A 55,980-nucleotide genomic window follows, 5' to 3' on the forward strand; every position below is an offset into this window, starting at 1 on the left:
CTGCGTGGTAAGTCGGGTGATTCGCTTTACCCACCGCAGCCCCACCCCCCCCCCCCCCCCCCTCACCCCCCCCCCCCCCCCCCCCCCCCCCCCCCCCCCCCCCACAGCTGTATGGGATGGACCCATGCCGTCGTTGACATGGTCACTCCGGCGGCGTCGGCGACGAACGAGCGTTAGGCAGCGCGTAGCCTTGACGCGGATCCGTGACCCCAGCAACTCCGTTTGGAAGAGGCGATCAGCAGCCGTGTCGACCCAAGCGACCAACTCGCAGGAGAACCCCTTGGCGGGTTTCGGCCCGAACGAGTGGATCGTCGAGGACATGTATCAGAGGTACCTCGCCGACCCGGCCAGCGTGGACCCCGCGTGGCACGACTTCTTCGCCGACTACAAGCCCAGCGGCGACGGCGCCGAGGCGCCCGCCGCGGCTGAGCCGGCGTCGGTGACCACCCCCGCTGCGAAGGCGGCCCCGCCGTCGCCTCCTCCCGCTCCGGCCAAGGCCGCACCGGCCGCCGCGCCGGCCGCCACCGCGGCGCCGGCCGCGCCGCCGGCTCCCCCCAAGGTCGCGGCCAAGCCGGCGGAGAAGCCCGCCCCGACGAAGCCGGCCGCGGCCCCGCAGGGCGGCGCCAAGCACACCCCCCTGCGCGGCGTCGCCGCCCGCATCGTGCAGAACATGGACGCCTCGCTGGAGGTGCCGACCGCCACGAGCGTCCGCGCCGTCCCGGCGAAGCTGCTGTCCGACAACCGCGTCGTGATCAACAACCACCTGGCCCGCGGCCGGGGCGGCAAGGTCAGCTTCACGCACCTCATCGGCTTCGCGATGGTCCGGGCGCTCGCCGCGCACCCGGAGATGAACAACGCCTTCGCCGAGATCGACGGCAAGCCCAACCTGGTGCAGCCCGAGCACGTCAACCTCGGCATCGCGATCGACCTGACCAAGGCCGACGGCACGCGCAACCTGGTCGTGCCGAGCATCAAGGCCGCCGACACGATGGACTTCCGGCAGTTCTGGTCCGCCTATGAGGACATCGTGCGCCGGGCCCGGCGCAACGAGCTGACCATGGAGGACCACACCGGCGCCACGGTCTCGCTGACCAACCCCGGCGGCATCGGCACCGTGCACTCCATGCCGCGGCTCATGGCCGGGCAGGGCACGATCATCGGCGTCGGCGCGATGGAATACCCCGCGCCCTACGCCGGCATGTCCGACGAGACCCTCGCCGACCTCGGCATCAGCAAGATCCTCACGCTGACCAGCACCTACGACCACCGGATCATCCAGGGCGCGCAGTCCGGGGAGTTCCTGAAGGTCATGCACGAGCTGCTGCTCGGCGAGCACGGCTTCTACGACCAGATCTTCACCGCCCTGCGGATCCCCTACGAGCCGGTCCGCTGGGTGCGCGACGTCGCCCGCACCAGTGAGGGCCAGATCGACAAGGCCGCCCGGGTCGTCGAGCTGATCCACGCCTACCGGGTCCGCGGCCACCTGATGGCCGACACCGACCCCCTGGAGTTCCGCATCCGCCGCCACCCGGACCTCGACGTCCTGGAGCACGGGCTGACCCTGTGGGACCTCGACCGGGTCTTCCCCGTCGGCGGCTTCGCCGGCAAGCAGAAGATGAAGCTGCGGGCCGTCCTCGGTGTCCTGCGTGACTCCTACTGCCGCCGCGTCGGCGTCGAGTACATGCACATCATGGACCCGGAGGAGCGCCGCTGGGTCGCCGAGCGGGTCGAGAAGCCCTACGAGAAGCCCGACACCGCCGAGCAGAAGCACATCCTCAACCGCCTCAACGCCGCCGAGGCGTTCGAGACGTTCCTGCAGACCAAGTACGTCGGGCAGCGCCGCTTCTCCCTGGAGGGCGGCGAGTCGCTGATCCCGCTGCTCGACGAGATCCTGCAGAACTCGGCCGAGGGCGGGCTCGACGAGGTCGTCATCGGCATGGCGCACCGCGGCCGGCTCAACGTCCTGGCCAACATCGTCGGCAAGCCCTACGAGAAGATCTTCTCGGAGTTCGAGGGCCACCTGGACCTCAAGTCGGCGCACGGGTCCGGCGACGTCAAGTACCACCTGGGCATGACCGGCAAGTTCACGCACCCCGACGGCGAGCACGCCACGACCGTCTCCGTGGTGGCGAACCCGTCGCACCTGGAGGCCGTCAACCCGGTCCTCGAGGGCATCGTGCGGGCCAAGCAGGACTCGATCGACCTCAAGCTCGAGGGCTACACGGTCCTGCCGCTGCTCATCCACGGCGACGCCGCGTTCGCCGGCCAGGGCGTGGTCGCCGAGACGCTCAACCTGTCGCAGCTGCGCGGCTACCGCACCGGCGGCACCGTGCACGTCGTGGTCAACAACCAGGTCGGCTTCACCACCGCGCCGGAGTACTCGCGCTCGTCGCTGTACTCCACCGACATCGCCCGCATGATCCAGGCGCCGATCTTCCACGTGAACGGCGACGACCCCGAGGCCGTCGTCCGCGTCGCGCGGCTCGCCTTCGAATACCGGCAGGCCTTCAACAAGGACGTCGTCATCGACCTCGTCTGCTACCGCCGGCGCGGGCACAACGAGGGCGACGACCCGTCGATGACCAACCCGCTGATGTACGCGATCATCGACCAGAAGCGCTCCGTGCGGAAGATCTACACCGAGGAGCTCATCGGCCGCGGCGACATCCCGATCACCGAGGCCGAGGCGCTGCTCAAGGACTACCACGAGCAGCTGGAGACGGTGTTCAAGGCGACCCGTGACGCCTCCTCCAACCCGGCGTCCCGGCTCACCCGCCTCCGCGAGCCCGAGGCGGAGCCGGTGGTCGAGACCGCGATCGACGTCTCGGTCATGCAGGCGATCGGCGAGGCGCACGTCAAGCTCCCCGACGGCTTCACCCCGCACAAGCGCGTCCAGCAGCTGCTGGACCGCCGGGCGAAGATGGCCGCCGCCGGCGACATCGACTGGGGCTTCGGCGAGGTCATCGCCTTCGGCTCGCTGGTCAACCAGGGCGTCACCGTCCGCCTCTCCGGCCAGGACTCGCGCCGCGGCACCTTCGTGCAGCGGCACGCCGGCATCGTCGACGCCGAGACCGGCAGCGACTACATGCCGATGTCCGCGCTGATCACGGGCAACGCGAAGCTGTTCATCTACGACTCCCTGCTGTCGGAGTTCGCGGCGATGGGCTTCGAGTACGGCTACTCGGTGGAGAACCCCGACGCGCTCGTCATGTGGGAGGCCCAGTTCGGCGACTTCGTCAACGGCGCCCAGTCGATCGTCGACGAGTTCATCTCCTCCGGCGAGGTCAAGTGGGGCCAGCGCACCGCCGTGACGCTGCTCCTGCCGCACTCGCACGAGGGCCAGGGCCCCGACCACACGTCGGGCCGCCTGGAGCGCTACCTGCAGCTGTGCGCCGAGGACAACATGCGGGTCGCGGTGCCGACCACCCCGGCGAACCACTTCCACCTGCTGCGCCGCCAGGCCCTGTCGCCGAAGAAGAAGCCGCTCGTCGTCTTCACGCCCAAGTCGCTGCTGAGGCACAGGCTGTGCGTGTCCCCGGTCGAGGACTTCACCACCGGCACCTTCGCCACCGTCCTCGGCGACCCCGGCATCAAGGGGACGGCGCTGGACAACGCCGGCGTCAAGCGCGTCCTGCTCTGCTCCGGCAAGGTCTTCTACGACCTGCTGCAGGCCCGCACCGAGCGTGCCATCACCGACACCGCCATCCTCCGGGTCGAGCAGCTCTACCCGATGCCGGTCGAGGAGCTGCGCGAGGCCCTGGCCCAGTTCCCCAACGCGGAGGACTTCGCCTGGGTCCAGGAGGAGCCGGCCAACCAGGGGGCGTGGTCGTTCATCGCCCTCAACCTCCTGGAGCACCTGCAGGGCGTCGGGCTGCGCCGCATCTCCCGTCCCGCGGCGGCCGCCCCGGCGGTCGGCTCGACGAAGCTGCACGACGCCGAGCAGCAGGCCCTCATCGAGGCCGCGCTGCCCAAGCGCTGATCCACCCGTCTTGTCGTAGCACCGTTTCCCGGGGAGGGCTCACGCCCTCCCCGGTTCCATTGGGGGCTTCATGTACTTCACCGACCGCGGCATCGAGGAGCTCGCCACCCGCAGGGGCGAGGAGGAGGTCACGCTGGAGTGGCTGGCCGAGCGCCTGCGCGACTTCGTGGACCAGAACCCCGAGTTCGAGATCCCGATCGAGCGCCTCGCCGTCTACCTGGCCCGCCTCGACGACGACGAGGACTGACGGCGCTCCCCGCCCCGATCGGCGGCGTGACCGCCGTCACCGGCCGACCGGGGCGCCGGCGACGGCGGTCAGGTCAGCCAAATGGGTCGTACAAGTACAACCTGGTGTAGTCCGGCAAGCCAATCGATTGTCCCCAGACGGGTGATAACGCCTTAGCGCATCGGCCACCTACATTCTGTACGTGCCCCCGAGTCGCAACCGTTCTGCAACCGTGTCGCTCCTGGCCGCCGCCCTGCTCGTTCTGGGCGGCGCTTTTTCGGCCTCAGGCGCCGACGCGCCCAGCGAGCCCGTCGCCGCCGCGGCCGGCGCCCAGGCCGCCGGGTCGAGCAGCCATGCGATCGGCGTCCGGCACTTCGATCTCGCCCGGGGCAAGGACCGCCCGCTGCCCACCACCGTGTGGTATCCGACGCGCGGTTCGGCCCGCCGGACCAAGGGGCAGGCGCAGCGCGACGCCGCGCCGCTGCCGGGGAAGCTGCCGCTGATCGTGTGGAGCCACGGCTTCTACAGCAACCCGCAGATGCAGGAGGGCATGACCAAGTTCCTGGCCGAGTCGGGATACGTGGTCGTCGCCGCGGCGTACCCATTCACGAAGAAGGACACGCCGAAGTTCAACAAGCTCGACGTGCCGAACCAGTCGCTGGACGCGTCGTTCGTCATCACGCAGCTGCTGCTGCCGGGCAATCCCCTGGCCGCCAGCATCGACCCGGAGCGGATGGCGGCGATCGGGCACTCCGGCGGCGGCACCACCACCGACGGCCTGTTCACCGTGCACCGCGACCCGCGCCTCAAGGCCGGCGTCATCTTCGCGGGCCGGCCCGCCGGGAAGTACCAGGGCAGCCCGGTGCCGCTGCTGTTCGTCCACGGTGACAAGGACCCCGTCGTCGCCTACGAGCAGGGCCGCACGTCCTACGCCGCGAACCCGTGGCCGAAGGCGTTCCTGACGATCATCGGCGGCGAGCACGGCGCCGGCACCAACGACGCGGAGCGCGGCCACCACCAGGCGATGGTGACGCTGCTCGACTTCCTCACCTGGGCGCTCGACGGTGACGACAGCGCCCGGCTCCGGCTGACCGGCGACGCCACGCTCGAAGGCGTGACGCGCTTCGAGTCGGTCGGGATCTACAGCACCAGCAGCAGCACCACGCCGACGACCACGACGGCGAGCACCGCGGCGCCCACGATGAGGCCGAGCTTGGAGCCGGTCGCCGCGGGCTGAGGCGGCTGGTTGTTGTTGTCCACCCATGCCTGGAATGCCTGAGTGTTCTGACTTGGGTCAATGCGCTCATCGGGCATGGCCGACAGAATACCGATGACCTGACCTGGGAACAGTGGCCGAACGTGTCGGATTGTGGCACTCTCCGTCAATGGCCAGCTGGCGTGAGCGGTCGTGGTGGGGCTGGGGCTGGGCCGACGAAGCCCTGGACGACGACGCGTGCCGGCGCCTGGCGGAGACGTCGCTGCGGCCGTGGCTGCCGATCGACGGGTCGGTGCTGCCCGTGCCGTACGACCCGGTCCTGCCCCCGCCGCGGCTGATCCCGCCGTCGATCATGCAGGAGGCGTTCGCCGGCGACGCGATGACGCGGGCGGCACACACGTACGGCAAGGCGTTCCGCGACGTGGTCCGGGCGCTGCACGGCCGGCTCGACCACCCGCCCGACCTGGTCTGCTTCCCGCGCACCGGCCATGACGTCGTCGCCACGCTGGACTGGGCGGAGGCGGTCGGGGCGGCCGTCGTGCCGTACGGTGGCGGCACCTCCGTCGTGGGCGGCGTCGAATACCGCGGTGACGCGCCGTGGATCTCCCTCGACCTGGGCCGGCTCGACCGGATCGCCGAGATCGACGAGGCCAACCACGCCGTGCGGGCGCAGGCGGGCGTGTCCGGCCCGGCCCTCGAACGGGCGCTCAAGCCGCACGGGCTGACGCTGCGGCACTATCCGCAGAGCTTCGAGTTCTCCACCGTCGGGGGATGGGTCGCGACCCGCGCGGCCGGGCACTACGCGACCGGGCCGACCCGCATCGACGACGCCGTCGAGGCGCTGCGCGTGATCACGCCGCAGGGGCCGGTGGAGTCGCTGCGGGTGCCGGGCAGCGGCGCCGGGCCGTCGACGGACCGGCTGTTCCTGGGGTCGGAGGGGACGCTCGGGGTGATCGTGGAGGCGTGGCTGCGGGTCACCGGGCGGCCCACGCGGAAGGTTTCGAGGTTGGTGGCGTTCCCGGTGTACGGCCAGGGCGTCGCCGCCGTACGCGGCATCCTGCAGGCGGGGCTGCGGCCCAGCAACTGCCGGCTGCTCGACCCGGTCGAGGCGATGCTCAACGCGGGCGCGACCGACGGTCAGGCGCGGCTGCTGCTCGGCTTCGAGGGCCCGGCGGTGGCGCTGCTGCCCGACGCCCTGACGATCTGCGCCGACCACGGCGGCACCGGCACCGGCGACGACGGCGGTTCCCCGGACGGCGGCAGCGACCCCGGTGACCAGGGCGTCTGGCGGTCGTCGTTCCTGCGGGCGCCGTACACGCGCGACGCCCTCGTCAGGCTCGGGCTCATCGTCGAGACGGTGGAGACGGCGTGCACCTGGACCCGGTTCGAGGCGCTGCACGCGGCCGTGACCGCCGCCGCGCAGGACGCCGCGCCGGCCAGGGTCGCCGTGGTCACCTGCCGCATCACCCATGCCTACCCGGACGGGCCGGCGCCGTACTTCACCATCATCACGCCGGCCCGGCGCGGCGCCGAGGTGGCGATCTGGGACGAGATCAAGGCCGCGGTCAGCTCGGCCGTCACCGCCGCCGGCGGCACGATCACCCACCATCACGCGGTCGGCCGGGACCACCTGCCGTGGCTGGCCCGGGACCCGCTCTTCACCGACGTGCTGCGGGCCGCGAAACGCACGCTAGACCCCCGCGGGATCCTCAACCCGGGTGCGCTGCTCCCGCCGCAGTAGCCTGCGCACGCCCGCGCCGAGACCGATGAGCAGCAGCCCGAGCAGGAAGAACGCCACGGTGAAGCCGAGCGCCGAGATCGTCACGCCGCCGTACCCGAGCTCGCCCGCGTCCACGAACGGATACGGGTACTCGTGCACGATCGCGCCTCGTACCAGCGCGAACGCCAGATATGCGAGGGGGTAGCAGAGCCAGACCGCCGCGAACCACCAGCGGACCGGCTCGCGGTCGACGAAGAGCCAGGTGACCGCCGCGAGGATCGGCGTCACCGTGTGCAGCAGCAGGTTGTGCGGCGCGTGCGCCCCCGAGTCGACCACGTGGAACGGGCTGGACGGGTTGGCCAGCAGCGCGTGATACACCGTGCCGGTGATGCAGCTGTACAGCGTCGCCGCCCCGCGCACCCAGGCCGGCACCGGCCGTACCGTCGCGGTCGCCGACACCGCGGCGATGATCACGCTGCTCTGCACGGTGAAGTAGACGAACACTCCCCCGTCACCGTGGGTGTAGTCGAGCAGCAGGATGATCCCGGCCAGCGCACTCACCGCGATGAGCGCCCGGAAGACGACGGACATGCGCCGCAACCTAGCCGGAAATCGCCCTCCGGGCCAGCCTTCGCCGGGGCGGCCGCCTCGTACGGTTGGTGCCATGCGCCGGCTTATGTGTGTGGCCCTGCTGTTGCTGTCCGGTTGCACGGTCCGGCCGGCGCCCGCCCGGTGGGTGACGCCCTCCCCGCCACCCCCGACCGTCGCTCCCCACCTCGCCCAGGTCACGCCGCTGTCGCCGCTGCCCGTGCCGCGCTCACCGCTCGACGTCTCGCAGCAGGAGGTGACGTACCGCCGGGAAGGCCGCGTCCTGCGCACCGTCATCTGGTTGCCGGCCACGACGGCCAAGGTCCCCGCGGTCGTGTTCAGCCACGGCCTGAACGGCACGCCCGAGTCCTTCGCGCCGCTGCTCACCGCCTGGGCCGCGGCGGGGTTCGCGGTGATCGCCCCGGCGTACCCCAACACGACCCGCAGCGCCCCGCGCCTCGACGTCTACGACGTGCTCAACCAGCCCGCCGACGCCTCCTTCGTGCTCGGCCAGGTCCTCGCCGGCCCGCTCGGCAAGCGCATCGACAGCACCCGCCTCGCCGCCGCCGGCCACTCCGCGGGCGCCATCACCACCGTCGGCCTCTTCACCGCCGACCGCGACGCCCGCCTGCACTCGGGCATCATCCTGGCCGGCAGCGGCCTGGGCGTGGGCACCGCGTTCACCGGCACGCCGGCCTCGCTGCTCTTCGTCCACGGCGACGCCGACCCGCTGGTCTCCTACGCCTCCGGCAAGGCGACGTACGACATCGTCCCCTGGTCGAAGGCCATGCTGACCGTGCCCGGCGGCAACCACAACGACCCGTACCTCCGCCCGGGCGCGCAGTCCTACGCCGAGGTCCGCACGGTGACGCTCGCCTTCCTGCGGCTCTCGCTGTACGCCGACCCCTCCGCCCGCCGCCAGCTCCCCCACTCCCCCTCCTTCGACGACCGCCTGTGAGGCTGTCCGGCCCGCGCGGACGGGGTGGCCGGACGCGGTGCCGGGGTCGGCGGCGGAAGACGCCGAGGGGCGTGCCCGGGGCGGCGGAAGGCCGGCCGGGCACGCCCCAGGCGGGACGGGAAGGCGGTGCTCAGGCGGTGTGGTCCAGGACGATCTTGCCGAAGACGTCGCCGGACTGGAGCTTCTCGAAGGCGGTGCGGGCGGCGGAGAACGGGACGACCGAGTCGATGAGGGGGCGCACGCCGGTCCTGGCGAGCAGGCTCATCAGGTCGGCGAGCTCCTCGGGGGTGCCCATGCTGGTGCCGAGGATCTCCAGCTGTGCGGCGAACACCCGGCGCAGGTTCACCGCCGGCAGGTGGCCGCTGGTGGCGCCGGAGACGACGATGCGGGCGCCGGGCTTGGCGCACTTCATGGAGTGGTCGAAGGTGGCCTCGCCGACCGTTTCGATCACCACGTCGACGCGTTCCGGGAGGCGGGCGCCGGAGTCGAGCGCGGTGGCGCCCAGGGCGGCCACCCGGTCCCGTTTCGCGGCGTCGCGGGAAGTGGCGTACACCCGGGCGCCGAGGGCCCTGGCGAGCAGGACCGCGGCCGTGGCCACCCCGCCGCCGGCACCCTGGACCAGGACGGCGCCGTCGGCTTCGAGACGGCCCTTCGTGGTGAGCATGCGGTAGGCGGTCAGCCACGCCGTGGGCAGGCAGGCCGCCTCGGCGAAGGTGAGCTCCGGCGGCTTCGGCACCAGGTTGTACGCGGGGACGGTGACCTGCTCCGCGACGGTGCCCTGGTAGTGCTCCGACAGGATGGAGAAGTCCCCGCCGGGGGTGAAGACGACCGGGTAGACGACGACCTCGGCGCCGTCCGGGCCGATCCCGGCGGCGTCGCAGCCCAGGATCATCGGGAGCTGGTCGGGGCGCAGGCCGACGCCGCGCAGCGACCACAGGTCGTGGTGGTTGAGCGCGCTGGCGCGCACGTCCACCACGACCCAGCCGTCGTGCGGGACCGGCGCGGGCGCGTCGCCGACGGTGAGGCCGGCGAGAGGGTCGGCGTCGTTGAAGCTGGACGCGAAAGCGGCACGCATGACGGCTATCTCAACACACCGTCGTGGCGGGCCGCAGCGCTGACCGCGGCGGCGACGGCCGGGGCGACGCGCGGGTCCAGTGCGCTGGGGACGATCGTGTCCGTGCTCAGCTCCTCGGGGGCCAGCACCGACGCGATGGCCGAGGCCGCGGCGACCTTCATGCCGTCGGTGATGCGGGTGGCGCCGGCGTCCAGGGCGCCGCGGAAGATGCCGGGGAACGCGAGCACGTTGTTGATCTGGTTGGGGAAGTCGCTGCGGCCGGTGGCGACGACCGCCGCGTAGCGCGCCGCCACCGACGGGTGCACCTCGGGCGTCGGGTTGGCGAGGGCGAAGATCGCTCCACCGGGTGACATGCCCGCGAGGGCGGACTCGCCGATGGTGCCGCCGGAGACACCGATCAGGACGTCGGCGCCGCGCAGGGCGTTGGCGATGTCGCCGGTGATCCCGCCCGCGTTGGTGAGGGCGGCGAGGGCGGCCTTCTCCGGGTTGAGGTCGGTGCGGCCCTGGTGCAGGCAGCCCCGCGAGTCGAGCACGACGATCTCGCCGGCGTCGGCGCCGCCGCTGATCAGCATCCTGGTGACCGCGACCCCGGCGGCGCCCGCGCCGCTGACGACGATGCGCAGGTCGCGCAGCTCGCGGCCGAGGACGCGGGCGGCGTTGCGCAGCGCGGCGAGCACGACGATCGCGGTGCCGTGCTGGTCGTCGTGGAAGACGGGGATCGGCAGGGTCGCCTCCAGCCGGCGCTCGATCTCGAAGCAGCGCGGCGCGGAGATGTCCTCCAGGTTGATCCCGCCGAACGACGGCGCGAGTGCGGTGACGATCGAGATGATCTCTTCGACGTCCTGCGTGTCGAGGCAGATCGGCACCGCGTCCACCCCGCCGAACTGCTTGAAGAGGACTGCCTTGCCCTCCATGACCGGCATCGCGGCGCGCGGGCCGATGTTGCCCAGGCCGAGCACGGCGGATCCGTCGGTGACCACGGCGACGGCGCGGCCGACCCAGGTCAGCTCGTGCACGAGCGCCTCGTCGGCGGCGATGGCCTCGCAGACCTGGGCGACGCCCGGCGTGTACGCCAGGGCGAGATCTTCACGGGTCGCGAGCGGGACGCTGGCCTGGACGGACATCTTGCCGCCCTGGTGCAGGTCGAAAACAGGCCCTTCGAGGGCCGAACTGGTCACGGGTGCAGACACGGGGGCTCCTTTGCCACGTCTGACATTTGCTGGTGATTCCGCGTAGGCGCTCGGGTGGTGAAAGCGCGCAAGATGCGATTCAGCGGGGGTGACCCGGTATCCGCATCACCTTACGCCGAGCGGCGCCGTAACCGCACCGGTTGTGGCCACCAGCGAAATGTCACACGTCCGATGACGTCCGCCGCGCCGTACGACTCGGAATCATCGGATCCGAACGGGTTGTCGCCGGTCAGCCACCATCCACCCGCCTCCGCGCGGTCGACCCGCTTCACCACCAGAAGTCCCGGCCGGCTGCGGAAAGACCCGACGACGACGTCGCCGGGGCGGACGCGGCGCGTGCGGCGCACGAGGATCCGGTCGCCGTGGCGAAGCGTCGGCACCATCGACGGGCCGTGCACCAGCGCCGTGAACCACGGTAGCCGCATGAAATCCCCGGACTTGGATAGGAGTAGGGTCACCAACTGAGGATCATCGCAAATCACCCTGGAGGGTTCGATGCGACTGTCGCGGCTATTCACCCCGCGCACCGTGGTGAGCGCCCACTGCGACCTGCCGTGTGGTGTCTACGACCCGGCGCAGGCCCGTATTGAGGCCGAGTCCGTGAAGGCAATCAGCGAGAAGTACCAGGGCAACACCGACCCTGACTTCCGCACCCGGGCGCTGCTGATCAAGGAGCAGCGCGCCGAGCTGGTCAAGCACCACCTGTGGGTGCTGTGGACCGACTACTTCAAGCCGCCGCACTTCGAGAAGTACCCGCAGCTGCACGGCCTGTTCAACGAGGCCACGAAGCTCGCGGGCGCGTCGGGCGCCAAGGGCTCGGCCGACCCGGCCGTGGCCGAGCAGCTGCTCGGGAAGATCGACGAGATCGCGAAGATCTTCTGGGAGACCAAGCAGGCCTGACCTGCGAGGTGACCGGAGCCCCCCACCCCGCCACGGCGGGATGGGGGGCTTTCCTTACCGGAGGTGCACAGATGAGCGTGGAAGTCCGCGAGGCACGCGACGAGGACGTCGAGGCGATCGTCGCGATGGTCTACGAGCTCGCCGAGTTCGAGAAGGCCGTCGAGGAGTGCCACCTGACCGCGGCACAGCTGCGGACCGCGCTGTCCGGGCCGGCGCCGGCGGTGTTCTGCCACGTCGCCCACGCCGGCGGCGAGACGGTCGGGATGGCGCTGTGGTTCAGGACGTTCTCCACGTGGGAGGGCGTGCACGGCATCTACCTGGAGGACCTCTACGTGCGTCCGGGCGCCCGCGGCACCGGGGCCGGAAGGGCCCTGATCGCCACGCTGGCGCGGATCTGCGTGGAGTCCGGGTACCCGCGCCTGGAGTGGTCGGTGCTGGACTGGAACCCGGCCCGCGGCTTCTACGAGGCGCTCGGCGCGCGGCACAAGTCGGACTGGCTGCCCTACCGGCTCTCCGGGGACGCACTCGCCGCAACGGCGCGTGCGGCCACGTCGTAGAGTCGCGGGCAAGGGGGTTCACGCGTGACTCAGGTCGTTTCGAAGAGGTCGGGCTCCGACGGCGACGACGTCGTCCTGCTGGCCGTGCCCGCGTCACCCGCCTATCTGGGGGTGCTGCGCACCGCCACGGCGGGTCTGGCCGCGCGCCTGCAGTTCACGCTCGACGAGATCGAAGACCTGCGCATCGCCGTCGACGAGGCGTGCGCGATGCTGCTCGCGGTGGCGAGCGAGACGCCGCAGCTCGGCGACACGGTCGAGCTGGCCTGCCGCTTCACGGTGACGACCGACGCGCTGACGGTCGAGACGACCGTGCCGCTGGGGTCGCCGACGGAGCGGCTGCCCGGTGGCGAGTCCTTCGCGTGGCAGGTGCTCAGCGCCCTGGCCGACGAGGTGTCGGCGTCCGTCGACGGGCACCAGGCGAGCATCCGGCTGACGAAGCGCCGCCCGAAGTAGGACCTTCAGCAGCCTTCGGGGTCGACCCGCTGCTTGAGTGCCGCCACACCGGGCACCGGCCGGCGGATGTGCTCGGGCGGGATCTCCGACGGCCGGACGTTGTCGATGTGCCCGCGGGCCAGCTCCATCGCCAGCTCCACGTCCTGGGCGCGGATGGCCGCCAGCAGCGCCCGGTGATCCTGGTCGATCACCCGCCACATCGGCAACGGCGCGTTGTGGTCGGCCGCCTTGCGGTCGCTCACGGTGTACAGCGGGCGCACCACCAGGCAGAGCAGCGTGTTGCCCGACGCGTTGGCGACGGCGAGGTGGAAGGCGGCGTGCGCGGCGATGCGCTCGTCGAGGCCGGCGGTGTCCGGGTCGAACATCGCCGCCTCGAGCTCACGCAGGTGGGACGGCTCGCGGCGGGCGGCGGCCAGACCGGCCGCCGGGACCTCGAGCATCCGCCGGACCTCGAGGAAGTCGTCGCCCTTGACCGCGCCGCTGGCCAGCAGCAGCCCGACGCCGTCGGTGAGGGACTGGCCGAGCGTGCGCGCGTCGGGCTCGGCGACGAAGCTGCCGCCGTTGACCCCGCGGGTGGTGACGATCAGGTGCTGGCTGCTGAGCAGGCGGAGCGCCTCACGGACGGTGGACCGGCTCAGGCCCGACTGCTCGCACAGCTGCGGCTCGGTCGGCAGCCGCGCGCCGGGCAGGAGCTGACCGGACATGATCTCGACGCGGAGCCGGTCGGCGAGCAGCTGATACGCGGGTGCGACCGTCACGAGATCCGAGGGTAGGTCACACCGGCCGTGATGGGGACCTGCCGGGCCGCGCCTCCTACGTTCGGCCGGAACAAGTGCCGAATTCAGCGGATGCCGAGCGCGATCCGGGTCGACGGCGCGAAGAGCAGGATCGCGCCGACCAGGCCGAGCGCGAACAGCGGCGCGCCGATGTAGGGCTGGCCGTTGGAGAGCATCGTCCAGCCGATCGGCATCTGCAGCATCTGCGTGACGATCCCGGGCCCGCGGGCCCACCGGTTGCGGCGGTGCAGCGCGACGGCGATGCCCAGGAAGAGCACCGTCATGAGCGCCAGGTAGCCGGTGAAGGACAGCGCCGCCGACAGGAACGTCGCCTTGCTGGTGACGTCGAGATACACGATCACCAGCGTGAGCAGGGCGAGCCCCACCCCCTCGGCGAACAGCAGCCGCACCGCCCACCGCAGGGTCGCCGGCGTCCGCTGTGCCGCTGCCGTGCCGCTCACCTGGCATTCCCCTCGCTCGACCCCGTCCGTGCACCTCACCTTATCGCGCAGGAGAGCGGGTACAGTGCCGCCCATGCGAGCCCTCCTGGTCGTCAACCCGAACGCGACGACCACCACCGAGCGTGGCCGGGACATCCTGGTGCGCGCGCTGCGCAGCCAGGTCGACCTGGAGGTGGCCTATACGCAGCGCAAAGGCCACGGTGTGGAGCTGGCGCGCGACGCCGCCCGGGAGCGCTTCGACCTCGTCGTGACGCTCGGCGGCGACGGCACCGTCAACGAGGCCGTCAACGGGCTGATGACGTTCGACGCCGGCCCGGCCGCGGGGCGCGCGCAGGAGCGCCCGGCGCTCGCGGTGGTGCCAGGTGGCTCCACGAACGTGTTCGCACGGGCACTGGGCCTGCCGAGCGACTGGGCCGAGGGCACCGGCGCGATTCTCGAGGCGCTGCGGGACCGGCGGGAGCGGATCATCGGGCTCGGCCGCGCCGACGACCGGTATTTCACGTTCTGCGCCGGCATGGGCCTGGACGCCGAGGTCGTGCGGCGCGTGGACCAGGCCCGGCACAAGGGCTCGACGTCCACGCCGTGGCTGTATTTCCGGTCGATCGCGCAGCAGTACGCGTCGACGAACCGGCGCGTGCCGCTGCTCACGCTCGAGCTGCCGGGCGAAACGGCCCGATCGGGGCTAACGTGGATGTTGGTGCAGAACACCGCACCGTGGACATACATCGGCGAGCGGCCGGTGGATCCGAATCCGCGAGCCTCGTTCGACACGGGGCTCGACGTGCTCGGCCTGCTGCAGATGCAGGTGGGGAGCACGGCCCGGACGATGGCCCAGCTGGTGCGGGGCGTGGATCCGAAGGGCAAGCAGGTGCTGCGGATGCACGATCTGGCCGGGTTCACGCTCACTGCCGCCAAACCGATCGCTTTCCAGGTCGACGGTGAGTACCTCGGAGAGTGCGACAAACTGGATTTCGCGTCCGTGCCGGGGGCGTTACGCGTAGTGTGTTGAGTCACCCCGGGCGATCATCCACCGAAGGGGGAGAAAGTTGCAGAGAGTCGCGAGAGAGACACCGCGACCGCATCTCCGAAAGCCCTCCGGTCGTTGACCGAACCGTACTACATTGGTAACTGGCTGTTGCGATTCAGGGTCCCCAACCACAATAAAATCGGACAAACAGTGCGTGAGCTTGCTCACCGACTTGGATTTTCTTGGTTTGGACCCCTTGACATCGCGGTAGTTCGTGAAAGCATTCACAAGCGAAACGAACACTGAGCGTTGCCCGCAGGCGCGTTACGGATCTTCAGGCTCCGCCTAGCCGAGACGTTACGCGAGATGCACATAGGGAATCATCAACAACGATCCGCGAAAACAACAAGGAGTGTTGCCGCCATGTCGGACTGGCGCCACCATGCCCTCTGCCGCGACGAGGACCCGGAGCTGTTCTTCCCCATCGGGACTTCCGGCCCGGCATTGCTGCAGGTCGAGCAGGCGAAGGCAGTCTGCCAGCGCTGCTCTGTGACCAGCGACTGCCTGCAATGGGCACTCGATTCGGGTCAGGACGCAGGTGTCTGGGGCGGAATGAGCGAAGACGAGCGTCGCTTGATGAAGCGTCGCGGTGGCCTCCGGGTCCGCGCTCACTCCGCATAGCCTTGCCGTAAGCAAACCGAATACATCGCAGCTCCGACCCGAGGCGCACCGAAGCCGAAAGCGCGCCGAAGACAGGATCAGCGACGAAGACGAAAACGCCCCGGCCATTTGCGCCGGGGCGTTTCACGTGCTGGCCGCAACAAATGGGACTACCCACGATAGTGCGGGTCGTTGGGGCCGGGCGGCGGGAAGTTCGGCCCGTCGTAGTAACCGGGCCCGCCGTATCCGGGTCCGTAACCGGGCTGGCCGTAACCGGGCGGCGGATAGCCGGGCTGGCCGTAACCGCCGTAGCCGGGCTGACCGTAGCCGGGCGGCGGGTAGCCGGGCGGATACTGCTGCCCGCGCATGTTCGCGGACTCGACGTCGATCAGCCGCTCCAGCTCACCCCGGTCCAGGAAGGTCCCCCGGCACTCCAGGCACTGTTCGATGGTGACGCCGCTGCGCTCGTACTGCTGCATCGTGCCGCGGCACTTCGGGCATGTCATCTGCATACCCCCAAGGTAGCCCTCGGCCACCAAGCGCGAGATCAGCCGTTCTCCCGGGCCGCCCGGCGGTGCGGCTAGTCGAACAGCTCCTCGAAGAAGCTCTCCCGGTGGTGCTTCTTGCGCTTCTTGTGATGCCCGTAGTGCCCGTGGTGGCCGTGCGCCCGCGGATACTGCGGCTGACCGTACGCCGGCTGGCCGTATCCGGGCTGGCCGTGCACCGGCTGGCCGTAGCCCGGCTGGCCGTGCACCGGTTGACCGTAGCCCGGCTGGCCGTACGGCTGCTGGCCGTAGGCGGGCTGCTGCGGATATGCCTGCGGGGCGCCCGGCGGCGGGAACCCGGGGGGCGCCGGCGGGACGCCTGGGGCACCCGGCTGCTGCTGACGACCACGCCAGGCGTTCTCCGCGTCGGTGATCTTCTCCAGCTCACCGCGGTCGAGGAAGATCCCCCGGCACTCCAGGCACTGGTCGATGGTGACGCCGCTGCGCTCGTACTGCCGCATCTCGCCGCGGCACTTCGGGCATGTCATCTGCATACGTCCAAGGTAGCCGCCCGCCACCACGGGAGCGCTCAGGCGGCCGGCCGCACGGTCTCCGGCGACACCCGGCCGACCCTGGCGACGACGAGCCGGGCCAGGTCGAGCGCCCGGCCGAGCGGCGGCGCGGCCGGCTCCAGCGCGCCTGCGGACACCGCCGAGGCGATCGCGCTCTCGTGCAGCTTGCCGGTGGCCAGGAAGTACGAGGAGATCGCGATCCGCGCGCAGCCCTGCGCCCGCAGCGCGGACACCGCGACCGCGCCGGTGACCGGCGACCCGGAGGCGAAGGCGGCCCGGCACGGCAGCCCGAGCGACCGCCCGAGCTCGGCGGCGGCCAGGTCGACGGTGTGCCTGGCCAGGTCGTCCCGGGTACCGGCGGCGATCATGACCACCCCGTCCGCGTCGACGGCGGGAAGCTGGCGGCGCAGCGCGGCGACGAGCGACGGTGGCACGGCACCGCCCACCGGCCCGAGCACGTCCGTGACCCGCACCCGCGCGGTCAGCCCGTTGGCGACCGCCCGCTCGATGACCGCCGGCAGGTCGACCCGGCCGTGGAACGCGGAGGTGAGCAGCAGCGGTACCACCACCGCCGACCGGTGCCCGAGCCGCTGCATGTCGAGCAGCACGGCGTCAGGACGCGGACCGGCGTGGTCCAGGAACGACGTCCGGACGTCCAGCCCGGGACGCTGGGCCGCGACCGCGCGGGCGAGGGCTCTCGTCGAGGCCGCCGCCCGCGGGTCGGAGGACCCGTGCGCCACCAGGAGAACAGCGGTCATCCGGCGTGCAGACCGCATTCGGTCTTGTCGAACATCGGCCAGCGCCCGCCGCGCGGGTCGCCGCCCGGAGGGGTCCGCCGGGTGCACGGCCAGCAGCCGACGGAGGCGTAGCCCTGCCGCATGAGCGCGTTGACCGGCACGTTGTAGCGGGAGATGTACGCGTCGACGTCCGCCTGCGACCACTGCGCGAGCGGGGACACCTTGAACTTGCCGCGGGCCTGCTCGAAGCTGACGATCGGCGTGTTGGCGCGGCTCGGCGACTCGTCGCGGCGCAGGCCGGCGGCCCACGCGTCGTAGTCCTCCAGGGCCCGCTCCAGCGGCTCGATCTTGCGCAGGAAGCAGCACTCGTCGGGGTCGCGGGCGTACAGGCGGGGCCCGAACTCGGCGTCCTGCTCCGCGACGGTCTGCCGCGGGCGGATCGAGCGGACCGTCACCGGCAGGGTGCGCTGCACGACCTCACGGACCCGCAGCGTCTCGGCGAAGTGCAGGCCGGTGTCCAGGAAGATGACGGGGACGCCGGGCACCACCTTCGACACGACGTGGGCGAGCACGGCGTCGGCGAACGAGCTGGTCACACAGAACCGGTCGCCGAACTGGCCGGCGGCCCACTCCACGATCTTGTCGGCGGTCTTGCCCTCCAGCTGGGCCGACGCCTCCTTGGCCAGGGCGATGGACTCTTCTCGGGTACGTGCAACGGCTGTGCTCATCGCTTCGCCTCCAACAGGTGTGCCGCGAGCCCCAGGAATTTCAGTGAGAAGACCCGTGCGCAGCTGCGGCACTCCCAAGCGCCATGGGTCTCTTCGTGCGGTCGTAGGTCCTCGTCGCCGCAGTACGGGCAGTGCAGCGGAGCCATGCGTTCGCTCATCGCAGCTCGTCCTCAGGCGCGCGCATCACCCAGTGCGCGAAGGACTCGCCTTCCGAGCGGCCGGCGAGGTAGTGGTTGGCGACCCGCTCGACGTATGCGGGCAGGTCGGCGGCGGTGGTCTTGAGGCCGCGCAGCTTCCGGCCGAAGCCGGCGTTCTGCCCGGCCGCCATGCCGAGGCCGCCACCGAGGTGGACCTGGAAGCCCTCGACCATGTCGCCGGTGGTGTCGTCCTTCACGAGCATGCCCTTGAGGCCGATGTCGGCGACCTGGGTGCGGGCGCAGGCGTTCGGGCAGCCGTTGAGGTGGATGGAGATGTCGGCGTCGAGCTCGGCGACCTTCGCCTCGAGGTGCTCGATGAGCTCGGCCGCGCGGGCCTTGGTCTCGACGATCGCGAGCTTGCAGAACTCGATGCCGGTGCAGGCCATCGTGCTGCGCCGCCAGGTCGACGGGCGCGCCTCCAGGCCGGCCTCGCGCAGGCCCAGGACGACCGCCTCGGTGTCGGCCTCGGCGATGTCCAGGACGATGAGCTTCTGGTAGGGGGTGAGCCGCACCCGGTCGCTGCCGAAGCGCTCGGCCAGGTCGGCGACCTTCGCCAGCTGGCTGCCGGAGCTGCGGCCCGCGATGGGCGCCGCGCCGACGAAGAACTTGCCGTCCCACTGCTTGTGCACGCCGATGTGGTCGATCGGCTTCTCCGGCAGGTCCGGGGACGGGCCGTCGATCAGCGGGCGCTTGAGGTACTCGGTCTCCAGGACCTCGCGGAACTTCGCCACGCCCCAGTCCGCGACCAGGAACTTCAGCCGGGCGCGGCTGCGCAGCCGGCGGTAGCCGTAGTCACGGAAGATCTGGATGACGCCGTGCCACGCCTCGACGACCTCGTGCAGCGGCACCCACACGCCGAGGCGCTGGGCGAGCATCGGGTTGGTCGACAGGCCGCCGCCGACCCACAGGTCGAAGCCGGGGCCGTGCTCGGGGTGGATGACCCCGACGAAGGAGACGTCGTTCGCCTCGTACGGGGTGTCCGGCAGCCACGAGATCGAGGTCTTGAACTTGCGCGGCAGGTTGGACAGGGTCGGGTCGCCGACGTACTTCGCGGTGATCTCGGTGATCGCCTCGGTCGGGTCGAGCACCTCGCTCTCCGCGACGCCGGCGATCGGGCTGCCGAGCACGACGCGCGGGGTGTCGCCGCAGGCCTCGGTGGTCGACAGGCCGACCGCCTCGAGCTCCCGCCAGATCTGCGGGACGTCCTCGACGCGGATCCAGTGCAGCTGGATGTTCTGCCGGTCGGTGATGTCGGCGGTGTCGCGGGCGAAGCGGGTGGCGATCGAGCTGATGGTGCGCAGCTGGGCGAGGCTCAGCTGGCCGCCGTCGCTGCGGATGCGCAGCATGAAGTACTTGTCGTCGAGCTCCTCGGGCTCGAGGATCGCCGTGCGGCCACCGTCGATGCCGGGCTTGCGCTGCGTGTACAGGCCGAACCAGCGGAACCGTCCGCGCAGGTCGGCGGGGTCGATCGAGTCGAAGCCGCCGTGCGCGTAGATGTTCTCGATACGGGCCCGCACGTTGAGCGGGTTGTCGTCCTTCTTGCTGCGCTCGTTGGGGTTGAGCGGCTCGCGGTGACCGAGCGCCCACTGCCCCTCGCCGCGAGGGCGCCCACCGGCCCCGGCCCGTCCGCGAGCGGCGGGGCGGGGAGCTGGTGCGGCGTTGTCTGCCGGGACGGTGTTCACCGTCATGTCGGCGTCCTCTCAGGGTTGAGAGCACGCGAGCTTGCGCCGGCCTATCGCGGAAGATGCGCGATGGATGACGTCGATGTCATGAAGAATCCGGCGCGAAGTCGCGCGCCCGAGAAAAGAATTACGGGCGGCGTTCAGCAAGCCGGACACATGGCGCTGCGCATGCGACCGTAGTCGACGTGTCGGCGGCTGACGAGCCGCAGAGAAGCAGCGTGCATAGGGTGCAGTCTTCCACGTCGACCGGTCCTTACGCCATGTCGGCGTGAGGGTTGTCTCAAACCCGCGTAACCAGGAAGCAACAAAAAGACGACTCAGCCGATAGGAAAAGCAGCCCGGAAACACCTGAACCGCGACGGGTCCGCACAACGAGTCCCACAGTGCGGTAGGTTTCAGCGTTTTGCCAGCGGGACGACCATCACGGCCTCGGTGCCGCCGCCGGCGCGGGTGCGCAGCTCGATGGTGCCGCGCAGCTCCCCCGTGGCGAGGGTCCGCACGATCTGCAGCCCGAGCCGCTCGCTGCTGTCCAGGTCGAACCCGTCGGGCAGACCCCGGCCGTTGTCGGCGACGGTGACGTGCAGCTGTTTGCGGAACCGGTGCACGGAGACGACGACCTCCGGGGCGACGTCCTCGGGGCGGGGCTCTGCGTTTCTCTGTGAGACGTTGTCCGATGGCGCTGCTTCCCGGCCCGGCACGAAGGCGTGTTCGACGGCGTTCTGCAGCAGCTCGTTGAGCACCATGACCAGCGGCGTGGCGATCTCGGCGGGCAGCACGCCGAAGTCGCCTTCGCGGCGCAGCGCGACCACGAAGCCGGCGGCGGCGACCTCGACGGCCGCGGCGGCGACCCGGTCCACGATGCCGTCGAACTCGACGGCCTCGTCCGCGCTGTCCGACGCCGACATCGACAGGGTCTCGTGCACCAGGGCGATGGAGGCGACGCGGCGGACGGACTCCTCCAGCGCGTGCCGGGCGGCCGGCACGCCCACCCGGCGCGCCTGCAGCCGCAGCAGCGCGGCGACGGTCTGCAGGTTGTTCTTGACCCGGTGGTGGATCTCCCGGATCGTCGCGTCCTTGGTCATCAGCTGCCGGTCGCGGCGGCGGACCTCGGTGATGTCGCGGACCAGGACCAGCGCGCCGATCGGCACCCCGGCGGGCATCAGCGGCAGGGCCCGCATGAGCACGGTCGCGCCGCGCGCCTCCAGCTCCTTGCGGGCGGGCGCGTCGCCGCGCAGCGCGGAGTGCACCCGGTCGGTGGCGTCCTTGCCCTCCAGGGGGTCGTCGCAGAGCCGGCCGGTGATCTCCGCGAGGCTCTCCCCGACCAGGTGCGCGGCGAGCCCGAGCCGCCGGTACGCCGACTGCGCGTTCGGGCTGGCGTAGGTGACCTTGCCGGACGCGTCGAGCCGGACCAGGCCGTCGCCGATGCGCGGGGCGCTGGTGGTCTCCCCCGGGTGCCGCGGCGGCGGGAACGTGCCGTCGGCGATCATCTGCGCCAGGTCGTCGGCGGTGGTCAGGTAGTTGAGCTCCAGCTGCGCCGGGGTCCTCGCGGTGCTGAGGTTGGTGTCGCGGCCGACCACGGCGATGACCTTGGCCTCGTCGCGCCGGCGGACGGGGATGGCCTCGTGGCGGGCGGGCATGTCGCCGTACCAGACGGGGTCGCCCTCGCGCCAGATCCGCCCCTGCGACCGGACGATCGCCAGGTGCGCGACCTCGGGACCGCCGGCCACCCGCCCCACCTGGTCGTCCTGATAGGCGGTCGGGGCGGTGGTGGGCCGCACCTGCGCGACGCACAGGAACTCGCCGCGGTCCGCGATCGGCACCCACATCAGCAGGTCGGCGAAGGACAGGTCGGACACGATCTGCCAGTCGCCGGCGAGGCGGTGCAGGTGCTCGATGTCCTCGGGCGCGAGGGAGGTGTGCTCCTCGACGAGGTCACGCAGGGTCGACACGGTTACAGACTATGGTGGGCCGGTGCGCCGCCTGCTGCCTGCCCTAGCTCTCGTGCTCACGCTCGGCGGATGCGGGTGGGTGGGCCGCGCGGACGAGACCAGCAAACCCGACGGGTTCCTGCTGCACGGCTATGTGAGCGTGGCGGGCGCGGCGACCGGTGTCCCGGGCACGCCCTGCCTGGCACCCGCGCCGGACATCGCCTCGGGTGCCACGGTCAAGGTGGCCGACCAGGAGGGCAAGGTGGTCGCCGTGACGACGCTGGCGGCCGGTGTACTGGCGGCGACGGGCGGGGCGTACCGCTGCAACTTCGGCTTCGAGCTGCTGAACCTGTCCGGGAGCCGGGCGACCTACCAGGTCATGGTCGGCGACCGGCCCCCGGTGTCGTTCGAGACGCGGGCCTTGCGCGAGGGCCGGCCCGCGGTGATCGACGTGCCCACAACGTCGACGTCACCTTCTTGAGCCCTACAGCGTGGACGTCACCTTCTTGAGGCCGCGCGGGGCGTCCGGGTTCTCGCCGCGGTGCAGGGCGAGGGACAGGGCGAGGCGCTGCAGCGGCAGGATGTCCAGCAGCGGCGCGTAACGCTCGTCGACGGCCGGGGTCGGCACCCAGCCCGCGGCGCCGTCGACCGCTGACGGCCCGAAGACGACCACGTCGGCGCGGCGCTCACCGAGCCGGCCGACCACGTCGCGCATCGACGTGCCGGCGGGTCCGCCGCCGACGACCGCCAGGACGGGGACGTCGGGGTCGGCCATCGCGAGGGGGCCGTGCAGCAGGTCGGCGCCGGAGAAGGCGAGACCCGCCACGTAGGAGGTCTCCATGAGCTTGAGCGCCGTCTCGCGGGCGGTCGGATAGGCGTAGCCCCGGCCGGTGGTGACGATCCGGTCCGCGAAGCGGTAGCGGGCGGCGAGGTCGGCGGCGGTGCCGTCGGCGAGGACGCGCTCCGCGTGGCCGGGCAGCTCGCGCAGCGTGGCGAGCTCCTCGGCGGGCAGCGTGCCGCCGCCCTTGATGCTCTCCACCAGCATGAGCAGCGCGAGCAGCTCGGCGGTGTAGGTCTTGGTGGCGGCGACCGCGACCTCGTGCCCGGCGACGACGTCGACGTGCAGCTCGGCGACCTCGGCCAGGGGCGAGTCGGCGTTGTTGGTGACGGCGAGGGTGTGCGCGCCCTGCTCGCCGGCGACCCGCAGCACCTCCCGCAGGTCGGGCGAGCCGCCGCTCTGGCTGACCCCGACGACGAGCGTGTCGCGCAGGTCGGGGCGGGCGCCGTAGAGCGTCATCGCCGACGGCGACGCCAGCCCCACGGGGATGCCGAGGCGGATCTCGGTCAGGTACGCCGCGTACAGCGCGGCGTGGTCGGACGTTCCCCGCGCCGTGAAGATCACGTTGCGCGGTTGCCACTGCGCGATCCGCTCGGCGACGGCGGCGATGGCGCCCGCCTGCTCGTCGACGAGTCTCGCGAACACCGCCGGCTGCTCGGCGATGTCCGCCTGCATTCCGGCACCGGGCTGCTCGGTCACGGCTGCTCCCTCTATGTCACTGGCGTCTGATGCGCGTTACTGCTCAAAGTTTGGCAGCTTCGCGCATCAGACGCCAGTTTATGGGGCAAGTTCGCGCATCGCGTGCGCGAAACTACCCTTCCTGCGCAACCAGCGTGCTTTCCTGCTGCTCACTCGGGCTCTGCGGGCCGCCACGGAGCGCCACCTCCCGGATGAACAGTGCGAGCACCGGGACGAGGACCGTCGCCGCGACCGCCCACAGGAACACGCTCGAGGTGGCGCCGGCGATCGAGTCGATGACCGCGGTGCGCACCTGGGCGGGCAGCTGGCCGAGCGTCGCAGGGCCGATCGTGGCGCCGCCGCCACCGCCGCCGGACAGCTGCGCCGCCGCCTGCGGGCCGACCCTCTCCGAGAGCAGGTCGTGCAGCCGGTGGTTGAAGATCGCGCCGAACGCCGCGACACCGAACGCGCCACCGATCGAGCGGGCGAACGTCGCGGTGCTGCTCGCCACGCCGAGGTCCTTGAGCTCGACGCTGTTCTGCGCGATGAGCATCGAGGTCTGCATCAGGAAGCCCATACCCAGACCGAGGACGGCCATGTAGATCCCCGACTCGAGCTTCGAGGTGTCCGAGTCCAGCCGGGACAGCAGCACCATCGCGACGACCATGATGAGCCCGCCGATGATCGGGAACGCCCGGTACCTGCCGGTCGTGGTGATCAGCCGGCCGGAGACCAGCGAGGTGACCAGCAGGCCGCCCATCATCGGCAGCAGGAGCAGGCCGGAGTTGGTGGCCGAGGCGCCCTGGACGATCTGCTGGTAGAGCGGCAGGAACGTGATGGCGCCGAACATCGCGAAGCCGACCAGGAAGCCGACGCCGGAGACCAGGCTGAAGTTGCGGTTGCGGAAGATGCCCAGCGGCAGGATCGGCTCCGGGTGCCGGCGCTCGACGAGCGCGAACACCGCGAGCGCGGCCACCGCCAGGACGGCCAGGCCGAGGATCTGCGCGGAGCCCCAGGCGTACTGGTTGCCGCCCCACGTGGTGATCAGGACCAGCGCGGTCACGCCGACGGACAGCAGCGCGGCACCGACCCAGTCGATGCGGTGCTCGGTGCGCCGCTTGGGCAGGTCGAGCTTCAGCGCGAGCAGCGCGAGGGCCGCACCGCCGAGCGGCAGGTTGACGAAGAACGCCCAGCGCCAGTCGGCGTGGTCGGTGATGAACCCGCCGACGAGCGGCCCGCCGACCATCGCGACCGCCATCACGGCGGCGAACTGACCCTGGTACTTGCCGCGCTCGCGGGGCGGCACGAGGTCGCCGAGGACGGCCATCGCGCCGACCATGAGCCCGCCGGCGCCGAGGCCCTGGAACGCCCGGAAGCCGATGAGCTGCGGCATGTCCTGCGCGAAGCCGCACAGCACCGAGCCGAGCAGGAACAGCACGATCGAGGTCATGAAGACGGTCTTGCGCCCGTACAGGTCGCCGAGCTTGCCCCAGATGGGCGTCGAGATGGTCGTGCCCAGCACGTAGGCGGTGACGACCCAGGACAGATGGTCGACGCCGCCGAGGTCGCCGACGATGCGGGGCATCGCCGTGCCGACGATGACGTTGTCGAGCATCGCCAGGAGCATCGCCATGAGCAGCCCCGGGAGAACCACGCGAATGCGTTTGTCGGACATCGCGGCACACCTTACTTGTCGGCCGGCTAGTTAACTGACTAGCCGCACGGTAAGCTGGCTACCAGCCGCTCGTCAAGTTGGTTCAGTAGGATGGTCCCGATGGAGCAGAACCAGACCGCCGCACGCGTGGTGCGGGGCCGGAACCGGATCCGCACCGCGGACGAGGGCTCCGACGACGTGCGCTCACACATCCAGCGCGTCGCCCTGGAGCTGTTCATCGAAGAGGGCTACGACAAGACCTCGCTGCGGGAGATCGCGGAGAAGCTCGGCGTCACCAAGGCCGCGCTCTACTACCACTTCCCGACCAAGGACGACATCGTCAACAGCCTCATCGAGCACCGCATCGCCGCCGTCGACGCGCTGATGGAGTGGGCGGAGGCACAGCCGCGCGACGAGGCGACCCGCCTCGAGTTCGTGCGCCGCTATTTCGTGCTGCACGACGTCGCCAAGCACGAGCACGTGATCCGCTTCTTCGAGCGCAACCAGACGCTCATCAACACCCTGCCCGCCGGCAAGCTCATGAAGGGGCAGATGGAGCGGGTCTTCGCCTTCATCATGGACCCCTCGGAGTCCACCGTTCAGCAGATGCGCCGCGCGATGGCCATCTTCACGATCCACGCGGGCCATTTCGTGCTCCGCGGCCGCGACGACCTCACCCCGCAGGACCGCCGCGACGCGACCCTGGTGGTCGCCGAGGACCTGATGCGCCAGGCAGCAGCAGCCGCCACCACCGAATGACACCCCCCACCTGCCAACGCCCGCCCCCTCCACCCGCCGCCCGCCGCCGACTGACGACGGCACACGGGTCGCGCGAAGCGCGGCCGCAACACAGGCAGGGCAACACAGGCAGGGCAACACAGGCAGGGCAACGGCGTGGCACGGGCGGAGCGGCAGCGCCGACAACAGCAAACGCGGCCCAGGCGGGCCCGCAGCGCCGACAACAGCACCACGCCGACGGTCAGATCGCAACGGCACCGCGGCACGGGACGAGGCGAGCGCGGACAGGACGAGCGCGGACCACAGCGCCGACAACAGCACCACGCGGACGGTCAGATCGCAACGGCACCGCGGCACGGGACGAGGCAAGCGCGGACAGGACGAGCGCGGACCACAGCGCCGACAACGACGCCGACGACAGCGCGACGCGGACGGCGGCACGGGGCGGCGCGGAGCGGCAAGCCGACGACGCGACGCGGACGGTCAGGCCGAGTCCGGCGGCACGGCGGCATGGGGCGCGGCGAACGCAGGCGGAGCGGCAGAGCCGACGACGGCACGGCGCGAGCGTGGGCGGGCACGGCAGCAGAGCCGACGACGGCACGGACGACGGCACGGCGCGGACGGTCAGGTCGCGACGGCACAGCGCGGCGGCCCGGGGCGGGGTGGGGCAGCAACGCGGACGACGGCACGGGCGGTCAGGCCGAGGCACGGGCGGCACGGGCGGCACGGGCGGCACGGGCGGCACGGGCGGCACGGGCGGCACGGGCGGCACGGGCGGCAGAGCCAACGACGCAGCGCGGGCAACGACGCAGCGCGGCGCGAGCGTGGGCGGGCGCGGCGGCAGAGCCGACGACGGCACAGCGTGGACGGCCAGGTCGCGACGGCACAGCGCGGCGGCACGGCACGGCGGCACGGCGGCACGGCGGCACGGCGACACGGCGACACGGCGACACGGCGACACGGCGACACGGCGACACGGCGACACGGCGACGCAGCGCGGGCGACGGCGCGGTGGTCAGGTTGCGGCGGTCGGCAGCTTCAGGCGCAGGCCGAGCAGCAGGACGCCCTCGACCGGTGACCAGTCGAGGGCGGGCTCGCGGACGAAGCCGAAGCTGCCGTACAGCCCGAGGGCGCCGGCGTTGCGGTCCCGGGTGCTGATGACCATGGACTCGCAGCCGAGGTCGGTCGCCCGGTCGATGCAGGCGCGCACCAGTGCCCGCGCGACCCCGCGGCGCTGGGCGGCGGGGTCGACGGCGAGCATCCGGAACTCGGCCTCGCCCGGCTTCGACAGCTCCGCATACCTGGTGCCCGGCAGGACGAACGCGACGGCGCCGAGCAGTACGCCGGCGGACTCGGCGACCAGGATCTCGCTGTGCTCGGCGCGGGTCCGGACGTCGGCGAGCACCGCGCCGTAGCCGTGCCCGTCGTCCAGCTGGCCGTCCGCCCGGAACGCGTCAACCGTCAGCCGCGCGACCTCCGCGTGGTCCTCCGATGTCGCCCGCCGGACCACCGGCGCCGCGTCCGTCACCCGATCACGGCGATGAGGTCGCCTTCCTGCACCACGTCGCCCTCGTTGACGGCGATCTGGCTGACGGTGCCCTCGGACTCGGCGATGACGGGGATCTCCATCTTCATCGACTCCAGGATCACGAGGGTGTCACCCTCGTTGACCTCGGCCCCGACCTCGGTGGTGATCTTCCATACGTTGGCCACCATCTCGGCGCGGATCTCGTCGGACATCCCCGGTCTCCTTTGACGTCGGAATCGCGAACGCAGCATATCCGCGCCCACCCGGCCGGCGCTCGGCCCTGCGCCGAACGCGTCGCGAGCGGAAGCCGAAGCCGAAGCGGAAGCCGAAGCGGCCGCTATTCCGTCTGGAGCTCCCGGGCCTCGGCGTTGACGACGAGCTCGGACAGCTTGGACCGCAGGCGGCTCTTGAGGTCGTCGGGGGCCAGCTCGGAGCCGCAGCAGCGGGCGACGAGGGCCTTCACCTCCTGCTCGATGCCGAACTCGCGCAGGCAGGGCGAGCACTCGTCGAGGTGGTCGCGGATCAGGGACCGGCGGTCGTCGGTGCACTCCAGGTCGAGGTAGATATACACCTCGGCGAGGACCTCGCCGCAGTCAGTCTCGTGCGGGTCTCCACAGCTCATCGATCTCAGACCTCGCTCGGCTCAGCGGACGGGGTGCGGGTGAATCCCCGGTCGGCAGCATAAGTCTCGAGCGAACGCCGCAGGTTGCGGCGCCCTCGGTGCAGACGGGACATCACAGTGCCGATGGGCGTGTTCATGATGTCGGCGATCTCCTTGTAGGAGAAGCCTTCGACGTCGGCGAGGTAGACCGCGAGCCGGAACTCCTCCGGCAGCGACTGCAGCGCCTCCTTGACGTCGGAGTCGGGCAGGCGGTCCAGGGCCTCGGTCTCGGCGGAGCGCAGACCGCTGGACGTGTGCGACTCGGCCTCGGCGAGCTGCCAGTCGGTGATCTCCTCGGTCGGCGCCTGGACGGGCTGGCGCTGCCGGCGGCGATAGGAGTTGATGTAGGTGTTGGTCAGGATGCGGTAGAGCCAGGCCTTGAGATTGGTGCCCGTCTCGAACTGGTGGAACGCCGCATATGCCTTGAGGAACGTCTCCTGGACGAGGTCCTCCGCGTCGGCGGGGTTGCGCGTCATGCGCAGGGCCGCCGCATACAGCTGATCGATGAAGGGCAACGCGTCGTGCTCGAACCGGATGCGCTGCTGCACCGCGCTCTCGCTGCTGACCACTCGTGCGACTCCAACCCTCGACCGTCCTGACGAGGATACGCCGAGTTGCTGAGGGTCTTCTGAATTTGTGGCGCCGGTCAACCGCTCGCGGGCGATGGGCTGCCAGGACGGATCGGGCTCCGCGTCGGTCGCCGCCGGCCACGACGGGCTGAACAGCAACTCGCGGATGCGCTGATCCTCGCGCTCAAGGATGGCCACGAGATTTCCCTCCACAGGCGACGCCTCGGCAGCGTCGCACGGACTGTGTAACGTCCGCGCCCGCCCGGCAATTCCTACCCGCCTGCCCCGGCGGCCGGCCTTTGCATTTGGGACCGGCCGGCCACCGGGAACAGGAAGGGCCTGGGAGTTTGCGGAACGACGTCGGTCCGCGGTGTGGAGAGCGTGTCCGATTTGCACCGGTCACATGCTGTTCAACGAGTGACGGCGGGAGCGGTGACGAACGCCACGGCGAGTCGCGCGAGCACGGCCGGCGCCTTCGACAGGGCGTGGGTCTCGCCGGGCAGCACCTCGACGTGGACGGCCGGTCCCGGCGACGGGACGCCGAAGGCGTCGCGGTCGCCGTTGAGCACCAGGGTCGGCACGCCGGTGAGCAGTTCATCCGCCCGGGTGACCTCGGGGCGGCCCGGCGGGTGGAGCGGGAAGGCCAGCGCCACGATCCGGTCCGCGCCGGCCTCGGCGGCGGTGCGGCAGGCGACCCTGGCGCCGCTGGACCGGCCGCCGACGACGAGCGTGTCGATCGCCACCCGGCGGCGCAGCTCGGTGAGGACGGCGAGCCAGGCGGCGTCGAGCTGCCTGGCGGGTGCGGGCGGGCGGCGGGCGCCGGCGACCCGGTAGGGCTGGGTGACCATCGCGACCCCGGCGCCGGCTTCGAGCACGGCGGCGCGGACCGCGACCAGGTCCACGGCGTCGACGTCGCCGCCGGCACCATGGCCCAGCACGAGCAGTGTCCCCGTGTACCCCGCGGGCACGTCGAGCGAGAAGCGCGCGACCCCGTGCGGGGTCTCGACCTCCTGGCCGGCGAGCGAGCGACGGGCCCGCGAGCGGCTCCGTGGACGGGGCCGCGGATCGGCGGAAGGGTGAGCCGGCCGGCCGGATCGGGATCCGGCCGGCGAGCTCGAAAGGTCGTCGGCTGACGAGCCCGGCGGAGCGCCGCCGGTCAGCCGCTGGCGGCTCCCACCGGGTCCCGCCGCTGGATCGGCACCAGTGGCAGGCACGCCACCGGACCCATCCGATGCTCGGATCCCTGTGCCGCGCCCGTCAGGGCGGGTTGTGGAGCGTCGCTGCGCCATGCGACGAGCATCGCACGCCGCTCACGCGGTGTGGTCGCTCCCCACACCCCGTGGCAGTCGCCGACCTCCAGCGCCCAGGCGAGGCATGCGCCCTGGACGTCGCAGGTGCGGCACAACGCGACGGCAGCGTCGGCGGGCTCGCTCGGGGCCGGAAAGAACGTCTCCGGATCAACGGTCTGGCATGCGCCGCGTGTCCGCCAGGCATCATCGCCCTGTTGTTCGCGAACCGCGCGTAGAAGACGCGGATCACGTTTGGCGGCAGCGACCTCATGCGGGCGTGGCATCCTCGCCCGGGTCATACACCCACCTCCCCCGTGGGTCAAACGAACACAAGGCAGGAAAACGTCGGGATGCCCCCATCCGACATTGACCTACCGGCGCTGTGTTCTATCGCACAAACACCTGCAAATACAAGAGTTTTCACGCGGATCGGCAAAACTTGCCGGGGAGAAAATGGACGTACGGCCTAAAAGAGGGTCAGATCGATCGACTCCACATCGCCAGGTCGCAGCGCCGGCGCCGGCACGCGGTCGAGCAAATCACGGCCGTCGTTACGTACGTCACCCACCCGCGCGCCGACCGGGCGGAGCTCCAGCCGCCCGACGTGCTCGGACGGCGTCGGCGCGAGCAGCCGCTCATCGACCGGGGCCGCCAGCCACTCGTCCCACCGCGACTCGGGCAGCAGCAGCGGCATGCGGTCGTGAATGAGCGTCAGATCGTCGACGGCGGGGGCGGTGATGATGCTGCAGGTGAGCACCCGGGCGTCGCCCTGACCCCAGACCGTCCAGATTCCGGCGAATACGCACGGCTCGTCGTCACCGAGTGTCATGAAATACGCCTGCTTATCGGCTCTGCCCGAACCGGCGCCGTCGCCGCGTTTCCATTCGAACCAGCCGTCCGCCGGGACAAGACAGCGGCGCTTCGCGAACGACTGTGCGAACGCCTTGGATTCCGCCACCGTCTCGGACCGCGCGTTGATCATCCTGGCACCGACCTTCAGGTCGGCCGCCCACGACGGGACGAGGCCCCAGCGGGCCGCGGTCAGGACCCGGCCGCCGGCGGACTGCGAGACGCGCACGACGGGCACCTGGTCCGTGGGCGCGACGTTGTAGTCCGGCTCGAGCCCGCCGGTCTCGTCGGCGGCCTCGAACAGCGCGCTCAGGTCAACGTTGCTGCGGGATGTCGCATACCGACCACACATACTCATTACGGTACCGATCACGGCCAGGAATGCATCGCCAGCGGTCGCTACGCACGGAGACGGGCCGCACACTGAACGCGTGCCGAACCTGACCGCCCCCGCGTATCTGCCGTGGACAGCACCGACCGCCCCCGGGCCGGTCACCGCCACCGTCCGGCTCCCAGGCTCGAAGTCGATGACGGCCAGGGCCCTGGTCCTCGGCGCGATCTCCTTCGGCGCCAGCACCCTGCGCGGCCCGCTGCGCGCCCGGGACACCGAGCTGATGGCCGCGGGACTGCGCGCCATGGGCAGCCACGTGTCCACCGCGGACGACAACCTGTGGCTGGTGCGCCCGAGACCGCTCGGCGGGCCCGCCCGCATCGACGTCGGCGCGGCCGGCACGGTGCTGCGCTTCCTGCCCCCGGTCGCCGGCCTCGCCGACGGGCCGGTCACGTTCGACGGCGACCAGCGCGCGCGGGCCCGCCCGATCGCGCCGCTGATCGGCGCGCTGCGCGGCCTCGGCGCCCGGGTCGACTTCACCGCCGGGCTGCCGCTGACGGTGCACGGCGTCGGGCGGGTCACCGGCGGCGCGGTCACCATCGACGCGTCCGCCTCCAGCCAGCTGCTGTCGGGGCTGCTGCTCGCCTCGCCCGAGTTCGACCGCGGCCTCTCGGTGCGGCACGCCGGGCCACCGCTCCCCCTCGCGCCCCACCTGCGGATGACGGTCCAGATGCTGCGCGCCGCCGGCGCCGGGATCGACGACAGCCGGCCCGACGTCTGGGTCGTCGAGCCCGGCCCGCTGCACGGCCGCGCCTGGGACATCGAACCGGACCTGCCGGGCGCCGCGCCGTTCCTCGCCGCGGCGATCGTCACCGGCGGCACGGTGACCCTCGCCGGCTGGCCGCGCCCGGGCATCCAGGCCGGCGCGCGCCTGCTGGAGCTGCTGCGCGAGATGGGCGGCTCACCCTCGGTCACCCGGCACGGGCTCGTCGTGCGCGGCACCGGCCGGGTCCACGGCGTCACCGCGGACCTGGCCGACGTCTCGGAGCTGGCCCCGGTGCTCGCCGCCCTCGCCGCCGTCGCGGACTCCCCCTCCCACCTGTACGGCCTGGCGCACCTCGGCGGGCACGAGACCGACCGGCTCGCCGCGCTGGTCGAAGGGCTGACGAGCCTCGGCGCCGACGTGACCCAGGACCACGACGGCCTGCGGATCCGGCCCCGCCCGCTGCACGGCGGCACGTTCGCCACCCGCGACGACCACCGCCTCGCGCACGCCGCCGCCGTCGTCGGGCTCGCCGTCGGCGGGGTCCGGCTCGACGACGTGACATGCACCGCGAAGACACTGCCGGAGTTCCCCCGGCTATGGTCAACGATGGTGCATGGTCCGGGCTCGGTGGGAGGGCAAGACTGACGCGCAAGCGCGAGTACGACGAGGATGACGTCCGGGTCCGCCCGAGCCGGTCCTCGCGACCCCGCACGCGCACCCGCCCCAAGCACAGCGACGCCGTCGAGGGCTTCGTCGTGGCGGTCGACCGCGGCCGGTACACCTGCCACGTCGCGGAGACGGATGCCGTGGTGACGGCCATGCGGGCCCGGGAGCTCGGCCGCCGCGGGGTCGTCGTCGGCGACAACGTGCAGATCGTGGGCGACGTCACCGGGCGCCCCGACACCCTCGCCCGCATCGTCCGCATCGACGACCGCAGCTCCGTGCTGATGCGCACGGCCGACGACGAGGAGGGCTCCACCGAGGGCCGCTTCGAGCGGGTCGTGGTCGCCAACGCCGAGCAGCTGGTGATCGTCAACTCGCTGCACGACCCGCCGCCGCGGACCGGCTTCATCGACCGGTGCCTGGTCGCGGCCTACGACGCCGAGATCGAGCCGCTGCTGTGCCTCACCAAGGGCGACCTGGCGGGGCCGGAGGCGGTGCTCGACTACTACTCCGAGCTCGACCTGCCGTATGTGCTGTGCCGGCCGGACGCGCCGCTCGACGAGCTCGTCGAGGCGCTCAGCGGCAAGGTGTCGGTGATGATCGGCCATTCCGGGGTCGGCAAGTCGTCGCTGGTCAACCGGCTCGTCCCCGGCACCGACCGGGCGGTCGGCGTGGTCAGCGCCGTCGGCAAGGGCCGGCACACGTCGACCAGCGCGGTGGCGCTGCGCCTGCCGGAGGACCTGGGCTGGATCATCGACACCCCGGGCATCCGGTCGTTCGGCCTGGCGCACGTGTCGGCGGACAGCGTCCTGCACGGGTTCCCGGACCTCGTCGAGGCGTCGACCAGGTGCGCGCCCAACTGCGACCACACCGGCGCCGGCGGCGAGTGCGGCCTGGACATGCTGGTCGCCGAGGGCGGCGCGGACCCCAGGCGCCTCGCGTCGTTCCGCCGCCTCCTGGCCTCCAAGGAGGGCACCCTCGACCCCCAGGACGCCGGCAACGACGAGCTCCCGCAGCTCTGAGCCGGGCCGCTACAGCGCGACCGGGCCGCCGCTGCGCCAGTAGGTGCCGTCGGCGCGCGACAGCAGGTCGCTGTCCACCAGGTAGCGGCGCAGTGCGGCGTAGTCGTCGAACCAGGCCCGCAGCACGGCGTTGACCTCGCGCTCCGGATAGCGGATGCCCGGCTCGAACGACGAGGCGATGTGCTCCAGCACCACCATGCGCTTGCCGTGCGCGGCCGGCATCTGGGTCAGCCTGCCGTCGACGACGAACGTGCGCAGGATCTGGTCGCGCTGCCGGTCGGGATCCATCGGCTCGACTGCCGCCGGGGTCGCGGCGTGCGCGCGGACGGAGTCCTTGAAGACCTCGACGTCGGCGTGCAGGGCACCGTCGGCGACGCTGAGCAGGCCGCCCTGCTGGAGGCGGCCGACGGCGGCGGCGACGGCACGGGCGGGCAGCCCGGTCGCGGCCTCGACCGCGGTGAGACCCGGCGCACCGAGCACCACGGCGGCATAGACGCGGAGCCGGTCCTCTTCGGCGAGCAGGCCGCAGAGCGCGGCGGGCGAGCCGGCGGAACCCGGCGCGGAGCGTTGGGGCGGCTGGTGACTGCTCACAAACGGCGACAGTACTGCCAGAAGATGGCGATCGTCGGCTAAGTTTCCGCGCATGGCGCGCTACGCGGACGACCTGGCCCTTGCTCACATGCTTGCCGACACCGCGGACGCGATCTCCGTCCCGCGCTTCCGCGCCCAGGATCTGCACGTGTCGACGAAGCCGGACCTGACGCCGGTGACGGAGGCGGACACGGCGGTGGAGAAGGCGCTGCGCGCCACCCTGCAGCGAGCCAGGCCGCGCGACGGCGTGCTCGGCGAGGAGTACGGCGCGACCGAGGCGGCCGCCGGCCCCGGGACCCGCCAGTGGGTCATCGACCCGATCGACGGCACCAAGAACTATGTCCGCGGGGTGCCGATCTGGGCGACGCTGATCGCGCTGATGGAGGGCGCTCAGCCGGTGGTCGGCCTGGTGTCGGCGCCGGCCCTGGGGCGGCGCTGGTGGGGCGCGCTCGGTCACGGTGCGTATGCGGGACGGCACACGGCCGCGGCGACGCCGATCAAGGTCAGCGGTGTCGACCGGCTCGCCGACGCGAGCTTCTGCTACTCGTCGCTGCGCGGCTGGGAGGAGGCCGGGCGGCTCAACGCCGTCCTCGACCTGACCCGCCGGACCTGGCGCCAGCGGGCGTTCGGCGACTTCTACGGCTACATGCTGCTGGCCGAGGGCGCGGTCGACATCATGGTCGAGCCGGAGCTGTCGCTGTGGGACCTGGCGGCCCTGGTGCCGATCGTCACCGAGGCCGGCGGCACGTTCACCGACCTGCAGGGTGAGCCCGGACCCGGCGGGGGGAGCGCCGTCGCTACGAACGGTCACCTTCACGAGGACGTTCTCACCCGTTTGGGAAGCCCCAGATTGTCCGGTTTGTCAGGCTAAACCGAAAGGTCCGCATGCCCCGGCTCCGAACCGGGTCTATCCTCTCCGGGTGGCATCTTGGAGTTGGCTCTTCCTCGGCGCGATGATCGCTGCCTACGGGGTGGCCAACCTGCTGCAGTCCGTGGCCGCCGCCCGCACCGACCTGCACCACGGCTTCCACCCGATGCTGCTGCTGCGCCTGGGCCGGCACAAGTCGTATCTCGTCGGGGTGGCCTGCCAGTTCGGCGGCTTCGCCCTCGCCTTCTTCGCCCGGCGCGACCTGCCGCTGTTCCTGGTGCAGTCGGCGATGGCCGCCGGCCTCGGCGTCACCGCCCTGCTCGGCGTGCTCATCCTCAAGTGGAAGCTGCCCCGGGCCGAGCTCGCCCTGCTGGTCATGCTCGCGTTCGGCATCGCCGCGCTGGTGCTGGCGGCGAAGCCCGCGCCGTCGCGGCAGCTCGGCACCGCGGGCGTGGTCGGCCTGGTCGTCGTCCTCGGCGCGATCGCGGTCGTCGGCTTCTTCGCCGGCCGGCTGCACGGCGCACCCGGATCCGTGGCGCTCGGCGCACTGTCCGGCGTGGCCTTCGGCGCGGCGGCGGTCGCGTCGCGGCCCCTCGCCTCCGCCGACAACCTCGGGCAGTTCTTCACCGACCCGCTGTCCTACCTGCTGATCGCCCACTCGCTCGTCGGCCAGCTGCTGCTCGGCCTGGCGATGCAGCGCGGCTCGACCACCGCCGCGGTCGCCGCCATGGACGCGGCCGGCGCGGTCCCCGCCGCCCTGGTCGGCCTGCTGTTCCTCGGCGACGGCGTCTGGCCCGGCCGGGAGTGGCTGGTGGCGGCCGGCTTCGTGGTCACCCTCGGCAGCGTCATCGGGCTGAGCTTCTACGCCGAGCCGCAGCACCACCACCAGATCACCCGCGAGACGAAGACCCTCGTGCTCAGTGGTTCGCGTGGAAGTGCCAGGCGAGCTGCTGCTCGCTCAGTTGTGCCGCATACACCGCCGGCTCGTCGATGACCCCGGTGAAGTAGTCGTTCGCCGGCCGGTTGCCGAAGCCGGCGAGACCGACCCCGCCGACGCGCCAGTAGCCGGTGAAGCTCGACGCCGCGGTGTAGGCGGCGTTGCTCGCCACCAGCGCGCCGTCGGCGTAGAGCCGCAGCCCGGCGGCCCCGACGCTCGCGGCGACGTGATGCCAGGCGCCGTCGTTGTAGGTCGTCCCGGCGGGTGAGCGCACGGTCACGAACGAGCCCGGGTAGATCCCGAAGGTCAGCCGGCCGCCGGAGTCGACGTAGAGCACCCGGTCGGGGGTCCCGCCGGCGCCGTTCTGGGTGCTGCCGAAGCCGATCACCACACCGCCCGCCCAGGTGCGGATCCACGCCTCGACCGTGAGCGGGCCGGGGTTGGCGGCGGTGGCGTTCGACGACAGGTTGGTGACCCCGCGGTACCCGGCCGCGGTGCTCGACGACTGGCCCTGCTGGGCGCCCTGCAGCGCGCCGGGCAGCCCGACGGTCATCGGGTTCGGCACCACGCCCGGCCCCGGGTCCACCGTGCCGTTGGCGAACAGCGCGGCGACGTCCGAGGCGTTGAGCGCCCGGGCGTAGAGCCGCACGTCGTCGACCGCGCCGCTGAACGCCCCGCCGTAGGCCGCCGCCGTGGTGCGCAGCCGGCCGGCCTGCAGCGCGCCGGCGGCGTTCCAGCGCACGGTGTGGGTGCCGCTGCCGGCGAGGGCGCTGTCGACGTACAGCTTCATCGCCGACATCCCGTCGTAGACGCCGACCAGGTGCACCCACGTGCCGGTGCTCACCGCGGCGGTCGCGGAGGCCGCGTCCACCGCAGGCGACAGGGTGTCGGTCTGGGTGAGCGCGAACGTCCACTTCCCGCTCGCGTTGATCCCGAGCGTCGCGCCGACCGCGTTGGTGCCGTTGATACTGATCACGGACGTGTTGGCGGTCGCCGCCGACGCCTTCGCCCAGGCGGAGAAGCTGACCGCGACGTCGGTGCGCACGCCGGGCGCGGTGCCCGCCACGACGCCGTTCGCGGTGCCGTCGAGGGTGACCGCGTTGCCGTGGCCGGCAGGGCCGGTGGTCCAGGAGGCGCCGGAGCCGAGGGTGCCGGTGTTGCTCGTGGTGCCGGAGTCGGCGGTGGTGGTGCCGGTGCCCTCGTCGAGGTTCCAGTGGGTCGTCTCGCCGTTGCCGTACACGGCGGCGACCTGACCGGCGTTGAGCGCCCGCCGGTAGGTCCGCACGTCGTCGATCCGCCCGTCGAACGCGTCGGTCCAGCCGCCGTTCCACTGGCTGCGGCCCACCTGCAGGGCGCCGGTCGCGTCGAAGAGCGTGGTGTGCGTGCTGGTGCTGTTCTCCAGCACCCCGTTGACGTACAGCTGCAGCGCGCCGCCGACGGTGAACACGACCGCCAGGTGCACCCAGGTGCCGGTGGCGGGGACCGTGGTCGAGGTCGCCGACTCGCTGGTCGGGTTGGTGCCGTCGTTCCGCGGCATGATGACCCGCCACTTCGCCACGCTGCTCTCGTACTTGATGATGAACCCGCTGCTGGTCGCCCCGGCCTGGCTGAGCACGGCGCGGTGCTGGCCGAACGAGTTCGGGTAGGCCCAGGCCATCACGGTGAAGCTCTGGTCGGTGCGGACCGCGGGCAGGCTGCCGGCGGCGTAGCTGGTGGTGGCGTTGCCGGTGAACGACATCGCCGAGTGCGCGCCGTCCCGGCCGGTCGCCCAGCCGGCGGCCGGGCCGAGCGTCGCCCGGTTAGCCGAGCCGGAGAGGTCCTCCACGGTGCTGCCGGCGTTCTCGTCCGCCGGCCACCAGGTGGAGGCGCCCTGCACCGGGGCCTGGTAGGTGCCGGGGTGCGCCGCGGCGGACGAGTCGGCGGCGGTGGTCGTGGTGTCCTCGCCGCGCCAGTACGCCCACGGCGTGTCGCCCGTCACCGCCGCCGGGTACGTCTGGAACGTCGCCGCGGACCCGAAGGTGCTCCCGCCGTTCTGGGTGGCGGCCGTGAACGCCGCGTTGGCGCTGACCGGGACGATCAGCGCCAGCAGGGCGAGCAGCAGCACCACACGGGTCATCAGGTGTTCTGGGCTTCCCAGGTGAACGTGGCGGACGCGGTCAGGCCGTTGGCCGCGTTGTTGTCCTGCAGCTGCCACCTGAACTGGTAGGTCTTCGTCGCGTTCTGGGTCGCCCCCCAGCCGCTGACCCCGGTGGCGTAGGAGTTGCTGGCGGTGTTGAAGGCGGCCAGGGTCTTCGTGGTGTCGGCCATGCCGATGGGGTTGTAGTCGTTGGCCGAGGACACGAAGTCGGAGCAGTCCGCGGCGTTGCCGGTGCCCTCGTTGACCTGCAGGGTCAGGTAGCCCGCCAGGCCGGTGCCGGTCAGGTCGGCGTTCTTGAGGTAGAGGCGCACGTTGGCCGCGAGGCTGCCGGTGTACGTGATCTTCACGCACGCGGTGCCGGTGCTGCCCGGCTTCGCCCCGGACACGTTGAACATCGCGGTCGCGGGCGCGTTGGTGCCGAACGAGACCGACCCGGCGGCCCACGCGTCGGCCCCGTCGGTCGTGGTCGCGGAGAACGCCGCGAAGGACGCCTGCCATACGAACACGCCCGCCACGGTGAGGCCGACCGGGACTGCGGCCAGCGGCGTCAATCTGGACAGGATTGCCATGACGGGAACACTGCGCCCACAGGGTTGCCGTTCAAGGCGGCGAACAGGTTCAGTGCGGTGATCGGCTGCCGATGAGCACAAGGTCGTGCTGGAGCTGCTCAGGATCGCCGTGCGGGGCGTTGCCGCCGCCACGCTGGCCTGCGTCGGTGCCCTGCTGACCGCCACGCTCGCGCCGCTGGTGTTCGGCTGGGACAGCCAGGTCGTGCTGACCGGCTCGATGCGGCCCGGCATCGCCCCGGGCGACCTGGTGGTGTCCGCCCCGGTGGCGCCCGGGCAGGTCCGGGCGGGGCAGGTCGTCGTGGTCGAGGACCCGGCGCGGCCCGGCAGGCTGCTCGTGCACCGCGTCGTGCGCCGCAACGCCGACGGCACCTTCACCACCAAGGGCGACGCCAACGCGTCGGAGGATTCGGCGGCGGTACCGGCGGCGAACCTGCGCGGCCTGGCCCGGCTGCGGGTGCCGAAGGTGGGGCTGCCGGCGCTGTGGTTGCGCGAGGGGCGCCTGGTGCCGGTCCTCGCGGTGCTCGCGGCGCTGGCCGCCCTCGGCCGGCTCGCGAAGGCCGGCGCCCGGCGTTCCCGGCATGAACGCGGCCGCCGGAAGGGGCGGCGCCGTCGGCCGTTCGGCCGACCCGTCCGGCAACTCAGCCGACCCGACCCGCACCCCGGTATTTGTTCAGACCATCCTCCGCCGACCGATCTGGTCAGTCGCGGGGAGATCCGAACCGTGGATCCGGCACAGGCGAGCGGGATGGAGGCGGGGGACTTGGTGACACGCCAGCTCAGCACCTGGTTCGCGGCCTGGATGGCGCTGCTCACCGTGGCGTTCTACCTGTGGCCCGGTCAGCACATGCTCTGGTGGGGCGCGATCGGCATGTCCAGCACCGCCGGTGTCGTCGTCGGCGTGCTCGTGCACCGCCCGCGCAAGCGCTGGCCGTGGTATCTGCTGGCCGCGGCGCTGTTCGCGTTCGGCGCCGGCGACTTCCTCTACAACCTGCTCACCGACGTGTTCGGGATGGCGAACCCGTTCCCGTCGTTCTCCGACGTGCTGTACCTGGCGATGTACCCCCTCGTCGCCGGCGGCCTGCTCGGCTTCATCCGGTCCCGGACCGGGCGGCACGACCGCGACAGCCTGCTCGACGCGACCACGCTCACCATCGGGCTGGCGCTGCTGTCCTGGATCTTCCTGATCGACCCGTACGTGCGCAGCACCGAGCTGACGCTCGTGCAGAAGCTGGTGTCCATCGCGTACCCCCTCGGCGACGTGCTCACCCTGGCGGTGTTCGCGCGGCTGATCACCGGCGGCGGCCGCCGCAGCCCGTCGATCGTGATCCTGGGCGTCGGCACCGCCGGGCTGCTCGTCGCCGACGTCGTGTACGGCCTCATCCAGCTCAACGGCGACTGGCACGTCGGCGGCCCCACCGACCTCGGCTGGGTGCTCTGCTACGCCGGCTGGGCCGCGGCCGCCCTGCACCCGTCGATGGTCGAGCTGACGGAGCCCGCCAGGTCGCAGGCGTCCGACGTCGGGGTGCGCCGCATCGCGCTGCTCGGCGCGGCCTCGCTGATCGCGCCCGGCGTGCTGCTGGTCGAGGCGAGCCTCGGCACGGTCCGCGACGCGGCCGTCATCGCCGTCATGTCCGGCGTCATGTTCGTGCTGGTGCTCGCCCGCCTCGCCGGCGTGATGGGCAACCACCGCCAGTCCATGTCCCGCGAGCGGGAGCTGCGCGAGGCGACCACCACGCTGGTGTCGGCCGCCGACACCGCCGAGGCCCTCGCCGCGGTGCGGCACGCGGTCGACCGGCTGCTGCCGGACGGCGTCGTGCACACCGTCACGCTGGTGCGCGCCGAGCGGGCCGAGGAGCCGGGCCTGGTCCGCGTGTCCGGGCTCGACCCCGACACCCGGGAGCTGCTGCGCGCGTACAGCTCGGCGCTGCGCCACCCGATGGGCGTCGAGGGCGACATGCTGTACGTCGGCGCGCCGACCGAGACGCTGCAGGCGCTGCAGACCACGTTCGAGGTGCTCGCCTCCCAGGCCGCGATGGCCATGGAGCGCATGACGCTGACCGCCGAGGTCAACCGGCGCAACAGCGAGGCTTACTTCCGGACCCTGATCCACAACACGTCTGACGTGATCCTCATCGTCGACGAGCACGACCTCATCCAGTACGCGAGCCCGTCGGCGGGCACCGTGTTCGGCGACGAGCGGCTCGCCGGCTTCGAGCTCTGGGAGTTCGTGGCCGCCGACGAGCGGTCCCGCCTCGCGGAGCTGCTCTCCCAGGTCCGCGGCGGGCTGCACACGCACAACCAGATCGACCTGCGCGCCGAGCGCGTCGACGGCGCGGGCCTGATGGTCGAGGTCGACTGCCGGGACCTGCGCGACGACCAGACCGTCGGCGGGCTGGTGCTCACCGTACGGGACGTGACCGAGCGCCGGCAGCTGGAGGAGCAGCTGATCCGCCAGGCGTTCCACGACGCGCTGACGGGCCTGGCGAACCGGGTGCTGTTCCAGGACCGGGTCGAGCAGTCCGTCGCCCGCGCGAAGCGGGACCAGGGGCTGGTCGGGGTCCTCTTCATCGACCTCGACGACTTCAAGATCGTCAACGACACGCTCGGCCACGCCGTCGGCGACGCGCTGCTGGTCGCGGTCGGCGAGCGGATCACCGCGGCGCTGCGCGCCACCGACACGGTCGCCCGGCTCGGCGGCGACGAGTTCGCCGCGCTGATCGAGGCCGACTCGATGCCCGACCTGGAGCTCGCGGCGGAGCGGATCGTCCTCGCGCTCGGCGAGGCGTTCGAGATCGGCGGCCAGGACGTCAACGGCATCTGCAGCGTCGGGCTGTCCACGACCGTCGACGCGAACTCCGCCGAGGAGCTCATGCGCCAGGCCGACCTCGCGCTGTACGTGGCGAAGGGCGCCGGCAAGGGCCAGTGGCGGCGGTACCAGTCGGACCTGCACACGGCCGTGCTCGAACGCCTGGAGCTGCGCGCCGCGCTCGACCAGGCGGTCAAGGAGCAGCAGTTCGTGCTGCAGTACCAGCCGATCGTCGACCTGGACACCGGGGCGCCGCTGGGCTTCGAGGCGCTCGTGCGCTGGAACCACCCGACCAGGGGCATGATCGCGCCCGGCCACTTCATCGAGGTGGCCGAGGAGAGCGGCCTGATCGTGCCGATGGGGCGGATGGTGCTGCAACAGGCGCTCAACACGGTGGGCCGCTGGCAACGCTCCACGGCGCCCGGGGCGCTGCGGTACATCAGCGTCAACGTGTCCGTCCGGCAGTTCCGCACCCCGGGCTTCGTCGAGGAGGTCAGGCAGCTGCTGCGGGCCTCCGGGGTGGAGCCGGGCACGCTGTTGCTGGAGATCACCGAGAGCCTGCTGCTGCGCAACGACGAGCAGGTCAGGGCCGACTTCGACGCGCTGCGGGCGATGGGGGTCCGGCTGGCGATCGACGACTTCGGCACGGGCTATTCGTCGCTGTCGTACCTGCAGCACATGCCGATCGACGTGCTCAAGATCGACAAGTCGTTCATCGACGACATGCTCGAGTCCAAGCAGCAACGGGCGGTCGTCACCGCGATCGTCACCCTCGCCCAGACGCTCGACCTGGCGGTCGTCGCCGAGGGCGTCGAGGAGTCCGCGCAGGCGGTCGCCCTGCGCGACATGGGTTGCCCGTACGGCCAGGGCTACCTCTTCGCGAAGCCGTTGTCCGAACCGGACGCCTTCGCCCTGATCCCCAAAGCGGCACCCTTCGCCGCGATGGCCTGAACCACCGACGCCTGAACCACCGACGCCTGAACCACCGACGGTGGCCCGTGTCACCCAACCGGACCGCAACCCGACCGGACCGGATGACGCACCAATTGCCCGTTGCAATGGATTGCGACACCCCTTCTATGAAAGGCAGGACGAATGACCGTCAGCCCGCTGCACAGCACCGAGGCCAGCTACATCCGCCGTGACGGGCGCTGGGCCGACCTGGAGCGCCTGCGCACGAGCAGCCCGATGTACGACGCCACGATCGAGGAGATCGCCGGCCGCCGGATCCGGGTCGGCCAGCACTGGCTGTCGGACTTCGCGTCGTGCAACTACCTCGGTTTCGACCTCGAGCCGGAGATCATGGACGCGGTCGACCCGTACATCCGCACCTGGGGCACGCACCCCAGCTGGTCGCGGCTGCTGGGCAACCCGAAGCCCTACGTCGAGATCGAGGAGCGCCTCACCGAGCTGCTCGGCGCGCCCGACACGCTGCTGCTGCCGACGATCACCCACATCCACATGTCGGTCATCCCGATCCTCGCCGGCCAGGGCATGATCTTCCTGGACTCGCAGTCGCACAAGACGATCTACGACGGCTGCATGTACGCCAAGGGCCTCGGCGCGACCGTCACCCGCTTCCGCGCCAACGACCCGGAGCACCTCGCGGAGCTGCTCGCGGCCGCCCCGGCCGGGGTCGCCAAGCTGGTCGCGATGGACGGCGTCAACTCGATGACCGGCCTCGCCCCGGACCTGGCCCGCTTCGCGCAGGTCTGCCGCGAGCACGACGCGCTGCTCTACGTCGACGAGGCGCACGGCTTCGGCGTCATCGGCGAGCGCACCCCGGACGAGACCTCGCCCTACGGCTCGCGCGGCAACGCGATCGTCAAGTACGCCGGCGAGACCTACGACAACATCGTGCTGGTCGGCGGCTTCTCCAAGTCGTACTCGTCGCTGATGGCGTTCCTGGCGCTGCCGACGTGGCTGAAGAACCACCTCAAGGTCGCCGCGCCGCCGTACCTGTACTCGGGCCCGTCGCCGACGGCGTCGCTCGCCACGGTCATGGCCGGCCTCGACGTCAACGAGAAGCGCGGCGACGAGATCCGCGCCGACCTGTACCGCAAGACGATGCACGTGCTCGACCACGTCCGGGCGCTCAACCTGTACACGCCGAACACCGGCACCACGCCGATCATCGAGCTGCCCCTCGCCGAGGGTGAGGACATCGCGAAGGTCGGGCAGTACCTGTGGGACCGGGAGATCTACGTGACCCTGGCCGCCTACCCGCTGGTCCCCCGTGACCAGGTCGGCTTCCGGGTGCAGGTGACCGCCGCGAACACGTACGAGGAGCTCGACCAGCTCAACGTCGTGCTCACCGACCTCGCCGGCCGCGGGCAGCTGCGGACCGCGGGCTGATGTCCAAGCATCGCGCTCCGCGCGAGCGGTCCGGAGCGGAGCGGAGGAGCCGCTCGCCATGGGCACAGTCTCCGGCTCACGCTGCCGGCGCGAAGCGGCGGCGGCGGGAGCTTCCGGGTCTGCTCGTCCCTCTCCGCGAGCGGGAGTTCCGCCTGCTGTGGACGGGGATGAGCAGCTCGCTGATCGGCGACGGCATCCTGCTCGTCGCGCTGGCCTGGCAGGTGTACGCGCTGTCGGGCGCGCCCGCGGCGATGTCCGTCGTCGGGTTCGCCCTCTCGCTGCCCCAGGTCGCCACGCTGCTGTTCGGCGGGGTGATCAGCGACCGGTTCGACCGGCGGAAGATCATGCTGTGCACCGACCTGGTGCGGGGCGCGGTGCTCACCGTCCTGACCGTGCTCAGCCTGACCGGCGTCGTTCAGGTCTGGCACATCGTCGCGCTGGTGGCGGTCTACGGGGCCGCCTCGGGCTTCTTCGGCCCGGCGTTCGACTCGATCGTGCCGCAGCTCGTGCCGGAGAAGGACCTGGTCCAGGCGAACGCGCTGGACCAGTTCGTCCGGCCGGCGGCGCTGCAGATGGCCGGACCCTCGATCGGCGGCATCCTGATCGCGATCGGGGGTAGCGGACTGGCGTTCGCGCTGGACGCGGTCACGTTCGCCGTCTCCGCCACCTGCCTGTGGCTGATGCGGCCGGTCACGTCCGCGCAGGAGGCCCAGGAGGAGGCCGGCTCGGTCTGGGAGGAGTTCAAGGAGGGGATGAACTACGTGCGCCGCAACGTGTGGCTGTGGGGCACCTTCCTCGCCGCGACCTTCGCCTACCTGCTCTTCATCGGCCCGACCGAGGTGCTGCTGCCGTTCGTGGTGAAGAACGAGCTGCACGGCACCGCGGGAGATCTCGGCCTGGTCCTGGCCAGCGGCGGCATCGGCGCCATCGCGGCCGCCCTGATCGTCGGCCAGCGGGGCGTGCCCAACAAGTACATGCCCTTCATCTACGTCACCTGGACCCTTGCCACCCTCGCCGTCGCGGGCTACGGCATGGCGACCGCCTCCTGGCACCTCGCCATCGCCTGCGCCCTGGTCAACGGCCTGGAGGCGGCCGGCACGATCGCCTGGGCGACGGCGAAGCAGAAGCTCGTGCCGGAGGAGATGCTCGGCCGGGTGTCCAGCGTCGACTGGTTCATCTCGATCTCCCTGGTGCCGCTGTCCTACGCCCTCGCCGCCCCGGTCGCCTCGGCCATCGGCGTGCAGAACACCCTGGTCGGCGCGGGCGTCCTCGGCGCGGTCGTGACCTTCGCCTTCCTCTTCCTGCCGGGCATGCGCTCGCCGCGACAACTGGTGGTTTCGGCATGAGCGGCCAGCGGAGCGGCTCGGGCCGCTCATCATGTGACAGCTTCTGGCTCAGGCCGACGCCTGGAGCGCAGCGGAAGGTGGCGGCATGAGCGGCCAGCGGAGCGGCTCGGGCCGCTCATCATGTGACAGCCCTGGCTCAGGCCGACGCCGGAGCGCAGCGGAGGTGGCGGCATGAGCGGCCAGCGGAGCGGCTCGGGCCGCTCATCATGTGACAGCTTCTGGCTCAGGCCGACGCCTGGAGCGCAGCGGAAGGTGGCGGCATGAGCGGCCAGCGGAGCGGCTCGGGCCGCTCATCATGTGACAGCCCTGGCTCAGGCCGACGCCGGAGCGCAGCGGAGGTGGCGGCATGAGTGGCCAGCGCAGCGACTCGGGCCGCTCATCATGTGACAGCTTCTGGCTCAGGCCGACGCCTGGAGCGCAGCGGAAGGTGGCGGCATGAGCGGCCAGCGCAGCGACTCGGGCCGCTCATCATGTGACAGCCCTGGCTCAGGCCGACGCCGGAGCGCAGCGGAGGTGGCGGCATGAGCGGCCAGCGCAGCGACTCGGGCCGCGAATCATATGACAGCCCTGGCTCAGGCCGACGCCGGAGCGCAGCGGAGGTGGCGGCATGAGTGATCCGATCGAGATGGTGGACAGGCTGGGGATGGCCTTCCTGTCGCAGGATGTCGCCGGTGTACTGGCGTGCTACGTGCCCGACGACGACATCACGTACGTGGGCAGCGAGGCGGGCGAGTCGGCCACCGGGCGGACCGAGGTCGAGAAGCTCTTCCAGGAGCTCTTCACCCGGCCGGAGTCCTACAGCTGGCAGGCGACCGCGGCGACAGTGCACACGGTGCCGGGCGGCGCGTTCGTCCTGGCCGAGGCGGACGGGTTCGAGCACCTGCCGGACGGGTCGGTCACCCCGTTCCCGTACCGCGTCACGGGCCTGCTGTCCCGCCGCGCCTCCGGCATCTGGCTGTGGCGGGCCGTCCAGGGAGCGGAGCCTACAACTGCCTGACTAACAGTGTTAGTTTAAGGGCATGCGTGCCGTCTACTTCGCCGCCGCGCGGCGGACCCCCATCGGGAAGCTGCGCGGCGGCCTCAGCCATGTCCGCCCCGACGACCTCGCCGCCACCGTGATCCGGACCCTGGTCGAGGGCATCGACCCGGCCCGCGTCGACGAGGTCTACTGGGGCGCTGCCAACCAGGCCGGCGAGGACAACCGCAACGTCGCCCGGATGGCCGTCCTGCTCGCCGGGCTGCCCGACTCGGTGCCCGGCGCCACCGTCAACCGGCTCTGCGCGTCGGGCATGGAGGCGGTCACCGTCGCCGCCCGGACCATCGCCGCCGGGGAGGCCGACGTCGTCGTCGCCGGCGGGTCCGAGTCGATGAGCCGGGCGCCGTTCGTGCTCCCCCGCCCCGACGACGGCCTGCCTCATGTTCTCGCGCTCGCCGACACCCGGCTCGGCTGGCGGCTGACCAACCCGGCCATGCAGGACCTGCACGGCGTGCTCAGCATGGGTGAGACCGCGGAGGAGGTCGCCGCCCGCCACGGCGTGACCCGCGAGCGGCAGGACGCGTTCGCGCTGCGCAGCCACCAGCTCGCCGCCGCCGCCCGGGACGCCGGCCACTTCGCCGACGAGATCGTTCCGGTCGGCGACGTCACTGTTGACGAGGGCATCCGCGCCGACACGAGCCTGGCGAAGCTCGGCAACCTCAAACCGGTCTTCAAGGCGGGCGGCACCGTCACCGCCGGCAACTCCTCCCCGCTCAACGACGGCGCCGCCGGCCTGCTCCTGGCCAGCGAGGACGCGCTGCGCGACCTCGGGCTGGAGCCGCTCGGCCGGTACGTCGCCGGCGCCTCCGCGGGCGTGCACCCCGACGTGATGGGCATCGGCCCCGTCCCCGCCACCGCCCGGGTCCTCGCCCGCAGCGGCTGGAAGCTCGGCGACGTGCAGTCCGCCGAGCTCAACGAGGCCTTCGCCGCGCAGGCACTCGCCGTCACCGACCAGCTCGGGCTCGACCCCGCACTGGTGAACCCCTCCGGCGGGGCGATCGCGCTCGGCCACCCCCTGGGCTGCTCCGGCGCCCGCATCCTGACCACCCTGCTGCACCGCATGCGCCGCACCGGCGCCACCCGCGGCCTCGCCACCATGTGCGTCGGCGTTGGGCAGGGCTCCGCCGTCCTCGTCGAAAGGTGACCATGTCCAGATTCGCCGGCAAGACCGCCGTCGTCACCGGCGCGGCCCAGGGCATCGGGCTCGCCACCGCACAACTGCTCGCCTCGCAGGGCGCGACGGTCGCCCTGCTCGACCTCGACGCCGGCCGCGTCCCCGGCGGCGTCGGAACGGCGTACAGCTGCGACGTCACCGACCAGAGCGCCGTCGACCGCACGTTCGACGCCGTCGTCGAGGACCTCGGCTCCCTCGACATCCTCGTCAACAACGCCGGCATCACCCGCGACAACCTGCTGTTCAAAATGCCGGCCCAGGAGTGGGAGTCGGTGCTCACCACCAACCTGACCAGCATGTTCCTGTGCTGCCAGGCCGCGCAGCGGCACATGGTGCCGGCCCGCTCCGGCCGGATCGTCAACCTCAGCAGCCGCTCCGCGCTGGGCGCCCGCGGCCAGGTCAACTACGCCGCGGCGAAGGCCGGTGTCCAGGGCCTCACCGCGACCCTGGCGATCGAGCTCGGCCCCTTCGGCATCACCGTCAACGCCGTCGCACCCGGGTACATCGCCACCGCGATGACCGCCGCCACCGCCACCCGCGTCGGCAGCACCCCGGAGGACCACCAGAAGGAGGTCGCCGCACGCACCCCGCTGCGCCGGGTCGGCCGCCCCGAGGAGGTGGCCTCCGTCATCGCCTTCCTGGCCAGCGACGAAGCCTCCTACGTCTCCGGCCAAACCCTCTACGTCAACGGCGGCGCCCGCTAGAAGAACTGTTACCCGCTGTTTCCCGCTGTGTCGCCTTCGGCGATGGGCTCGCTGCCCCACGCTCCGCGCTGGTGCTGTTACCCGCTGTGTCGCCTTCGGCGATTGGCTCGCTGCCCCACGCTCCGCGCGGGTCCCGCCGGGGGGATTCTCACCCCCGGACCCCCCAATGCGCCGCTGCGCGACGCACTGCCAGCGCGCAGAGCGCGCGGCAGCTTCCTACGCATCCGCGTGCCATCCCCGGTGGCTCGCCGCCGCGTTTCCCATGATCCGGAAGACTTTTGGTCGCCAGGGCGACGAAATCTCTTCCGGATCATGGGTTTCACCGCTGGCCGCTGGCCGCCGGCTGGGCTGGGTGGGTTCCGTGATCCGGAAGACCTTGTGCACCCCTGGCTACACAAACCCTTCCGGATCATGAGGAAAGGGCGCGACGGGCCGGCCGTCAAGAGTCGACCGGTCGCAGACACTGCGGTCGGCGGTGGCCGACGTCCGCGGGGCGCACCCTGGCGCTGGTGGGCCTTCGCGGGTTCTCGTGAACCGGAGCGGTGGTCCGCGGACCACCGCTCCGGTGCTGAGAGACGAACGGGCCGGTTACTTGACGACCACGTCCAGTTCGGCCACGTCGGACGGTTTTCTGGCGTCGCCCTCGATGTCGACCACGCGCAGTTTGTACGTGCCGGGCACGTACTTGAACTGGAAGCCGAGGTTGCGGGCGGGGGCCAGGTTCTCCGAGCCGGCCGACATCGCCTCGTTCGGGGCGGTCTTCGGGGCGACCTCGGTGCCGTCGGGGAGGCCGAGCCGGAAGTGCTCGGCGCCGATGTACTGGCTGCCCTTGCCGTTGAAGCGGATGTCGAGCTTGCAGGTCAGGACCCGGTTGTCCTTGAGGGCCTGGCCGTTGTAGTCCAGGAAGCCGCCGCGCACGTCGCAGGTCGTGAACGAGACCTCGAGGTCGTGGATGGTGAGCTTCTTGTCCTTGAGGACGTTGACCGGCTCGTAGGCGACGACCTCGCCGCCGCCGAGCGGGATCTTGGCCTGGGCGGTCTTGCCGTCGCCGACGAGGATGGTGCCGGTGCCGATGCTGGCCTTGATCGGGTCGTAGACGGCGAACGCGATGTGGAAGTTGCTCTTCTGGCCGCCGGAGACCTGGGACGTCTCCTTGAACGAGCCCGAGTACTCCTGCCCGTCGATCTGGAACGCCGAGCGGACGCCGTAGGACTGGACGGTGTCGTCGCCGAGGTTCTCCATCTGTACCTCGGCGACCAGCGGGTCGTCGTCGGCGTCGGCGTCGTAGACGATTTTGGCGAAGGTGAGCTTGACCTGGCCGTACCAGACGGCCTTGTTGATCTCGACGGTCTGCTGCTTCGCGCCCGGCTTGGCGTCCTTGGTGCTGGCCGGGTCGGCTGTGTTGCCGCCGCCCCCGGTGCCGCGGTTGCCGTTGCCGCCGGTGGCGACGGTGGGGGTGTCGACGGTCTTGTCGTTGCTCACGGCCTGGTAGGTGACGACGCCGCCGATCGACAGCAGCAGCACGAGGGCGATCGCGATGCCGATGACGAGCGCGGGCTTGGCGCCGGTGCTGCCCGGCCGCGGCGGGGGCGGGCCGAACGGCGCGCCGCCGGGCGGGCCGCCGGGCGTGGCGGCGTTGCCGACGTGCCCGAACTGGGCGGTCGCCGGTGGCTGGCTGCCGAACGCGGCCCCGCCCGCTCCCCCGGCCGCCGCCGCACCGAAACCCTGCGGAGCGCCGCCGGGCGGAGCGAAACCCGGAGCGCCGCCGGGCGGAGCGAAACCCGGAGCACCGCCGGGCGGGGCGAAGCCTGGAGCGCCGGCGGGGTAACCACCGGGGGCGCTGGCGGGCGGGCCGCTCTGCGGGAACGCGCTCGGCGGGGCGGACACCGGGGCGCCCGTCGCCGGCGGCAGGCCACCGATCCACGTGGGCGGCGACGACGGCGCCGCGGGCGTCCCGGCCGGGGAGATCGAGCCCGGCACCGGGGCGGACATGGGCGCCGTCATCGGCGGTGCGCCCGTCGAGGCCGCGGCACCGATGCCCGCCGGCCCGGAGACCGGTGCGGTCATGGGAGCGGTCATCGGGGCGCCCATCCCCGGCAGGCGGGGGCTGGACTGCGGTCCGGCGTGCGGTCCCGCCGCGGGCGCGGGGCGGCTGGGCATCGCGGCGATCGCGCTGCCCAGGGCCACCACCAGCTCCGGCTGCTCGATGATCGTCGGGGCGACGCCGAGCCGCTGGTGCAGCAGCGTGCTGACCATCGGGATCCGGCTCGACCCGCCGACGAGGAACATCCCGGAGATCTGGTCGGGGCGCACCCCGGCGCGCTGCAGGGTGTTGGCCGTCAGGTCGACGGTGCGTTGCAGGTACGGCCGCGACACCTGCTCGAACTCCGCCCGCGTGACGTGCAGGTCGACCTCGAAGAGCGGCACGTGCACGCCCGCGGACGAGGTGCGCGACAGCTGCTCCTTGGCGGTGCGCACGTCCTCGCGGAGCAGGAAGCTGCGGCGCCGGGAGATGTCGTCGGACGGGTCGGTCAGCTGCCGCCACTTGTCGGGGTCGGCCATCGTCAGCGACTCGCCGATGAGGCCGGTCATGGCCGCGTCGAGGTCGACGCCGCCGACGTCGGGCAGGCCGTCGCTGGCCAGGACGTCCCAGCCGCCGTCGGGGCGGCGGCGCAGGACGGAGGTGTCGAAGGTGCCGCCGCCGAAGTCGTACACCACCAGGACCCCGCCGGGCGGGATCTGCCGTCCCATGACGGTGGTGAAGTAGGCGGCGGCCGCGATCGGCTCCGGCACCAGGATCGGCGCGGGCATGCCGGCGCGCGCGGCGGCGTCGGCGAGGACGGACCGGCGGTGGGTCGCCCAGTTGGCCGGGTAGGTCAGCACGGTGCGCACCGGCATGATGCCGAGCACCCGCGACGCCTCGTCGGCGGTGCGCCGCAGGACGGCCGCGAGCAGGTCCGACACCGGATACTCGCGGGAGCCGAGCAGCACCGTGCCGTCGTCGATGCGGCGCTTCGGGTTGGGCTCGAAGCGGCTGGGGTCGAGCCGGGCACTGCGCTCGGCGTCCTTGCCGGTGAGCAGGTGCCCGTCGACCTCGGCGAACACCGACGACGGCAGCAGGAAGCTCGCGTCGAACAACAGGGGCTGGCTGCGACCGTCGGCAGAGGTCAGCGCCGCAACCGTGTGGGTGGTCCCCAGGTCGACGCCCAACTGCGAGTCGGATTGCCTCGTCACGCCGACACGGTATCCCCTTTCATCAACGTCTGGTCTTGGTGCCTTCCTCCGTCCGGACGAGCGGCGTGTCGACCAGGTGCTCGGCCAGGAACCAGGCCTGCAGCTCCCCGGTGCGGATCACCTCGGAGACGAGCAGGTCATTGGTGCCGTCGTCGCCCCCCGCGGCCGTCTTCGCCGCGGCCTCGTGCGCGTCGACCAGGATCATCTCGTGCGCTTCCAGCAGGCGGGACAGCATCGCCGGCACCTCCTCGGCGCCGTCCGGCGGCCGCGGGATGCGGGTGAGCTCCGCGACGTGCCGGGGGTCGCCGACGGCGATCCCGCCCATGGTCTGCACCCGCTCGGCGACCGCGTCGACGAGCTCCAGCTGCTCCCCGGCGTGCTTGTCGAGCAGCAGGTGCAGCTGGTAGAAGGTCGGGCCGCGCATCAGCCAGTGGTGCTTCTTGTACAGGGAGTACAGGATCTGGGTGTCGGCGAGCACCTGGTTGAGCCGCTCGCACGAGTACATCCTGGCGTCCATGGACAGTGCGACCGGGAACTGCCGCACGGTCCCGAACCGCTGGATCTCCCGGCCCTGCTGGTGCAGCCATGGCTGGCTGCTACCTTTCCGTTTCGCCGCTGTCGTCGTGCTCTTCACTGGTGGCATGGTGGCGCACTGCCCGTCGGCCCGGGGGCGAACCTCACCCGGGGGCGGAACCGGAGGGTGGCTCGCCGCGTCAGACCGGGTATGACTCAGCTGCGCGCGCTCTCCGCCACTCTGGTCCTCCCGCTGGTGCTGCTGGCCGGCTGCGCCGCCGGACAGTCCGGCGGCTCGTCCGGCGGCGGCGGCGTGTCGTATGCCCCCGACGACCTCGTCCTTCGTGTCGACGTGGCCGGTGGGCTGGTCCCGGTCGCGATGACCGTCACCGAGGTCCCGGCGCTCAGCGTGTACGGCGACGGCCGCGTCGTCACCAACGGTCCGATGATCGAGATCTTCCCGGCTCCTGCCCTGCCGAACGTCCAGGTGCAGCAGATCAGCACCGCGGACGTGGCGAAGCTCGTCGACCGGGCCGTCGACGCCGGCGTCGGCAAGGAGACCGACTTCGGCATGCCCAACGTCGCCGACGCGCCCACCACCCACATCATGGTCCGCACCGGCGCCGGCGAGCTGGTCAGCGACATCCCCGCGCTCGGCATCGGCGAGGACGAGCTGTCCGGGGCGCACCGCGCCGCCCGCCAGCGCATGCAGCGGCTCGTCGAGGCGCTCACCGACCTGCCGGCGACGCTCGGCAAGGCCGCGGTGTCGGAGTCGAAGCCGTTCCCGTCGGCCGGGATCGCGGCGGTGGCCGCCCCGTGGACCGAGATGGGCGGCGACCAGGGCGTCGAGCCGCAGCAGCCGGTGGACTGGCCCGGCCCGGCGCTGCCCGGCGAGGCGTATGCCGACCGGCCCGGCGTGCACTGCGTCAGCGCCACCGGGGAGCAGGCCGCGCTGATCCTCGCCGCCGCCGGCAAGGCCAACAGCCGCACCCCGTGGCGCTCCGCCGGGTCGTCGTGGCAGGTCACGTTCCGCCCGTTCCTGCCGGACGAGACCACCTGCGCCGACCTCGCCGACCGCGGCTGACCCGGGTCAGCCGAGGCGGCCGCGGACCTGCTCCGCGTCGGGGTGGCCGAGGTCCTCGAGGATCGCGAGGGCGGCGAGCCAGCAGGTCCGCGCCTCCGCCTCGGCGCCCGCCGCCCGGTGCAGGTCGCCGAGGTGCGTGTGGGTCTCCGACTCGCCGTAGCGGTCGCCGATCTCCCACCAGAGCTCGAGGGCCTGCCGGTAGCACTCGGCGGCGGGCTCGTACTCGCCGAGCTGGTGGTGGATGAAGCCGATGCTGTCCCAGCTGTACGCCTCGCCGGTCCGGTCCCCGATCCGCTGCTGCAGTTGCAGGGCCTGATGGCAGTGGTCGAGGGCCTCGCGGTGCTCGCCGGACGCGGCGTAAGACCAGCCGAGGTTCGCCAGTGCCGCGCCCTGCCCGGCCTGGTCGCCGGTGGCGCGGAGCAGGTCGAGCGAGCGCCGCAGGTGCTCGATCGCGTCGCGGGGGCGCGCCCGCCGGTCGGCGATGAAGCCGAGGTTGCCGTGCACGCGGGCCCGTCCGGCGTCGTCGCCGATCCGCCCGTACCGGTCCAGCGCCAGCTCCAGGTGGGCGGTGGCGGCGTCGTAGTCGCCCATCCGGATGCAGGCCCGGCCGAGCTGGTGCGCGCTGACCGCCTCGCCGGCCGCGTCGCCGGCCAGCTGCGCGGACTCGAGCGCGATGCGCTGCACGGCGAGCAGGTCCGGCCAGTGCCCGCGCCGGTCGAGGTGGTCGACGAGCGTCCAGGCGAGCCGCCACGCGTGCGCGTGGTGCCCGGTCGCCGCCGCCTCCCGAACGGCGGCGAGCAGCGTGTGGTGCTCCACGGTGAACCAGGTGAGCGCCTGCGCCTCGGTGCGCGGGACGTCCTGCCGGGGCACCCCGGGCAGCGGTGTGCGGTGCGGGTCGAGCAGCAGGGCGGCGGTGTGCGCGGTGTGCAGGTAGTGCGTGAGGATCCGCGCCGTCGCGGCGTCCCGGCCGGCCGGCCCGTCGATCGCGCCGGACAGCTCGGCCGCGTACGCGCGGAGCAGGTCGTGCGCGGCGAACCGGCCCGGCGCGTGCTCGGTCAGCAGGCTCGCGTGGGTCAGCTCGGCGAGGGCCCGCCACGCGTCGCCCGGGTCCGGCAGGAGCGCGGCCGCGGCGGCCCGGCTGACGTCGGGTCCCGGCGCGCGGGCGAGCAGCCGGAAGAGGGTCGCCGCCGGTGCGCTCAGCCGCTGGTACGACCAGCCGAACACCGACCGTACGTCGGCCTCCCGCAGCATCGCGGACCGTCCCCGCCCGGCGCGCAGCTCCCCCGCGAGCACGTCGAGGGGCAGGTCCGGGTGCGCGGCGGCGCGGGCGGCCACGATCACCAGCGCGAGCGGCAGCCGGGCGCAGGCCTCGACGATCGCCTCGACGGCGGCGGGTCCGGCCTCGACCCGGGCCGGACCGATCCGGGTGGAGAGCAGCCGCCGCGCCTCTGCGGCGGTGAGCAGGTCGAGCGGCACGGGCACCGCGCCGCCGGTGGCGACGAGGCCGGCGAGCTGGTTGCGGCTGGTGACGAGCGCGAGGCTGCCGGATCCGCCGGGCAGCAGCGGCCGGACGTGTTCGGCGTTGGCGGCGTTGTCGAGCACGACGAGGACCCTGCGCGCGGTCAGGAGGCTGCGGTACAACCCGATCCTGGCGTCCAGCTCGGCGGGGACCTGGTCGGGTGCGACGCCGAGCGCGGTGAGGAACGCCCGCAGTGTCTCGTCGGCGGTCAGCTCGGCGACCGGCCCGAAGCCGCGCAGGTTCACGTACAGCTGGCCGTCGGGGAAGCGTCCGGTGGCCCGGTGCGCCCAGTGCACCGCCAGTGCGGTCTTGCCGACCCCGGCGGTGCCGATGACGACGACGGTGCCGGTGCCGGCGTCGACGGCCGCGTCGAGCCGCGCGATCGCCGCGCCCCGCCCGGTGAAGACGGCCGGCGCGGCGGGCAGCTGCCGCGGCACGGACGGGTCGCGCTCGTCGTCCGGCCCGGCGGCGCCGTGCTCGTCGGCCCGGCCCTGCTCGTCGGCCCGGCCCTGCTCCTCGGCCCGGCCCTGCCCCTCGACGCGGTCGCGGGCGTCGGCGAGGGCGCCGAGCTCCTCGGGTGCGGCATCGAGCAGCTGGACGAGCACGTCGAAGCGGTCCGCCGGGGGGAGGATCTTGCCGGTCAGGTAGCCCCCGATGCTGCCGTGGGACCAGCCGGTGCGGGCCGCGAGCTCCCGGTAGGTCTGCGGCGGGTCGCCGCGCCGCCGGGCCTGCCGCCGCCGCAGGTGCCGCAGCAGCCCGGCGAGGTCCTCGACGCTGCCGACCTTCGAGGCGGTGGCCAGGACCGCCGTGCTCTCGCTGTCCATGACGGACCCCGCGCTGCGATCAGCGCTTCGCCGGTGGGCCGGTATGCGGCGACCTGAGACCGGTGATGCGTAACGGTAAGCGCGGCACCGTGGCTCCTCGTGGGATCAGCGGGTGGAGGCCGCAGAGTACCAACCTGCCACCAGTCGTCCCGCCGGGCGGCGCCGGTGTCACCCGCCGGTGCCGGACAGGCCGCGGATAGGGTCGGGGCATGCGCGTGGAAGAGCTGGTGGCGTTGGACCGGGCCCATGTCTGGCACCCGTACGGGCCGATGCCCGGCCGGAGCGTCCCGCTCGTCGCGACCTCCGCGGAAGGCGTGCGGATCCGCCTGGCGGAGCCCTTCGAGGGCCACGACGAGCTCGTCGACGGCATGGCCTCGTGGTGGTCGGCGATCCACGGCTACCGGCACCCGGTCCTCGACGCGGCCGCCGCGGACCAGCTCGGCCGGATGAGCCACGTGATGTTCGGCGGGTTCACCCACGAGCCCGCGGTGTCGCTCGCGGCGCGGCTCGTCGAGCTGACCCCCGGACCGCTGCGGCACGTGTTCTTCAGCGACTCCGGGTCGGTGTCGGTGGAGGTCGCGGTCAAGATGTGCCTGCAGTACCAGCGCTCCCTGGGCCGCCCGGCGAAGCGCCGCCTGTTGA

51 protein-coding genes (1 of these 51 only partly in view) are annotated in these 55,980 nt (G+C 72.1%); 24 read left to right on the plus strand and 27 right to left on the minus strand.

The features are described 5' to 3' along the window. Positions 1–244: 244 nt before the first annotated feature. From ACZ6TV_RS15055 to ACZ6TV_RS15070, 4 genes are all read left to right on the plus strand, one after another. Positions 245–3,979, plus strand: coding sequence for a multifunctional oxoglutarate decarboxylase/oxoglutarate dehydrogenase thiamine pyrophosphate-binding subunit/dihydrolipoyllysine-residue succinyltransferase subunit (locus tag ACZ6TV_RS15055; protein WP_465297742.1), 3,735 nt, complete (start codon positions 245–247; stop codon positions 3,977–3,979). 70 nt (positions 3,980–4,049) lie between these two features. Then, complete coding sequence (locus tag ACZ6TV_RS15060) at positions 4,050–4,226, plus strand: DUF6104 family protein (RefSeq protein WP_465297743.1); 177 nt, start codon at positions 4,050–4,052, stop codon at positions 4,224–4,226. A 211-nt stretch (positions 4,227–4,437) separates the two neighbouring features. Continuing rightward, positions 4,438–5,442, plus strand: coding sequence for an alpha/beta hydrolase family protein (locus ACZ6TV_RS15065; protein WP_465297744.1), 1,005 nt, complete (start codon positions 4,438–4,440; stop codon positions 5,440–5,442). Positions 5,443–5,590: 148 nt separating this feature from the next. After that, positions 5,591–7,162, plus strand: coding sequence for an FAD-binding oxidoreductase (locus tag ACZ6TV_RS15070; RefSeq protein ID WP_465297745.1), 1,572 nt, complete (start codon positions 5,591–5,593; stop codon positions 7,160–7,162). Here the strand turns inward: ACZ6TV_RS15070 and ACZ6TV_RS15075 are convergent. After that, positions 7,112–7,732 (minus strand): Pr6Pr family membrane protein, encoded by a 621-nt coding sequence (locus ACZ6TV_RS15075; protein WP_465297746.1) that lies wholly within the window; start codon positions 7,730–7,732, stop codon positions 7,112–7,114. The two genes, ACZ6TV_RS15070 and ACZ6TV_RS15075, sit on opposite strands and share 51 nt — an antisense overlap. Positions 7,733–7,805: 73 nt before the next feature. Between ACZ6TV_RS15075 and ACZ6TV_RS15080 the strand changes: the two genes are divergently transcribed. Next, complete coding sequence (locus ACZ6TV_RS15080) at positions 7,806–8,687, plus strand: alpha/beta hydrolase family protein (RefSeq protein WP_465297747.1); 882 nt, start codon at positions 7,806–7,808, stop codon at positions 8,685–8,687. Between the two features lie 130 nt (positions 8,688–8,817). On the opposite strand, the gene ACZ6TV_RS15085 is transcribed toward ACZ6TV_RS15080, so the two are convergent. The 3 genes from ACZ6TV_RS15085 to ACZ6TV_RS15095 form a co-directional block, all read right to left on the minus strand. Beyond that, positions 8,818–9,771, minus strand: a complete 954-nt coding sequence (locus tag ACZ6TV_RS15085; RefSeq protein ID WP_465297989.1) for a zinc-binding dehydrogenase — start codon at positions 9,769–9,771, stop codon at positions 8,818–8,820. Continuing rightward, the gene (locus ACZ6TV_RS15090; RefSeq protein ID WP_465297990.1) at positions 9,768–10,886 is read right to left on the minus strand and encodes an NAD(P)-dependent malic enzyme; all 1,119 of its coding nucleotides are present in this window, start codon (positions 10,884–10,886) and stop codon (positions 9,768–9,770) included. The genes ACZ6TV_RS15085 and ACZ6TV_RS15090 overlap by 4 nt, the downstream gene beginning before the upstream one ends. 176 nt (positions 10,887–11,062) lie before the next feature. Next, positions 11,063–11,377 carry a S24/S26 family peptidase gene (locus ACZ6TV_RS15095; RefSeq protein WP_465297991.1) on the minus strand — a complete coding sequence of 105 codons (315 nt, stop codon included), beginning with the start codon at positions 11,375–11,377 and terminating at the stop codon, positions 11,063–11,065. A 70-nt stretch (positions 11,378–11,447) separates the two neighbouring features. Between ACZ6TV_RS15095 and sodN the strand changes: the two genes are divergently transcribed. From sodN to ACZ6TV_RS15110, 3 genes are all read left to right on the plus strand, one after another. Beyond that, on the plus strand, positions 11,448–11,852 hold the full coding sequence (gene sodN / locus ACZ6TV_RS15100) for a superoxide dismutase, Ni (protein WP_465297748.1): 405 nt from the start codon (positions 11,448–11,450) through the stop codon (positions 11,850–11,852). A gap of 71 nt (positions 11,853–11,923) precedes the next feature. After that, the gene (locus ACZ6TV_RS15105) at positions 11,924–12,409 is read left to right on the plus strand and encodes a GNAT family N-acetyltransferase (RefSeq protein WP_465297749.1); all 486 of its coding nucleotides are present in this window, start codon (positions 11,924–11,926) and stop codon (positions 12,407–12,409) included. 24 nt (positions 12,410–12,433) lie between these two features. Beyond that, a complete protein-coding gene (locus tag ACZ6TV_RS15110) occupies positions 12,434–12,862 on the plus strand; it encodes an ATP-binding protein (protein WP_465297750.1) in 429 nt (142 codons plus the stop codon). A gap of 5 nt (positions 12,863–12,867) precedes the next feature. Here the strand turns inward: ACZ6TV_RS15110 and ACZ6TV_RS15115 are convergent, their stop codons facing one another. Beyond that, complete coding sequence (locus tag ACZ6TV_RS15115) at positions 12,868–13,620, minus strand: FadR/GntR family transcriptional regulator (RefSeq protein ID WP_465297751.1); 753 nt, start codon at positions 13,618–13,620, stop codon at positions 12,868–12,870. Positions 13,621–13,703: 83 nt separating this feature from the next. Next, entirely contained in the window at positions 13,704–14,099 is a 396-nt protein-coding gene (locus tag ACZ6TV_RS15120) for a hypothetical protein (protein WP_465297752.1), read from the minus strand. A gap of 73 nt (positions 14,100–14,172) precedes the next feature. On the opposite strand from ACZ6TV_RS15120, the gene ACZ6TV_RS15125 reads away from it, so the two are divergent. Both ACZ6TV_RS15125 and ACZ6TV_RS15130 read left to right on the plus strand, forming a co-directional pair. Next, on the plus strand, positions 14,173–15,108 hold the full coding sequence (locus ACZ6TV_RS15125) for a diacylglycerol/lipid kinase family protein (RefSeq protein WP_465297753.1): 936 nt from the start codon (positions 14,173–14,175) through the stop codon (positions 15,106–15,108). A gap of 381 nt (positions 15,109–15,489) precedes the next feature. After that, the gene (locus tag ACZ6TV_RS15130; protein ID WP_033358446.1) at positions 15,490–15,747 is read left to right on the plus strand and encodes a WhiB family transcriptional regulator; all 258 of its coding nucleotides are present in this window, start codon (positions 15,490–15,492) and stop codon (positions 15,745–15,747) included. 149 nt (positions 15,748–15,896) lie between these two features. Here the strand turns inward: ACZ6TV_RS15130 and ACZ6TV_RS15135 are convergent, their stop codons facing one another. The 6 genes from ACZ6TV_RS15135 to ACZ6TV_RS15160 all read right to left on the minus strand — a co-directional run bounded on the left by ACZ6TV_RS15135 (position 15,897) and on the right by ACZ6TV_RS15160 (position 22,076). Continuing rightward, positions 15,897–16,238 (minus strand): TFIIB-type zinc ribbon-containing protein, encoded by a 342-nt coding sequence (locus ACZ6TV_RS15135; protein ID WP_465297754.1) that lies wholly within the window; start codon positions 16,236–16,238, stop codon positions 15,897–15,899. Positions 16,239–16,306: 68 nt separating this feature from the next. Continuing rightward, positions 16,307–16,765 (minus strand): TFIIB-type zinc ribbon-containing protein, encoded by a 459-nt coding sequence (locus tag ACZ6TV_RS15140; RefSeq protein WP_465297755.1) that lies wholly within the window; start codon positions 16,763–16,765, stop codon positions 16,307–16,309. A gap of 35 nt (positions 16,766–16,800) precedes the next feature. Further along, positions 16,801–17,541: a sirohydrochlorin chelatase gene (locus ACZ6TV_RS15145; RefSeq protein WP_465297756.1), complete on the minus strand. Its 741-nt coding sequence runs from the start codon at positions 17,539–17,541 to the stop codon at positions 16,801–16,803. Next, complete coding sequence (locus ACZ6TV_RS15150) at positions 17,538–18,248, minus strand: phosphoadenylyl-sulfate reductase (protein ID WP_465297757.1); 711 nt, start codon at positions 18,246–18,248, stop codon at positions 17,538–17,540. Before ACZ6TV_RS15150 ends, ACZ6TV_RS15145 begins: the two co-directional genes overlap by 4 nt. Positions 18,249–18,402: 154 nt before the next feature. Next, a complete protein-coding gene (locus ACZ6TV_RS15155) occupies positions 18,403–20,133 on the minus strand; it encodes a nitrite/sulfite reductase (protein ID WP_465297758.1) in 1,731 nt (576 codons plus the stop codon). 389 nt (positions 20,134–20,522) lie between these two features. After that, a complete protein-coding gene (locus ACZ6TV_RS15160; RefSeq protein WP_465297759.1) occupies positions 20,523–22,076 on the minus strand; it encodes a histidine kinase N-terminal domain-containing protein in 1,554 nt (517 codons plus the stop codon). A gap of 22 nt (positions 22,077–22,098) precedes the next feature. On the opposite strand from ACZ6TV_RS15160, the gene ACZ6TV_RS15165 reads away from it, so the two are divergent. Next, complete coding sequence (locus ACZ6TV_RS15165; RefSeq protein ID WP_465297760.1) at positions 22,099–22,536, plus strand: hypothetical protein; 438 nt, start codon at positions 22,099–22,101, stop codon at positions 22,534–22,536. Between the two features lie 3 nt (positions 22,537–22,539). Here the strand turns inward: ACZ6TV_RS15165 and ACZ6TV_RS15170 are convergent, their stop codons facing one another. Then, positions 22,540–23,568: an SIS domain-containing protein gene (locus ACZ6TV_RS15170; protein ID WP_465297992.1), complete on the minus strand. Its 1,029-nt coding sequence runs from the start codon at positions 23,566–23,568 to the stop codon at positions 22,540–22,542. Between the two features lie 136 nt (positions 23,569–23,704). Further along, complete coding sequence (locus ACZ6TV_RS15175; RefSeq protein ID WP_465297761.1) at positions 23,705–25,246, minus strand: MDR family MFS transporter; 1,542 nt, start codon at positions 25,244–25,246, stop codon at positions 23,705–23,707. A gap of 99 nt (positions 25,247–25,345) precedes the next feature. On the opposite strand from ACZ6TV_RS15175, the gene ACZ6TV_RS15180 reads away from it, so the two are divergent. Then, a complete protein-coding gene (locus ACZ6TV_RS15180; RefSeq protein WP_465297762.1) occupies positions 25,346–25,984 on the plus strand; it encodes a TetR/AcrR family transcriptional regulator in 639 nt (212 codons plus the stop codon). A 994-nt stretch (positions 25,985–26,978) separates the two neighbouring features. On the opposite strand, the gene ACZ6TV_RS15185 is transcribed toward ACZ6TV_RS15180, so the two are convergent. The 7 genes from ACZ6TV_RS15185 to ACZ6TV_RS15215 all read right to left on the minus strand — a co-directional run bounded on the left by ACZ6TV_RS15185 (position 26,979) and on the right by ACZ6TV_RS15215 (position 31,211). Beyond that, positions 26,979–27,491, minus strand: a complete 513-nt coding sequence (locus tag ACZ6TV_RS15185) for a GNAT family N-acetyltransferase (protein ID WP_465297763.1) — start codon at positions 27,489–27,491, stop codon at positions 26,979–26,981. Further along, positions 27,488–27,703 carry a biotin/lipoyl-binding carrier protein gene (locus tag ACZ6TV_RS15190; protein WP_380122560.1) on the minus strand — a complete coding sequence of 72 codons (216 nt, stop codon included), beginning with the start codon at positions 27,701–27,703 and terminating at the stop codon, positions 27,488–27,490. Before ACZ6TV_RS15190 ends, ACZ6TV_RS15185 begins: the two co-directional genes overlap by 4 nt. Positions 27,704–27,828: 125 nt before the next feature. Continuing rightward, positions 27,829–28,113: a mycothiol system anti-sigma-R factor gene (rsrA, locus tag ACZ6TV_RS15195; protein WP_465297764.1), complete on the minus strand. Its 285-nt coding sequence runs from the start codon at positions 28,111–28,113 to the stop codon at positions 27,829–27,831. A gap of 5 nt (positions 28,114–28,118) precedes the next feature. Then, entirely contained in the window at positions 28,119–28,721 is a 603-nt protein-coding gene (locus ACZ6TV_RS15200) for a sigma-70 family RNA polymerase sigma factor (protein ID WP_033358435.1), read from the minus strand. A 410-nt stretch (positions 28,722–29,131) separates the two neighbouring features. Continuing rightward, on the minus strand, positions 29,132–29,689 hold the full coding sequence (locus tag ACZ6TV_RS15205; protein WP_465297765.1) for an alpha/beta hydrolase family protein: 558 nt from the start codon (positions 29,687–29,689) through the stop codon (positions 29,132–29,134). A 188-nt stretch (positions 29,690–29,877) separates the two neighbouring features. Beyond that, a complete protein-coding gene (locus ACZ6TV_RS15210) occupies positions 29,878–30,309 on the minus strand; it encodes a WhiB family transcriptional regulator (protein ID WP_465297766.1) in 432 nt (143 codons plus the stop codon). Between the two features lie 167 nt (positions 30,310–30,476). After that, positions 30,477–31,211: an SOS response-associated peptidase gene (locus tag ACZ6TV_RS15215; RefSeq protein ID WP_465297993.1), complete on the minus strand. Its 735-nt coding sequence runs from the start codon at positions 31,209–31,211 to the stop codon at positions 30,477–30,479. Positions 31,212–31,290: 79 nt separating this feature from the next. On the opposite strand from ACZ6TV_RS15215, the gene aroA reads away from it, so the two are divergent. Together aroA and rsgA are read left to right on the plus strand one after the other, a co-directional pair. After that, positions 31,291–32,601 carry a 3-phosphoshikimate 1-carboxyvinyltransferase gene (gene aroA, locus ACZ6TV_RS15220; protein WP_465297767.1) on the plus strand — a complete coding sequence of 437 codons (1,311 nt, stop codon included), beginning with the start codon at positions 31,291–31,293 and terminating at the stop codon, positions 32,599–32,601. After that, positions 32,553–33,641 carry a ribosome small subunit-dependent GTPase A gene (gene rsgA / locus ACZ6TV_RS15225; protein ID WP_465297768.1) on the plus strand — a complete coding sequence of 363 codons (1,089 nt, stop codon included), beginning with the start codon at positions 32,553–32,555 and terminating at the stop codon, positions 33,639–33,641. Before aroA ends, rsgA begins: the two co-directional genes overlap by 49 nt. A 9-nt stretch (positions 33,642–33,650) precedes the next feature. Here rsgA and ACZ6TV_RS15230 read toward each other — a convergent pair whose 3' ends face one another. Beyond that, the gene (locus tag ACZ6TV_RS15230) at positions 33,651–34,232 is read right to left on the minus strand and encodes a DUF2087 domain-containing protein (RefSeq protein ID WP_465297769.1); all 582 of its coding nucleotides are present in this window, start codon (positions 34,230–34,232) and stop codon (positions 33,651–33,653) included. Between the two features lie 52 nt (positions 34,233–34,284). On the opposite strand from ACZ6TV_RS15230, the gene hisN reads away from it, so the two are divergent. Continuing rightward, entirely contained in the window at positions 34,285–35,103 is an 819-nt protein-coding gene (hisN, locus tag ACZ6TV_RS15235; protein ID WP_465297770.1) for a histidinol-phosphatase, read from the plus strand. A gap of 82 nt (positions 35,104–35,185) precedes the next feature. Then, complete coding sequence (locus tag ACZ6TV_RS15240; RefSeq protein ID WP_465297994.1) at positions 35,186–36,094, plus strand: hypothetical protein; 909 nt, start codon at positions 35,186–35,188, stop codon at positions 36,092–36,094. Here the strand turns inward: ACZ6TV_RS15240 and ACZ6TV_RS15245 are convergent. Next, positions 36,018–38,153 (minus strand): LamG-like jellyroll fold domain-containing protein, encoded by a 2,136-nt coding sequence (locus tag ACZ6TV_RS15245; RefSeq protein ID WP_465297771.1) that lies wholly within the window; start codon positions 38,151–38,153, stop codon positions 36,018–36,020. The genes ACZ6TV_RS15240 and ACZ6TV_RS15245 overlap by 77 nt on opposite strands. Next, entirely contained in the window at positions 38,153–38,743 is a 591-nt protein-coding gene (locus ACZ6TV_RS15250) for a hypothetical protein (RefSeq protein ID WP_465297772.1), read from the minus strand. Before ACZ6TV_RS15250 ends, ACZ6TV_RS15245 begins: the two co-directional genes overlap by 1 nt. An 85-nt stretch (positions 38,744–38,828) precedes the next feature. Between ACZ6TV_RS15250 and ACZ6TV_RS15255 the strand changes: the two genes are divergently transcribed. From ACZ6TV_RS15255 to fabG, 6 genes are all read left to right on the plus strand, one after another. Next, complete coding sequence (locus tag ACZ6TV_RS15255) at positions 38,829–42,500, plus strand: signal peptidase I (protein ID WP_465297773.1); 3,672 nt, start codon at positions 38,829–38,831, stop codon at positions 42,498–42,500. Between the two features lie 144 nt (positions 42,501–42,644). After that, entirely contained in the window at positions 42,645–43,904 is a 1,260-nt protein-coding gene (locus ACZ6TV_RS15260) for an aminotransferase class I/II-fold pyridoxal phosphate-dependent enzyme (RefSeq protein WP_465297774.1), read from the plus strand. Further along, positions 43,904–45,250, plus strand: a complete 1,347-nt coding sequence (locus tag ACZ6TV_RS15265) for an MFS transporter (protein ID WP_465297775.1) — start codon at positions 43,904–43,906, stop codon at positions 45,248–45,250. Before ACZ6TV_RS15260 ends, ACZ6TV_RS15265 begins: the two co-directional genes overlap by 1 nt. Before the next feature lie 607 nt (positions 45,251–45,857). Next, positions 45,858–46,247 carry a YybH family protein gene (locus ACZ6TV_RS15270; RefSeq protein ID WP_465297776.1) on the plus strand — a complete coding sequence of 130 codons (390 nt, stop codon included), beginning with the start codon at positions 45,858–45,860 and terminating at the stop codon, positions 46,245–46,247. 22 nt (positions 46,248–46,269) lie between these two features. Further along, complete coding sequence (locus tag ACZ6TV_RS15275; protein ID WP_465297777.1) at positions 46,270–47,430, plus strand: thiolase family protein; 1,161 nt, start codon at positions 46,270–46,272, stop codon at positions 47,428–47,430. Positions 47,431–47,432: 2 nt separating this feature from the next. Continuing rightward, on the plus strand, positions 47,433–48,164 hold the full coding sequence (fabG, locus tag ACZ6TV_RS15280; RefSeq protein ID WP_465297778.1) for a 3-oxoacyl-ACP reductase FabG: 732 nt from the start codon (positions 47,433–47,435) through the stop codon (positions 48,162–48,164). A 588-nt stretch (positions 48,165–48,752) separates the two neighbouring features. Here the strand turns inward: fabG and ACZ6TV_RS15285 are convergent. Beyond that, complete coding sequence (locus tag ACZ6TV_RS15285; RefSeq protein ID WP_465297779.1) at positions 48,753–51,398, minus strand: Hsp70 family protein; 2,646 nt, start codon at positions 51,396–51,398, stop codon at positions 48,753–48,755. Positions 51,399–51,420: 22 nt separating this feature from the next. Next, positions 51,421–52,032: a Dps family protein gene (locus ACZ6TV_RS15290; protein WP_465297780.1), complete on the minus strand. Its 612-nt coding sequence runs from the start codon at positions 52,030–52,032 to the stop codon at positions 51,421–51,423. Positions 52,033–52,122: 90 nt separating this feature from the next. Here ACZ6TV_RS15290 and ACZ6TV_RS15295 point away from each other — a divergent pair, with 90 nt between their 5' ends. Beyond that, the gene (locus ACZ6TV_RS15295) at positions 52,123–52,995 is read left to right on the plus strand and encodes a hypothetical protein (RefSeq protein WP_465297781.1); all 873 of its coding nucleotides are present in this window, start codon (positions 52,123–52,125) and stop codon (positions 52,993–52,995) included. A 6-nt stretch (positions 52,996–53,001) separates the two neighbouring features. On the opposite strand, the gene ACZ6TV_RS15300 is transcribed toward ACZ6TV_RS15295, so the two are convergent. Continuing rightward, entirely contained in the window at positions 53,002–55,338 is a 2,337-nt protein-coding gene (locus ACZ6TV_RS15300; RefSeq protein WP_465297782.1) for a tetratricopeptide repeat protein, read from the minus strand. A gap of 209 nt (positions 55,339–55,547) precedes the next feature. Between ACZ6TV_RS15300 and ACZ6TV_RS15305 the strand changes: the two genes are divergently transcribed. Beyond that, a protein-coding gene (locus tag ACZ6TV_RS15305) for an adenosylmethionine--8-amino-7-oxononanoate transaminase (protein ID WP_465297783.1) crosses the window boundary here: on the plus strand, positions 55,548–55,980 show its start. 848 nt of this gene lie beyond the right edge of the window; the window shows 433 of its 1,281 coding nt (coding positions 1–433); it begins with the start codon at positions 55,548–55,550; the stop codon falls past the right edge of the window.

This window comes from Dactylosporangium sp. NPDC051087, from assembly GCF_055586325.1.

What these genes read in the sequence shown, in the direction of transcription:
- ACZ6TV_RS15275 (WP_465297777.1), top strand. Translation starts at nt 46,270, where the DNA reads ATGCGTGCCGTCTACTTCGCCGCCGCGCGGCGGACCCCCATCGGGAAG.
- ACZ6TV_RS15140 (WP_465297755.1), bottom strand. Translation starts at nt 16,765, where the DNA reads ATGCAGATGACATGCCCGAAGTGCCGCGGCGAGATGCGGCAGTACGAG.
- ACZ6TV_RS15060 (WP_465297743.1), top strand. Translation starts at nt 4,050, where the DNA reads ATGTACTTCACCGACCGCGGCATCGAGGAGCTCGCCACCCGCAGGGGC.
- ACZ6TV_RS15095 (WP_465297991.1), bottom strand. Translation starts at nt 11,377, where the DNA reads ATGCGGCTACCGTGGTTCACGGCGCTGGTGCACGGCCCGTCGATGGTG.
- fabG (WP_465297778.1), top strand. Translation starts at nt 47,433, where the DNA reads ATGTCCAGATTCGCCGGCAAGACCGCCGTCGTCACCGGCGCGGCCCAG.
- ACZ6TV_RS15250 (WP_465297772.1), bottom strand. Translation starts at nt 38,743, where the DNA reads ATGGCAATCCTGTCCAGATTGACGCCGCTGGCCGCAGTCCCGGTCGGC.
- ACZ6TV_RS15295 (WP_465297781.1), top strand. Translation starts at nt 52,123, where the DNA reads ATGACTCAGCTGCGCGCGCTCTCCGCCACTCTGGTCCTCCCGCTGGTG.
- ACZ6TV_RS15240 (WP_465297994.1), top strand. Translation starts at nt 35,186, where the DNA reads ATGATCGCTGCCTACGGGGTGGCCAACCTGCTGCAGTCCGTGGCCGCC.
- ACZ6TV_RS15175 (WP_465297761.1), bottom strand. Translation starts at nt 25,246, where the DNA reads ATGTCCGACAAACGCATTCGCGTGGTTCTCCCGGGGCTGCTCATGGCG.
- ACZ6TV_RS15265 (WP_465297775.1), top strand. Translation starts at nt 43,904, where the DNA reads ATGTCCAAGCATCGCGCTCCGCGCGAGCGGTCCGGAGCGGAGCGGAGG.
- rsrA (WP_465297764.1), bottom strand. Translation starts at nt 28,113, where the DNA reads ATGAGCTGTGGAGACCCGCACGAGACTGACTGCGGCGAGGTCCTCGCC.
- sodN (WP_465297748.1), top strand. Translation starts at nt 11,448, where the DNA reads ATGCGACTGTCGCGGCTATTCACCCCGCGCACCGTGGTGAGCGCCCAC.
- ACZ6TV_RS15245 (WP_465297771.1), bottom strand. Translation starts at nt 38,153, where the DNA reads ATGACCCGTGTGGTGCTGCTGCTCGCCCTGCTGGCGCTGATCGTCCCG.
- ACZ6TV_RS15105 (WP_465297749.1), top strand. Translation starts at nt 11,924, where the DNA reads ATGAGCGTGGAAGTCCGCGAGGCACGCGACGAGGACGTCGAGGCGATC.
- ACZ6TV_RS15190 (WP_380122560.1), bottom strand. Translation starts at nt 27,703, where the DNA reads ATGTCCGACGAGATCCGCGCCGAGATGGTGGCCAACGTATGGAAGATC.
- ACZ6TV_RS15270 (WP_465297776.1), top strand. Translation starts at nt 45,858, where the DNA reads ATGAGTGATCCGATCGAGATGGTGGACAGGCTGGGGATGGCCTTCCTG.
- ACZ6TV_RS15260 (WP_465297774.1), top strand. Translation starts at nt 42,645, where the DNA reads ATGACCGTCAGCCCGCTGCACAGCACCGAGGCCAGCTACATCCGCCGT.
- ACZ6TV_RS15210 (WP_465297766.1), bottom strand. Translation starts at nt 30,309, where the DNA reads ATGACCCGGGCGAGGATGCCACGCCCGCATGAGGTCGCTGCCGCCAAA.
- rsgA (WP_465297768.1), top strand. Translation starts at nt 32,553, where the DNA reads ATGGTCAACGATGGTGCATGGTCCGGGCTCGGTGGGAGGGCAAGACTG.
- ACZ6TV_RS15135 (WP_465297754.1), bottom strand. Translation starts at nt 16,238, where the DNA reads ATGCAGATGACATGCCCGAAGTGCCGCGGCACGATGCAGCAGTACGAG.
- ACZ6TV_RS15300 (WP_465297782.1), bottom strand. Translation starts at nt 55,338, where the DNA reads ATGGACAGCGAGAGCACGGCGGTCCTGGCCACCGCCTCGAAGGTCGGC.
- ACZ6TV_RS15155 (WP_465297758.1), bottom strand. Translation starts at nt 20,133, where the DNA reads ATGACGGTGAACACCGTCCCGGCAGACAACGCCGCACCAGCTCCCCGC.
- ACZ6TV_RS15145 (WP_465297756.1), bottom strand. Translation starts at nt 17,541, where the DNA reads ATGACCGCTGTTCTCCTGGTGGCGCACGGGTCCTCCGACCCGCGGGCG.
- ACZ6TV_RS15075 (WP_465297746.1), bottom strand. Translation starts at nt 7,732, where the DNA reads ATGTCCGTCGTCTTCCGGGCGCTCATCGCGGTGAGTGCGCTGGCCGGG.
- ACZ6TV_RS15150 (WP_465297757.1), bottom strand. Translation starts at nt 18,248, where the DNA reads ATGAGCACAGCCGTTGCACGTACCCGAGAAGAGTCCATCGCCCTGGCC.
- ACZ6TV_RS15170 (WP_465297992.1), bottom strand. Translation starts at nt 23,568, where the DNA reads ATGCAGGCGGACATCGCCGAGCAGCCGGCGGTGTTCGCGAGACTCGTC.
- ACZ6TV_RS15215 (WP_465297993.1), bottom strand. Translation starts at nt 31,211, where the DNA reads ATGTGTGGTCGGTATGCGACATCCCGCAGCAACGTTGACCTGAGCGCG.
- ACZ6TV_RS15090 (WP_465297990.1), bottom strand. Translation starts at nt 10,886, where the DNA reads ATGTCCGTCCAGGCCAGCGTCCCGCTCGCGACCCGTGAAGATCTCGCC.
- ACZ6TV_RS15130 (WP_033358446.1), top strand. Translation starts at nt 15,490, where the DNA reads ATGTCGGACTGGCGCCACCATGCCCTCTGCCGCGACGAGGACCCGGAG.
- hisN (WP_465297770.1), top strand. Translation starts at nt 34,285, where the DNA reads ATGGCGCGCTACGCGGACGACCTGGCCCTTGCTCACATGCTTGCCGAC.
- ACZ6TV_RS15070 (WP_465297745.1), top strand. Translation starts at nt 5,591, where the DNA reads ATGGCCAGCTGGCGTGAGCGGTCGTGGTGGGGCTGGGGCTGGGCCGAC.
- ACZ6TV_RS15180 (WP_465297762.1), top strand. Translation starts at nt 25,346, where the DNA reads ATGGAGCAGAACCAGACCGCCGCACGCGTGGTGCGGGGCCGGAACCGG.
- ACZ6TV_RS15125 (WP_465297753.1), top strand. Translation starts at nt 14,173, where the DNA reads ATGCGAGCCCTCCTGGTCGTCAACCCGAACGCGACGACCACCACCGAG.
- ACZ6TV_RS15080 (WP_465297747.1), top strand. Translation starts at nt 7,806, where the DNA reads ATGCGCCGGCTTATGTGTGTGGCCCTGCTGTTGCTGTCCGGTTGCACG.